This is a genomic window from Streptomyces sp. NPDC048057, from assembly GCF_040653095.1.
Taxonomy (GTDB): Bacteria; Actinomycetota; Actinomycetes; order Streptomycetales; family Streptomycetaceae; genus Streptomyces.
This window is the reverse complement of sequence record NZ_JBEZNF010000016.1, coordinates 1-57,671: the sequence shown is the minus strand read 5'-3', so window position 1 is coordinate 57,671 and position 57,671 is coordinate 1. Positions and strand designations below refer to the sequence as shown.

Sequence of the window (57,671 nt, the reverse complement as noted above, 5' to 3'; positions counted from 1 at the left end):
TGCCTCCTGCGCGACCTGGACGCCAGCGCCGTGTTCCCTTGCGGGAGCGTTGGTCGCTGCGGCCCGTCTGTGGCTTGTCGCGCAGTTCCTCCCCCTACACCCAGAGGGTGTGGGGGGACCCCCACCTGTGCCCTGCGGGCACGGGGGACCCCCAACGCCGCCGAGGGCACCGTCTCAGACCACCGCGCCCCGGCCCGGGTCGTCGTCCTCCTCGTCGTCGCCGCTCGCCATGCGGGCCACCAGGGTCACGAAGCCGCCGAGGAAACCGCCCACGGACAGCGTGGTGAGCCACCACGTCATCTCCCAGCGCAGCAGCACCGCGAGGAGCATCAGGATGGGGCCGCCGACCACCGCGAGCCAGGCGAACTTGGCCGTGACGTCCGCCTCCGGCAGCGGCGGCGGCTCCGGCGGCACGAAGTGGCCCTCGTCGGTCTCGTCGAGGTCGTCGTCCTTGGGCTCGGCCACGGAGTAGTCCCGGGGGCCGGCACCGCCCACGCCCGGCGCGAAGGTGATCGAACTGCCGAGCTTCGCCCCGTCGTCGCCGTCCGGGCCGGCGGGCTCGGACCCGTCGGTTCCCTCGGCCCCCTCGTCGGCCCCCGGCTTCTTCTTCCGCAGGGAGTGCGGCGACTCGTTCACCTGCCCCTCCAACCGCGCCAGGTCCTCCACCGACTTGAACGGCTTCGCGCCCGGCGGGTCCGGCGGCTCCTCGCCGTACCCGGCCACGATCGCGGCCCAGGCCGCCTCTTCGTCGATGGGTTGTTCGCGGTCCGCGTCGTGCTGCTCAGCCACCGGTCATGCTCCCCTTCAGATCCGCGTGCGGAGCCAGCCGGCCGATCAGCGCGTAACTCTCCTCGAAGATGCGCTCCGCATCATGGTCCAACGTCGCGACGTGGTAGCTCTGTTCCAGCAGGACCTCGGTGACGTCCGTGGACGAGACCCGGCTGAGGATCCGCGCCGAGTCCGCCGGGCTCACCACGTGGTCCTGCGGGCTGTGCAGCAGCACCAGGGGCTGGGTGACCTGGGGGAGGTCGCCGTCCACGAGGCGGGTGAGGTTCCGCAGGGAGTACGCCGCCTGGAGCGGCACCCGCTCGTACCCCACCTCGACCGCGCTCTCCTTCGCGATGTCGCTCGCGATGCCGGGCGTGGACCGCACGAAGTGCCGCAGGACGGGCAGCAGGTGCGGGGCGACGCCGTGGAGCCTGTTCAACGGATTGACCAGCACCAGGCCGCTGATCGCGTCGCCGTGCTTCGCGGCGAGCCGGAGCGTGAGCGCGCCCCCCATGGAGAGGCCGAACACGAAGACCCGGGAGCACCGCTCGGTCAGCTCCCGCAGCGCCCGGTCCACCTCCGCGTACCAGTCCTGCCAACCGGTGATCTGCAGGTCCTGCCAGCGGGTGCCGTGCCCGGGCAGCAACGGCAGGGAGACCGTGAGACCGCGCTCCGCCAGGTACTCGGCCCAGGGGCGCAACGACTGCGGGGAACCGGTGAAACCGTGGCACAGAAGAACGCCGATCTCGCCGCCCTCGTGGCGGTACGGCTCGGCTCCGGGGAGGACCGGCACCGGAGTCTCCTTTCGGGGTGGGGCCCGCGGCGCCGCCGTCGTGCGACGGCGGCGATCAGGCGACAGGGCACGGCTGGGAAGGTCTACTTCACGGTACGCGACGGGGCTGACACCGACCAGGTCCGCAGCCGCGCCGTGGACGCGCCACGGCCCCTTCGCGGCGCCTCCGGCGGGGCGCCGGAGCCCGGGCACCGGCCCGCCACGGCGAGTGCGGGCCCACCTCGGGTTAAGGTCTGACCGACGGCTACAGGAGGCACCCGAGTTGATCTACGGCGCAATGAAGTTCTCCCTCGGGGGCAGTCTGAAGCTTGCCTTCAGGCCCTGGGTGGAGGGTCTGGAGAACATCCCCGCGGAGGGGCCCGCGATCCTCGCGAGCAACCACCTCTCCTTCTCGGACTCGTTCTTCCTGCCGGCCGTCCTCGACCGCAAGGTCACCTTCATCGCCAAGGCGGAGTACTTCACCTCCCCCGGCGTCAAGGGAAAACTGACGGCGGCCTTCTTCAAGGGCGTCGGGCAGCTCCCGGTGGACCGCTCCGGCGCGCGCGGCGCGGCCGAGGCGGCGATCCAGGCGGGGATCAAGGTCGTGGAGGACGGGGGGCTGTTCGGCATCTACCCGGAGGGCACCCGCTCGCCGGACGGCCGGCTCTACCGGGGCAAGCCCGGTGCGCTCGCCCGCGTGGCGCTGGCGACCGGTGCCCCCGTCATCCCCGTCGCGATGATCGACACCGAGAAGATCCAGCCCCCGGGCAAGATCGTCCCGAAGCTGATGCGTCCGGGCATCCGGATCGGCAAGCCGCTGGACTTCCGCCGCTACCAGGGCCTGGAGGGCGACCGCTTCATCCTGCGCTCGGTCACCGACGAGGTGATGTACGAGATCATGAAGCTCTCCGGCCAGGAGTACGTGGACATCTACGCGACCGTGGCCAAGCGCCAACTCGCCGAGCAGAAGGCCGAGCAGAAGGCAGAACTCAAGGCCGAGCAGAAGGCCGAGCAGAAGAAGGCCGCGGTCGAGTCCGACACCGCCAAGGGCGACAGACGCGACTGAACACGGGGCAGGGGCACGGGGGGAACGGGACGCATGGCGCGGCGCGAACGGGTCGTACGGATGTCGGTGGAGCTGCCGCTGTGGCGCGCCCTCGCCGGCTACCGCGTCCTCACCATGCTCTACGCGCTCCTCCTGTTCGTCCTCAACAAGCAGTACATAGAGCGCCAGGCAGTGGCCCTCGGCTACCTCGCGGTGCTCACCGTGTGGACCCTGGCCACCCTGCCCAAGGTGCGCTCCGCCGCCCGCTGCACCCGCCCCTTCCTCGCCGTCGACCTGACGATCGCCCTCACCGGCATCCTGATCACCCCGCTCGCCGACGCGCAGGCGCAGGAGACCGACGGCCCGACGCTGCCGTCGATCTGGACCGCGGGCTCCGTCCTCGCCTTCGCCCTCAAGGGCGGCTGGCGCTGGGCCGGCTTCGCGTCCTCCCTGGTCGCGGTCGCCAACATGGTCGAGCGCGGCGAGCCGAGCGGCGACACCTTCCACAACGTGGTGCTGGTGTGGGTGGCGTCCATCGCCATCGGTTACGTCGTCGAGGTCGCCCGCGCCTCCGAGCGCACCCTGGCGCGCGCCCTGGAGATCGAGGCGGCGACCCGGGAGCGCGAGCGACTGGCCCGGGACATCCACGACGGCGTGCTCCAGGTGCTGGCGATGGTGCAGCGGCGCGGCGCCGAGGTCGGTGGCGAGGCCGCGGAGCTGGGGCGGATGGCCGGGGAGCAGGAGATCGCGCTGCGCACCCTGGTCTCCAGCGGGCTGGTGCCCACGACCCGTGCCTCCGAGGACGTGTCGCAGGGCGCGGTCGTACGGCTCGTCGATGACGTCGACGGCGCCGACGAAACGGAGGGCGACGGCGGGGAGCAGGACCTGCGTTCGCTGCTCGCCCGGCACGCCGGCGCCAAGGTCACGCTCTCGGAGCCGGGCGCCCCGGTGCTGCTGCCGCCCGCGGCGGCGAGGGAGCTGGCCGCCGCTGTCAGTGCCGCGCTGGACAATGTGAACCGGCACGCTGGCTCCGGGGCCCACGCCTGGATCCTGGTCGAGGACTGGCCGGACGAGGTCGTCGTGACCGTACGGGACGACGGCCCGGGGATCCCGGAGGGCCGGCTCGCCCAGGCCGAGGGCGAGGGGCGCATGGGGGTCGCCCTCTCGATCCGCGGCCGGCTGCGGGACCTGGGCGGCACCGCCGAGTTGATCTCGGTGCCGGGCCAGGGCACCGAAGTCGAATTGAAGGTTCCACGGGCCGCAGCCGGCCCTGGGGGGAAGGACAGGACATGACGGAGCAGGCGCAGGACGTGACGGAGCGGTCGGACGGCGCGGGGGCGACCCGGGTGATGGTCGTCGACGACCACCCGATGTGGCGGGACGCGGTCGCCCGTGACCTGGCCGCCGCCGGTTTCGACGTCGTGGCCACCGCCGGCGACGGCCAGCAGGCCGTCCGCCGCGCCAAGGCCGTGGCGCCCGACGTCCTGGTCCTCGACCTGAACCTGCCGCTGAAGCCCGGCGTCCAGGTCTGCAAGGAACTGGTCGGCGCGCTGCCGGGGCTGCGGGTCCTCGTGCTGTCCGCCAGCGGTGAGCACGCGGACGTCCTGGAAGCGGTGAAGTCCGGCGCGACGGGCTATCTGCTGAAGTCGGCGAGTACGGAGGAGCTGACGGACGCGGTGCGGCGCACGGCCGTCGGCGACCCGGTCTTCACGCCGGGCCTCGCCGGACTGGTCCTCGGCGAGTACCGCCGGCTGGCCACCGACCCCGCCCCGACGGCCGGCCCGGGCCAGCCCAAGGCGCCCCGGCTGACCGACCGGGAGACCGAGGTGCTGCGCCTGGTCGCCAAGGGACTGTCGTACAAGCAGATCGCCGAGCGGCTGGTGATCTCGCACCGCACCGTGCAGAACCACGTGCAGAACACCCTCGGCAAGCTCCAGCTGCACAATCGCGTCGAGCTGGTGCGGTACGCGATAGAGCAAGGCATCGACCAGCCGGACCAGCCGGACCAGCCGGACCAGCCGGAGGCGCCCGAGGGATCCGGCGCGGTCTGAGCCCTCGTGGTGCCCCCGTGGCCGCCTGGTGCGCGCAGTGCGCCTGGTGCGCCCGGGGCGCGCGGTGCTCACAGGGCGTACGGGGCGCACGAGCCGCGCCACCCCGCTCGTACGAGTGAACGCGCCGTCGGACGTGGATTCGTCGCACCCCGCTGACCAGCGCGGGAAGCGGCGTGTCCGACAGGGGGATTGACCTTCTCGGCCCGCTCGTAGTGACCTGGATCACCATTAGCGTGACGGTCACCACTCTTCCATGGGCACGTCTGGCGAAGGGATTTCTTTCCATGCGCGTCGGAGTACTGACCGGGGGCGGCGACTGCCCCGGCCTCAACGCTGTGATCCGCGGGATCGTCCGCAAGGGCGTCCAGGAGTACGGGTACGACTTCCTCGGCTTCCGCGACGGATGGCGCGGACCGCTGGAAGGCGACACCATCCCGCTCGGCATCCCCGCCGTCCGGGGCATCCTGCCCCGCGGCGGCACCATCCTCGGCTCCTCCCGCACCAACCCCCTCAAGGCCGAGGACGGCATCCGCCGCATCAAGGAGAACCTGGCCAAGACCGAAGTCGGGGCACTGATCGCGATCGGCGGCGAGGACACCCTCGGCGTCGCCGCCCGGCTGCACGGCGAGTACGGCGTCCCGTGCGTCGGCGTTCCCAAGACCATCGACAACGACCTGTCCGCCACCGACTACACCTTCGGCTTCGACACCGCCGTCGGCATCGCCACCGAGGCGATCGACCGGCTGCACACCACCGCCGAGTCCCACATGCGCGTCCTGGTCGTGGAGGTCATGGGGCGGCACGCGGGCTGGATCGCGCTCCACTCCGGACTCGCCGGCGGCGCCAACGTCATCCTCATCCCCGAGCAGCGCTTCGACGTGGACCAGGTCTGCGCCTGGGTCACCTCCCGCTTCAAGGCCACGTACGCCCCGATCGTCGTCGTCGCCGAGGGCGCCATGCCCAAGGACGGCGACGTGGTCCTCAAGGACGGCACCCTGGACTCCTTCGGGCACGTCCGGCTCTCCGGCGTCGGCGAGTGGCTGGCCAAGGAGATCGAGAAGCGCACCGGCAAGGAGGCCCGCACCACGGTCCTCGGCCACGTCCAGCGCGGCGGCACGCCCAGCGCCTTCGACCGCTGGCTCGCCACCCGCTTCGGGCTGCACGCCATCGAGGCCGTACGGGACGGCGACTTCGGCGTCATGGTCGCCCTCCAGGGCACGGACATCGTGCGCGTGCCCATCGGGGACGCCACCGCCAAGCTGAAGACCGTCGACCCCGCGCTCTACGAAGAGGCCGGCGTCTTCTTCGGCTGACCGCCGCGGACCCCGGTCCGCCGCACACCGACTGCTCCCGCTCTGACCGGCGCATTCGGGCTGTGGGCCGTATATTCGGCCCACAGCTCACGTACGGGCCCACAGCTCACGTACGGGCCCACAGCTCACGTACGGGCCCACCGCTCACGTACGAGTCCACGGCCCGCGTCCAAGGGAGAGCGCTCGTGGAGATCCTCGCCTTCGGAGTCCAGGCGGACGAGGAGCCGCTGATCGAAGCCGCCTTCCGCGGGCTGCCCGACCTCCGCTGCCGCTGCCTTGACGTGTTCCTCACCGAGGACACCGCCCCCATCGCCGCCGGCCACGAAGCCATCTCCACCAGCGTCAACGCCGACCTCAACGCACGGGTGCTGCGCACCCTGGCCGCCGGCGGGACCCGGATGGTCGCCCAGCGCTCCACCGGCTTCAACAACATCGACCTCGACGTGGCCGAGGAACTCGGCCTCACGATCGCCCGGGTCTCGTCCTACTCGCCGTACTCGGTCGCCGAGTTCGCCTGGGCCCTGGCCATGGCGGTCAACCGCCGCATCGTCCGGGCCGCCGCCCGCACCCGCGACTTCGACTTCCGCCTCGACGGGCTGATGGGCCGGGACTTCCACGGCCGCACCGTCGGAGTGATGGGCACCGGCAAGATCGGCGAGGCGTTCACCCGCATTGCCCACGGCTTCGGCATGCGGCTGCTCGGCTGGGACGTCGCCGAGAACCCCGCCTGCGCGGCGCTCGGCATGCGCTACGTCGAGAAGGACGAGCTGCTCGCCGAGGCCGACCTCGTCAGCCTGCACGTACCGCTGCTGCCGGCCACCCACCACCTCGTCGACGCGGGCGCCCTGCGCACGATGAAGGACGACGCGGTCCTGGTGAACTCCAGCCGCGGCGGGCTGATCGACACCGAAGCTCTGGTGGGGGAGTTGCGCCGGGGCCGCTTCCGGGGCGTCGGGCTCGACGTGTACGAGGCGGAGGCCGGCCTCTTCTTCCTCGACAAGTCGCTGGAAGCGATCACAGATGACACCCTGGCCCGGCTGCTCACCTTCCCCCACGTGCTGGTCAGCTCCCACCAGGCGTACTACACCCACGACGCCGTCAGCCAGATCGTCGACGCCACCGTGCGGAACGTGACCGACTACGCGGCCGGCCGCCGAACCGAGAACGTCCTCGTCCCGGCGACCGCCCGCGCCTCGCACTAGCTCACCCCTTCAGCAGCACGCTGTCGCGCAGCAGCTCCGTCAGCAGCGCCGGGCCGTCCAGGGTCAGGACGGACTCCGGGTGGAACTGGACCGAGGCGAAGCGCGGCGCGCGCAGGGCGTGGACCTCGTCGGTCTCCGGGTCCCGGGCCACGTCCACCGCCCGTGTCGCCAGCCGGGCCTGCGCCGCGGCGTCGCAGCGCGCCGAGAAGCTGTTGTAGAAGCCGACGGTCCGGCTCTCGCCGAAGAGGTCGATCCGCTCCTGCGCGCCCTGGTACGGCTCCGCCTTGCGGACGACCTCCAGCCCCAGCTGCGCCGCGATCAGCTCGTGGCCCAGGCACACCCCCAGCACGCCGTGCGGGTGCCCTGCCAGCAACTCGGCGGCGAGCGGGCGCAGCAGCCGCATCTTGGGGTCGTCGGCGTCGGACGGATCGCCGGGACCGGGGCCCAGCACCACCGGGCCGTGGTGCGCGAGCGCCGCCGACCGCAGGCCGGGCTCGTCGTACCGCCGCACGGTCACCGCGAGACCGGTCGAGCGCAGCAGGTGCGCCAGCATGGCGGTGAAGGTGTCCTCGCAGTCGACCACCAGCGCGTGCCCCCGCAACCCGCCGACTCCGTCACCGTCGCGCTCCTGCATCCGCAGCCAGAACGGCGCCAGCCCGGCCCGGCGCGCGTCCAGGGCCGCCCGCACCCGCGGGTCGTCCGCCAGCCGCGGCCGTACGCCGGACTCCGGGGCCCGGCCCGGCCGCACCCCGAGCGCCGCCAGCACCCCGGCCGCCTTGGCGTGGGTCTCCGCGACCTCCGCGGCCGGGTCCGAGTGGCGCACCAGGGTCGCGCCCACCGCCACCCGCAGCCGGCCCCGCGCGTCGACGTCCGCCGTACGGATCAGGATGGGGGAGTCCAGCGTCTGCCCGCCCTGCGCGTCCCGCCCGAGCAGCGCCAGCGCGCCCGCGTAGTAGCCCCGCCCCGTCGGCTCGTACCGTTCGATGACCCGGCAGGCGTTCTGCACCGGCGAGCCGGTGACGGTCGCGGCGAACATGGTCTCCTTCAGCACCTCCCGCACGTCGAGCGTCGACCGGCCGCGCAGCTCGTACTCGGTGTGCGCCAGGTGCGCCATCTCCTTGAGCCGCGGGCCGACGACGACTCCGCCGCGGTCGCCGACGGTGCACATCATCTTCAGTTCCTCGTCGACCACCATCGACAGCTCGTCGCGCTCCTTGCGGTCGGCGAGGAAGGTGAGCAGCGAGGCGACGTCGGGGCCCTGCGGGGGATAGCGGAAGGTGCCGCTGATCGGATTCATCACGACCGTGCCGCCGCTCATGCGCACGTGCACCTCGGGGCTCGCCCCCACCAGCGTGCGCTCGCCGGTGTGCACGACGAACGTCCAGTACGCGCCCCGCTCGTCGGTGAGGAGCCGGCGGAAGAGCGCGAGCGCGTCGGCCCGTCCGAAGCCGGGGACGGTGCCGGTGTAGGTGCGGCGGATCACGAAGTTCGCGCCCTCGCCGGCGCCGATCTCGTCCGTCACGACCCGGCGGACGATCTCCTCGTAGCGGTCGTCGGGCACGTCGAAGCCGCCGTCCTCGACGCGCACGGCCCTCTCGGGCAGTGCTTCGACGACCTCGGCGAGCGGCAGTTCGTACGACGCGCTGGCGACCAGCGCGCTCAGCGGGGTGCCGTCGTCCCGCACGTCGAAGCCGCGCTCCCGGATCTGCCGGAACGGCACCAGCGCCAGCGTGGGGAGGTCGGTGAAGACGGGCAGTTCGGCGAGGGTCGCACAGGTGTGGACCGAGCCCGGGAGCACCTCGACGGTGTCGTGGTCGCGGCCGGGGGTGCGGCGGCGCAGCAGGGCGAAGGGGGCGTCGTCGTCGAGCAGCCGGGCGAGCACGGCGCCGGCGGACTCGGTGCCGGAAGAGGTGGAGGCGGTGGACATCCGGATTCCTTCCCAATCGGGGCGGGGAGAGGAACGGCCGGGTCCCGGAGCCCGGTGCCACCGGGTCGTGGGGGAAAAGCTGAAGGCCGCCCCTCGGGCGGCCTTCGGAACACGTGGGTACGCGCGATCAGCGGGCCGCCGGATGAGCGGGCCACCACCACTGGCGGTTGATCGAGTGCGCGTACATGCGGCGAACTGTAGCGCACGCCCGTCGCCCGCCGGTACGTCCCGGAAACGGATCGGAGCGGGCCCGGGACGTGGTGAGCGAGCAAAAGACGACAAGATGCTGTGCTGCATGTCTCACGTACTGGGCGGCCACCGAAGGGCGCGCCGCGACCCCGTACTGTTGGCGGTGTGACCGTGAACGCTAAGACCACCCTTTCCGGTGGCAACACCTGGCGAGACCTGCCCGCGGCGCAGCAGCCCGAGTACCCGGATGCCGAGGCTCTGCGCGATGTGATCGCCGAGCTCGAAAGCTATCCGCCGCTCGTCTTCGCGGGCGAGTGCGACCAGCTGCGCGCCCGGATGGGGGCCGTCGCCAGGGGCGAGGCGTTCCTGCTCCAGGGTGGCGACTGCGCGGAGGCGTTCGACGCCGTCTCGGCGGACCACATCCGAGCGAAGCTCAAGACCCTGCTCCAGATGAGCGCCGTGCTGACGTACGCGGCGTCCGTCCCCGTCGTCAAGGTGGGGCGGATCGCCGGCCAGTACTCCAAGCCGCGCTCCAAGCCGACCGAGACCCGCGACGGCGTGACCCTGCCCACGTACCGGGGCGACTCGGTCAACGGCTTCGACTTCACCGAAGCGGCCCGGATCCCGGACCCGCAGCGGCTGAAGCGGATGTACAACGCGTCCGCGTCCACCCTGAACCTGGTGCGCGCCTTCACCACCGGCGGTTACGCCGACCTGCGGCAGGTGCACGCCTGGAACCAGGACTTCGTGAAGTCCTCCCCCTCCGGCCAGCGCTACGAGCAGCTCGCCCGGGAGATCGACAACGCGCTGAACTTCATGAAGGCGTGCGGCACGGACCCGGCCGAGTTCCGCGCGGTCGAGTTCTTCGCCTCCCACGAGGCGCTGCTGCTCGACTACGAGGGCGCCCTGACCCGTACCGACTCGCGCACGGGACGGCTGTACGACACCTCCGGGCACATGGTCTGGATCGGCGAGCGCACCCGGCAGCTCGACGGGGCGCACATCGAGTTCGCCTCCCGGATCAGCAACCCGATCGGGATCAAGCTGGGCCCGACGACCACGGTCGACGAGGCGCTGACGTACATCGACCGGCTGGACCCGGACCGCGAGCCCGGCCGGCTGACCTTCGTGGTGCGCATGGGCGCGGACAAGGTCCGCGACAAGCTCCCCGAGCTGGTGGAGAAGGTGACCGCGTCCGGTGCGACCGTGGCGTGGGTGACCGACCCGATGCACGGCAACACCTTCGAGGCGGCCTCCGGCCACAAGACGCGTCGCTTCGACGACGTGCTCGACGAGGTCAAGGGCTTCTTCGAGGTGCACAAGGCGCTGGGCACCCACCCGGGCGGCATCCACGTGGAGCTGACCGGCGACGACGTCACGGAGTGCGTGGGCGGCGGCGACGAGATCTTCGTCGACGACCTGCACCAGCGGTACGAGACGGCCTGCGACCCGCGACTGAACCGCAGCCAGTCCCTGGACCTGGCCTTCCTGGTCGCCGAGATGTACCGCGACCAGTGAGTCCGACGGGCGGACGGTGACGGCGACAGTGCCGTCCGCTGTGGTGTGAATTGCCCGGATGGGGTGTGGATCCTTGTGATCCGCACCCCATCCGGCTTTTGCGGCCTCGCCCCGACGGGTAAGGTTAGGTTAGCCTCACTGATGGATCGGTCGATGCGTCGGCAAAGGCACGGCCCGAGGCCCCACCGGCCCCGTCGAGGACCCCTCAGGAGGTGAACCGCGTGTACGTCTGCTCGTGCTTCGGCATCACGGAGCAGCAGGTCAAGGAGCACGCGGCGGCGGGCGCCTGCACTCCCCGCCAGATAGCCTCCGCCAGCAAGGCCGGTACGGACTGCGGCTCGTGCGTGCGCCGGATCCAGGCCCTCCTCGGTCGGGGCAACTGCCCCCGGCGCGAGCTGGTCGACCAGGGTCGGCCGGCGCTGGCCGCCGTGCCGGACGGAGTCGCGGATGCCGCCGCGGCCGTGAAGAAGCTCGGCGAGGCGGCGTAGCGGCAGGGCGGGGTCGCTCGGCCAGGCAGGACCGTTTCCGCACGGCCGTGGACCGTCGCGGCCTTCGCGTGCGGGACCGTTCCGCACGCCCCCCGGTCAGCTGTCCGGCTGCTCGATCTGCTGGGCCAGGTACAGCGGCTCGCCCAGCTTCTCGATCAGGTCGAGCTGCGTGTCGAGGTAGTCGATGTGGTGCTCCTCGTCCTCCAGGATCTCCTCGAAGATCCGCGCGGAGGTGACGTCGTTCTTCGCCCGCATCAGGTCGATGCCGCGCTTGAGGCGGTCGATCGCCTCCACCTCGATCTGCCGGTCCGCCTGGAACATCTCGGTGACCGTCTGCCCCACCCGGACGTGGAACAGCCGCTGGTAGTTCGGCAGCGCGTCCAGGAAGAGGATGCGTTCGGTCAGCCGGTCCGCGTGCTTCATCTCGTCGATGGACTCGGTCCGGGTGTACGCGGCGAGCTTGGTCCAGCCGTTGTTCTCCTGGATCCGGTAGTGCAGCCAGTACTGGTTGATGGCCGTCAGCTCGCCCGTGAGCTGTTCGTTGAGGAACTCGATGACCTCGGGGTCGCCCTGCATCGCAGCGGCTCCTTCCACGCGTGAGACGGGGTGGGGCAGGTGCGCGCATCCTTGCATCGCCGCCGAAGGCCGTCCAGTAAGTGCCTCCTTAGTAGGAGTTGTCCGAATCGATGCGGGCCCGGTCATGACCGGCTCTCCCGGTCTGTCACCATTGGGGACATGGGTCAGCCGGAGAGCCGGGATAACCGGGAACCAGCGGAGTCCGTGCTTCCGCCGGGGCAGCGACTACAGCGCGGATGGCCGGTGACCCACTACGGACCGGTGCCCAAGTTCCGGCCGGAGCGTTGGGAGTTCCGGGTCTTCGGCGCCACCGCCGACGGGGACAAGCACTGCTGGAACCACGAGGAGTTCTCCGCGCTGCCGTACTCGACGGTCGTGGCCGATCTGCACTGCGTGACCAAGTTCAGCATGCTGGGGGCCGAGTGGGGCGGGGTGCCCGCCCGGACGATCGTCGACCTCGCGCCGCCCGCCGCCGACGCCACCCACGTCATGGTGTGGGCCGAATACGGATTCAGCTCCAACATGCGGCTCGCGGACTTCGCCGCCGAGCGCAGCATCTTCGCCACCCACAAGGACGGCGAGCTGCTGACCGCGGAACACGGCTTTCCGCTGCGGCTCGTGGTGCCCCACCTGTACGCGTGGAAGGGGCCGAAGTGGGTCCGGGGCGTGGAGTACATGACGGCGGACCGTCGCGGCTTCTGGGAGGAGCGGGGTTACCACAACGTCGGCGACCCCTGGCGCGAGCAGCGCTACTCGTACCAGGAGGAGCCGGGAGAAGGGCCCGAGTTCTAGGGTCGGCCGGGTGCGTCCTGGGCGGGTGCGGCTCAGTGGTACGCGTGCATGACCGCGTGGCCCTTGCCGCGGCCGATCAGACAGTGGAGGGTCGCCTTCGCGGCCATGCTCCAACTGACGGCGCCGTCGTGGTTTCCGTGCCCTGGTTCTGTGTGGCCAGAGTGGGCGTCGTGCTGCATGGAAGTCCCCCGACGTCAGATGTGTTCTGCTGACGGGGGGAGACCATATACCCCTATGGGGTACTAGGGAGCATGGAGGCGATCTTGTGATCTGCCGGGGAACCGAGCGCCGCGGCCCGTAGCTCCTTCAGGAGGGCCACGTCCGCCGCGTACTTCTCCTTGCCGCCGGGCGTTTCGATGACCAGCGGGACGCCCTCCGTCGCCGGGTGCCGCAGCAGTTCCCGAAACGCTTCTTCGCCGATGTGGCCGACGCCGATGTTCTCGTGCCGGTCCTTGTGCGCGCCAACCGTTTCCTTGGAGTCGTTCGCGTGGACCAGCTTCAGCCGGCCCGCGCCCACGGTCTCCACCAGCAGGTCCAGCGCGGCGGCCGTCCCGCCCGGCGCCGCGAGGTCGTGCCCCGCCGCGTACACGTGGCAGGTGTCCAGGCAGACTCCCAGCTTGGGGTGGTGCTCCAGCGCCTCGAAGTACGGGCCGAAGTCCTCCACCCGGGAGCAGAGCGAGGCGCCCTGCCCGGCCGTGCCTTCCAGCAGCAGAAACGGATCGTCCTCGTGCGTCAGCTCGTCCAGCAGCGGCAGCACCAGCTCCCGCACCTGAGCGAGCGCGACCTCGCGCGGCCGGCCCCCGGTCGCCGAGCCGGTGTGCACCACCACGCCCAGCGCCCCGATCTGGCGGCCGCGGCGCAGCGAGTGCCGCATGGACTCCACCGAACGCTCCGCGGTCGCCTCGGTGTGCGAGCCGAAGTTGATCAGGTACGGGGCGTGCACCCACGGCGAGATGCCGCGCTCGGCGCACTGCTCGCGGAACGTCTCGTCCTGCGCCGGAGTGCCGGGCGGGGTCGCCCAGCCGCGCGGATTGGCCACGAAGACCTGCACGGCCTCGGCCGCCAGCTCGCTGGCGTAGGCGAGTCCGGTCGTGGCGAGACCACCCGCCACCGGTACGTGGCCGCCGACGGGGTTGCGCATGCGTCTGCCTACAGTCCCTTGATCGTGATGGTGACCGAGCTGCCCTCGGGGGCGCGCTCGTTCGCCGACGGCGACTGGCCGCCGACCTTGTCCCCGAGGAACGGGAAGCTCTTCTCGACCTTCACCACGAATCCAGCATCCTCCAGCGCCTTCTTCGCGTCGGCCTCGGAACGGCCGCCCACGTCCGGCACGGCGACCATGCGCGGCCCCTTGGAGACCGTCAGCGTGATCGTGTCGCCGGTGGCCAGCTGCGTGCCTTCGGCCGCGGACTGCCGGGCCACGGTGCCCGCCTCCTGCGGGGCGTTCACCTGCTCGGGGGCGACGACGACCTTGAAGCCCTCGCCCTCCAGCTCGTCGGTGGCCTCCTCGACGGAGTCGCCCGTCACGTCCGGCACCTCGACCGGCGCGCCCTTGCTGACGAAGAGCGCCACCGCGGAGTCCGGGCTGCGGCCGGCGCCCGCGGCCGGATCCGTACGGATCACCGAGCCCTGGGGGACGTCCGCGCTGAACTCCCTCGTCACCACGCCGGGCGCCAGCCCCGCCTTGCGGAGCTTGTCCTCGGCGGTGGCGAGGGGGTCCCCCGTCACCGAGGGGACCCGGACGACCTCGGGGCCGCGCGAGACGACGAGCGTCACCGAGCCGTTGCCCCGTATACGTTCGTTCGTCCCGGGGTCCGAGCCGATGACCGTGCCCCGCTCGACGGTCTCGCTGAACTCGCGCCGCACGCCCTTCACGTCCAGCCCGGCGTCCTCGATCCGCTGGCGGGCGTCGGCCTCGGTCTTGCCGATGACGGCGGGCACCCGGGTGAACTGGCCGGAGTTGATGTACCAGACGCCGGCGCCGATGGCGAAGGCGGCGAGCACCGCCACCACGATCGTGAGCACCCCGCGGCGCGGGAGCCCCGGGCGGAAGGAGCGGCGCGACGGGCCGTCCGACGGCGGCCCCGGGGGCGTCGCCAGCCGGGCCGTGTGCTCCACGCGGCCGACCTCGGGCGGCAGCAGCCGGGGCAGGACGTCCGTCCGCTCGTCGGCGCCGCCGCGCCGGGCGAGGGCCCCGGTCTTCGCGCCCTTGCCCTTGCGCCTGCCCGTGGTCTCGGCGGGAGAGTCCGAGCCCGTGAGCGCCGTCGGCGGCACCAGGTCGAGCTGCTCCTCGCTGAGCGCCGCCCGTGCCGTGCGCGTCTGGGCGAGCAGCGCCACCGCGTCGTACGGACGGACCTCGGGATTGCGGGCGGTCGCGGTCGCGACCAGCTCGTCCAGCTCCAGGGCGAGGCCGGGGACCGTCACCGACGGGGGCGGCACGTCTTCGTTCAGGTGCTGGTAGAGGACCTGGGCGGGCGTGCCGCCGGTGCGCGGCTTGCCGCCCGTGAGCATTTCGTAGAGCACCACGCCGCAGGCGTACACGTCCGTGCGCGTGTCCGCGGTGCCGTCCTCGATCTGCTCGGGCGCGAGGTAGGAGACCGTGCCCAGGAGGCTGCCGGTGGTGTTCGTGACCGATCCCACGGCCCGTACGAGACCGAAGTCGGCGACCTTGACGCGGCCGTCGTCGCCTATGAGGACGTTCTCCGGCTTGATGTCGCGGTGGACGAAACCGGCCCGGTGCGCCGCGCCGAGCGCCGCGAGGACCGGCTCCAGGATGTCGAGCGCGGCCCTGGGCTGGAGCGCTCCGCGCTCGCGCAGCACGTCCCGCAGGGTGCAGCCGGCCACGTACTCCATGGCCAGATAGACGTACGCCCCCTCGGCGCCCTGGTCGAAGACGCCGACGACATTGGGGTGCGAGAGCCGGGCGACGGACTTGGCCTCCCGGATGAAGCGCTCCACGAACGTCGCGTCCGTGGCCAGCGCCGGATGCATCACCTTGAGCGCGAGCTCCCGGTCCAGCCGGGTGTCCACGGCTCGGTAGACCGTGGCCATCCCGCCGACGGCGATGCGCGCGTCGACGCGGTAGCGGCCGTCGAGCAGCTGCCCGACGAGCGGGTCCTGGAGGGTCGTGTCCACGCACCGATTCTACGAGCCGGCGCCGACACCCCCGCCCGACCGCACCCCGGGCCGCCGCCTTGCAGCAACCCTGCGTCGACTCCGGGGCCGAGTTGTGACCTGCGGGGACTGGACGGAGGGCCGGGGGAGGCCCCGGCCCCGGGGCTAGAAGGCGGGGCGTTCCGGGTCGAGCGCGGCCATGCCGTCGGTGGGCGAGGACGCCTCGGCGAAGTGGCGGCGGGGGATGCGGCCGGCCCGGTACGCCAGCCGGCCCGCCTCCACCCCGTAGCGCATCGCCTCGGCCATCCGCGCCGGCTCCTGCGCCCGGGTGACGGCGGAGGCGAGCATCACCGCGTCGCAGCCCAGCTCCATCGCGAGCGCGGCGTCCGACGCGGTGCCCGCCCCGGCGTCCAGCACCACCGGCACGCCCGCCTGCTCGACGATCAGCCGGAAGTTGTGCGGATTGCGGATGCCGAGACCGGAGCCGATGGGCGAGCCCAGCGGCATGACCGCGGCACAGCCGACGTCCTCCAGCCGGCGCGCGAGCACGGGGTCGTCGTTGGTGTACGGCAGGACCGTGAAGCCGTCGTCGACCAGGATCTCCGCGGCGTCCAGCAGCTCGACCGGGTCGGGCAGCAGGGTCCGCTCGTCGGCGACGACCTCCAGCTTGACCCAGTCCGTGCCCAGCGCCTCACGGGCCAGGCGGGCGGTGAGCACCGCCTCGCCGGCGGTGAAGCAGCCCGCGGTGTTCGGCAGGACCCGGATGCCGAGGCGGGCCAGCACGGAGAGCACGGAGCCCTGCACCGAGGGGTCGACGCGGCGCATCGCGACGGTGGTGAGCTGGGTGCCGCTGGCGACGAGGGAGCGTTCGAGGACGTCGAGGCTGGGCGCCCCGCCCGTCCCCATGATCAGTCGGGACGTGAAGGTCGTGTCGCCGATGGTCAGCAGGTCGTCGGCCATGTCGATCACCCTCCCTGCACCGCGGTGAGGACTTCGACGCGGTCGCCGTCGCCCAGGAGCGTGCCGGGCCAGGCGCTGCGCGGGACGACGGTCTCGTTGACGGCGGCGGCGACGCCGGCGGGGGCCGCGGTCACCTCGGCGACCAGGGCGGCGAGCGTGGTGGGCGTGGCGAGTTCACGCCGTTCGCCGTTGAGGGAGACAACCAGGGGAAAGCTGTTCATACGGGCTGCTCCTGAGGGACGGGAGTGAAGCGAGCGGGGGTGAAGGGATGGGCTTCCTCGGGCAGGACGCCGTCGGTCAGGGCCGCGGCGAGCACATCGCCGGTGAGCGGCGTGAGGAGGACGCCGTTGCGGTAGTGGCCGGTGGCCAGCAGCAGGCCCGGCAGCTCGGTCGGGCCGAGCAGCGGGGCGTTGTCGGGCGAGCCGGGCCGCAGTCCGGCGCGGGTCTCCGTGAGCGGGAGTTCCGTGATGCCGGGGACGAGTTCATGGGCGTCCCGCAGCAGTTCGTAGACCCCGCCGGCGGTGACGGTGGTGTCCCAGCCCAACTCCTCGCTGGTCGCGCCGATGACGAGTTCCCCGCTCTCGCGGGGCACGAGATAGACATGGCTGCCGCGGACGACCGCGCGCACGGTCCGGGACAGGAAGGGGGCATAGGGCGCGGGCACCTGGAGGCGGATGACCTGCCCCTTCACCGGCCGCACCGGTGGGCGTACGGACGGGGGCAGTCCGTCGAGCCGGCCGCTCATGCTGCCCCCGGCGAGCACGATCTGGTCGGCGGCCAGCCGGGTGCCGTCCGCCAGGGCGACGCCCACGGCCCGGTCGCGGTCCACCAGCAGCCGGGCCGCCCGATCCCGGTGGAAGGTGACGTCGGCCCGGCCACAGGCCGTGAGCAGCGCGGACGCGAGCCGCCGCGGATCGACCTGGTGGTCGCCGTCGACCCGTAGCCCGCCGCGTACGCCCGGTGCCAGCATCGGCTCCAGGCGGCGGCACTCACGGCCGGTGAGCCATTCGGACGCCAGTCCGGAGCGCTGCTGGAGTGCGTGCAGCTCCCGCAGATGGGCGCGGTCGTCGGCGTCGAGGGCGACGGCGAGGGTGCCGCAGGCGCGGTAGCCGATGTCCGTTCCGCTGGCCTGGTCGAGTTCGGCGGCGAAGTCGGGGTAGCGGCGCGCCGACTCCAGATTGAGGGCGAGCAGTGCCTGCTCCCCGTAGTGGAGTTCGGTGACGGCGGCGAGCATGCCGGCCGCGACCTGCGCGGCGCCCCCGCCGGGCGTCGGGTCCACCACGGTGACGCGCAGGCCGCGCTGTGCGGTGCGCCAGGCCGTGACGAGCCCGATGACGCCGCCGCCGATGACGAGCACGTCGGCGGGGCGCGTCGTCGGTGGGGGCAGCGGTGCTGACTGCGCCACGGGTGGGGGTGCGGGGTGCGGTGCGGGCCGTGGTGTGGGACGTGGTGTGGATGACGGCGCGGACTGCGGTGCGGGAGCTTCGGCGGGTTGTGGTGGCCCGGTCGTCCGCGGTGGCTCGGGGGTGCCCGATGGCGCAAGAGCGTGCGGCATGGGTCTTCAGCTCCTCCCTTCGCCGGCATGACCCGGATCAGGTTCGTACGGTCGGAGGCCGCCCAGCCTCCCTCTCAGCCCGGTGCGTCCGGGCTCCCGCGGGTGCTTTACGGTGGCCACCCTAACCCCAGCCCGTGACGTGCCGTAAGGGCGGTCGGGGCCGGTGGGACGCCGTGCTCCGGGGGCGGTCGGGGTGCAGGAGCGCGAAAGGACGGTTCACCGTGGCAGGCTCGCTCGACGGACTCGTGCTGTCTCCCGTCGCCGATCAGGCGCCGGGTCAGGTCGGCGTCCGCACCCGGTTTGCGTACCGGGAGCAGGACGGCCGGATCTGGGCCCACTACGAGGGCGGGGACGTGGTCCGCGGCCATCTGGTGGGCACCCGCGAAGGCGACCGGCTGGACTTCCGCTACGTCCAGTTGCGAGACGACGGCAGCACCTCGTCGGGGCACTGCGTCTCGACCGTGGTGGAGCTGCCCGACGGGCGCATCCGGCTGGAGGAGAGCTGGGAGTGGGAGTCCCAGGAGGGCAGCGGGACGAGCGTCGTGGAACAGGTGCCGTAGGGGTCGGACGTCGGCGCGAGGGGTGCGGCGCCCGTCCGCGCCGACGTACGGGCATCGGGCACGGGCGTGGCGGGCGGGGTGACACCCCACTTTTCTGACGAGTCGTCAGGTGCGTAAGGTTGACGGGTGAGCGAGCAGCAGACACAGCAGCAGGCACGAGGCGTGGTCATCGTCGGTGCGGGCATGGCCGGTGTGCAGACCGCCGTCGCCCTGCGGGAAGGGGGCTTCACCGGCCCCGTCACCCTGATCGGCGCCGAACCCCACCAGCCCTACGACCGACCCCCGCTCTCCAAGGCCGTCCTGTTGGGCAAGGCCGAGGACTCGGCCTTCGACGTGGACTTCGAGGCGCTCGCCGTGGAGCTGCGGCTCGGCTGCGAGGTGACCGGGCTGCGCCACGCCGCGCGCGAGCTGGACACCGAAGCCGGGCCCGTCCCGTACGACGTCCTGGTCATCGCGAGCGGCGCCGAGCCCGTCACCCTGCCCGGCACGGCCTCCGTCCCCGGCGTCCACCTGCTGCGCACGCTCGACGACGCCGAGCGGCTCAAGCCCGTCCTCGGTCGACAGCACGACGTCGTCGTGGTGGGCGCCGGCTGGATCGGCGCCGAGTTCGCCACCGCCGCCCGGGAGGCCGGCTGCGCCGTCACCGTCGTCGAGGCCGCCGACCGCCCCCTCGCCGAAGCCCTGCCCGCCGAGGTCACCGCCCCCATGGCGCAGTGGTACGCGGAAGCCGGCGTCGAGCTGGTCACCGGCGCGCGCGTGGCCGGGGTCGAGCCCGGGACCGTCGTCCTGGCCGACGGGCGGCGCATCCCCGCCGAGGCCGTCGTCGTCGGCATCGGCGCCCGCCCCGCCACCGGTTGGCTCGCCGGCTCCGGGATCGCCACCGACCCGAACGGTGCGGTCACCGCCGACGCGCATCTGCGCACCTCGCTGAGCGGCGTGTACGCCGTGGGGGACTGCGCCTCCTTCCCCTCGGCCCGCTACGACCGCCGCCTGCTGGTGCACCACTGGGACAACGCGCTCCAGGGCCCGCGCACCGTCGCCGCCAACGTCATCGCCGAGCTGGCCGCCGCCGGACCGGTCGGCGCCACGGCGGCAGCCGAGCCGCCGGAGGCCTACGACCCCGTGCCGTACTTCTGGTCCGAGCAGTTCGGCCGGTTCGTGCAGTACGCGGGCGATCACGCGGACGCCGACGCGCTCGTGTGGCGCGGCAGCCCCGCCGACCCCACCTGGTCGGTGCTGTGGCTACGGGACGGCGTGCTCGTCGCGCTGCTCGCCGTCGGCCGGCCGCGCGACCTGGCCCAGGGCCGCCGCCTCGTCCAGGCCGGCGGACGGCTGGACCGCCGGCTCGCCGCGGACCCCTCGGTCCCCCTGAAGGCCGCGTCCAGCTAGGGCGCACCCGCCCCCGCGGCACGCCGCTGACCAGGCGGTCCGCCCCGCGGGACGCTCGTATGGCGGCAGTCGGCCGGGGGCTCCCGCTACCCACTGTCGGTCCCAGATGGCAGGCTTGTCCCGTGACCGAGATTGACGCAAAGATCGATGCCCTCGTCCCCGACTGGCTCACCCTGCCCGACATTGCGGAAATGTTGGACGTCGAGGTGACGCGCGTGCGCCAGCTCGTGAAGGAGGGCCAGCTGATCGCCGTGCGCCGTGGGGAGAGGCGCGTGCTCCAGGTCCCCGCCGCGTTCATCAGCGACTCGAAGGTCGTCAAGGGCCTCAGCGGCACCCTGACGCTCCTGAAGGACGACGGCTTCACGGACGAAGAAATGCTGGAGTGGCTCTTCACCCCGGACCCGAGCCTGCCCGGCACCCCCGCGCAGGCCCTCAGTGAGAACCGCGGCACGGAAGTGAAGCGCAGGGCGCAGGCGCTCGCCGTGTGACGTCCGCCGCACGGCGGCTGCCGACGCAGCCGCCGTCCCGAGCACCCGCGCGCGGCCTTCCGTACAGCGCGCCGGGTGCCGAAGAGACCTGGACTCACCAGCACGCGGTGTGCGGGAGCGCGCCCCGGGCGCATCCGCCGTACCGGACGCACGCCGACGCCAGCGCCGTACGTCCTGTCGGCGCCCTCACCGGCAGCCAAGCCGTCGGCGCCCTCGCGCACGCCACCCGCACACCGCCGACCCACCGGGGGAACCCGTCATGTCCACGCTCCGCGCCCGGCTGTCCGACGCCCGGCTCTACCTCTGCACGGACGCCCGCAAGCGCCAGGGCGACCTCCCCGACTTCCTCGACGCCGTCCTCAGCGCCGGAGTCGACATAGTCCAGCTCCGCGACAAGGGCATGGAAGCCGCCGAGGAGCTGGCCCACCTGGAGGTCTTCGCCGACGCCTGTCGTCGCCACGGCGCCCTGCTCGCGGTGAACGACCGGGCCGACGTCGCCCACGCCATCGGCCCCGACGTGCTGCACCTGGGCCAGGGCGACCTGCCCGTCCCCGCCGCCCGGGCGATCCTCGGTGACGACGTCCTCGTCGGCCGCTCCACCCACAGCGCGGCCGAGGCGTCCGCCGCCGCCGTCCAGCCGGGCGTGGACTACTTCTGCACCGGCCCCTGCTGGCCCACCCCCACCAAGCCCGGCCGGCACGCGCCCGGGCTCGACCTGGTGCGCCACACCGCCGCCCTGGGCACGGACCGCCCCTGGTTCGCCATCGGCGGGATCGACGCCGAAAACCTGGACGAGGTCCTCGACGCCGGCGCGCGCCGGGTGGTCGTCGTCCGGGCCGTCACGGAGGCCGACGACCCCGCCGAAGCGGCTTCCCGTCTCGCCCAGCGGATACAGGACCGCTGTGACGTGGGCAAACGTGATACTGCCCAGTCCGGTGGGTGGACATCGGTTGGGTGACCTTGCCACCCCCGATAACCTGCCGGTATGGCCCTTGGCACACCTTCGACCAGGACGGATCGCGCACGCACCGTGCGCGAGTTGCTCGCGACCGACGAGACCACCTACTCCTTCGAGTTCTGGGCGCCCAAGACGGAGAAGGGCGAACGGAACCTCTGGAACGCCCTGCGCCGGGTGGAGGCGGTGGCCCCGAGCTTCGTCTCCGTGACGTACGGCGCGGGCGGCTCCACCCGGGCGGGCACGGTGAAGGCGACCCAGCAGATCGCCGCCGACACCACCCTCACCCCCGTCGCCCACCTCACCGCGGTCAACCACTCCATCGCGGAACTGCGCAACATGATCGGCCAGTACGCCGACGCCGGGATCCGCAACATCCTGGCCGTCCGGGGCGACCCGCCAGGCGACCCCATGGGCGAGTGGGTCAGGCACCCCGAGGGCGTGACCTACGCCGCCGAGCTGGTCAGCCTGATCAAGGACTCCGGCGACTTCTGCGTCGGGGTGGCCGCCTTCCCCGAGATGCACCCGCGTTCCACGGACTGGGACACCGACGTACGGCACTTCGTCGACAAGTGCCGCGCGGGCGCCGACTACGCCATCACGCAGATGTTCTTCCGCGCGGAGGACTACCTCCGGTTGCGTGACCGGGTCGATGCCGCCGGCTGCGACACCCCCATCATTCCGGAGATCATGCCGGTCACCAGCGTCAAACAGCTCGAACGTTTCGCCCAGCTCAGCAACGCCACCTTCCCCGCGGAGCTGAAAGACAGGATCCTCTCCGTCAAGGACGATCCGGCCGCTGTACGCTCCATGGGTATCGAGTTCGCAACGGAGTTCTGCGCGGAGCTGCTCTCGGAAGGCGTACCGGGGCTGCACTTCATCACTCTCAACAACTCCACCGCGACGCTTGAGATCTACGAAAGTCTCGGACTGCACAAGCAGTCGTGATCGGCCGGACTCGTCGACGGCCGAAGGAGAGGGGCGGGGATGGGTCTTACGGTCCTCTACATCGCGTTCGGCATCGTTGCGCTGTGGCTGCTGGGTGAGGTGCTGCTGCAGTACAAGGCGCGCCTGCGCTGGAGAATCCTCGCCTTCGGCGGTTTCCTGACGGTCGTCCTCGGGATGCTCGTCGCCTCCAGGGTGGTGATCGCCCTGGGGGCGGTGACCTTCGCGGTGGGACAGACGTACGTCACGCTCTCCTTCCGCCGTGGCTTCTCCACCGGCTGGGCGCTGGGCGGTCGGCCCGGCGCCAGCCGGCGCCGCAAGGCCGGCGCCAAGGACGCCCCGCCGCTTCCCGCAGACGACGCCGAGCCCCCGTTCGACGGCGGAGCCCCGGACGGGCGGCGCCCGGACGACGACTTCGCGCACGACGGCACGGCCGTCATTCCGGCGGTGGCGGGGCAGGGTCCGGACGTCTCCGCCGCCGAGACCACGGCCGTGTTCGCGGAGGGCGTGCCGGGCGATCCGTCGGGCGTGTACGAGCCGCAGCCGATGCCGGACGACACCGGTCAGTACGGCGTGTACGACGACCCGTCCTTCGCCCCGGCCGGGGCGGGGGCCCCGCAGGAGTACGCCGACGGCCCGGCTCCGAGCCAGGGCTACGCGCCCTTCGACGGCGGTTACGACCCCCTGTACGCCCAGCAGCCGCCCGCCGTCCCGGACGGCGGCTACGACTACGGGCAGGCCCCGCAGCAGTACCCGGCGTACTCCGATCCGTACGTGGGCGGTCAGCAGTACGCCGCCGCCGGCTACGAGAACGAGCACGACGGCTACGACAGCTTCGGCAACCCCCGCCAGTACGCCGGGGACCCGTACTACGGCCAGCAGCAGCCCTACACGGACACGCCGCCCGGCGGAGTGTGGGTGCCCCAGCCGCGCGACCCCGAGACGCCCGGGCAGCCCGGACCCGACGGGCTTCCGTACGACCAGGGCTACGGCAACGAGCCGCAGCAGTACCGCTACTGACGGAACGTCACGAGGCGGGTCGGGAGCGCCCGGTCCGCGCACGTGGACCGGGCGCCCCGGCGTTCGTCCACCATCCGTTGCCCGTACGGAACGCGTTGCCCGTACGGGCAACGGCGCTCGTGCGGAAGCCGTTGCCGGTACGGGATGCGGCTCACTGGGAGCCGCGGAAGCCCGGGCCCTCCACGATCAGCCCCGCGACCAGCGCGCCCGACATGCCGCTGTGGGCGGGGCCGCCTCCCGGATGGGCGTGGCCGCCCACGAGGTGGAGCCCCGGGAGCCGGGTGGTGTTCGCCGGATGCAGCCAGCGACCGCCCGGCCCGGCGAGCGCCGGAGCCGTCAGCGAACCCGTCTCCGCGGGCGTCAGCACCTCCTGCCACAGCAGCCGCTCACGTATCTCGGCGGAGGGACCGAAGGCCGCGCCCGCGGCGTCGAGCAGCACCTTCGCGTACCGCTCGCGCAGCGCCGCGTCCGTCCAGTCGACGCCACCGGGGCGGTCGGCACCGTGGCCGGGGACGGTGGCGGTGACCGTGACCGCCTCGTGGGCTTCGTCGGGGACGGTGCGCGGGTCGCACGGGCGCAGCACCGTGACCGTGGGCCGCTCCGCGGGCCGGCCGCCGAAGACGGCTGCCGCTTCCGCGGCCGTGTCGGGGGAGTGCACCACGGTGCGGTGCGCCACGCCCTCGCCCGGTGCGCCGCGCAGCGCCAGCAGGACGCTGAACCGGCCCGGCAGCGCCAGGCCGTCGTCCTGGGGGCGCACGTCGCCGTCCTGCCACAGGTCGCGCCCGGCCAACTGTGCCGCGGCGGTGGCGGAGCCGCTCACCACGACGTGGTCGGCCTCGACGACGGTGCCGTCGGCGAGTTCGACCCCGGCGGCCCTGCCGTCCTTCTCCACGACCGAGGTCACCTCGGCGCCGAAGGCGAACGTCACCCGGCGGGCCAGGCACCGCTCGTACACCGCGCGGGCCAGCTCGCGCATGCCGCCGGCGACGTACCAGGTGCCGAAGGTCTGCTCCATGTACGGCAGCAGGGCGGCGCCGGCGGGGGCGTGCCGCGGGTCCAGGCCGTACGCCAGCGCGTACCCCTCGAAGAGGGTGGCCAGGCGCGGGTCGGCCAGCTCCCAGGCGCCGACCTCGGCGACCGTCGACGCCTGGCGCGTCCGAAGGAAGGCGCGGCGCCGGGGGGCGGGGTAGGGGTCGCGCTCAAGCACCCGCCAGTCGGACCACAGGGGCTCTTCCAGGAGGGGGCGGCGGGAGCGGTCCCAGGCGTCCCGGGCACGGCCCAGGAACTCGCCCCAGCGCTCGCCGGCTCCTGCGCCGAGTGCGGACTCCAGGGCGGAGACGATGCCCGCGCGCGACGCGTCGGGCAGGCGGACGTCGGTGCCGTCGGCGAAGACGTGCCGGCTCGCGGGGGAGACCGGCGCGAGGTCCACGCACTTCTCCAGGGGCTCCCGGCCCGTCTTCAAGAAGAGGTCGCGCCAGACGGCGGGCAGGTGCAGCAGCCCGGGGCCGGTGTCGAAGCGGAAGCCGTCGCGCTCGACGGTGCCCAGGGCGCCGCCGTACGTCTGCGTGCGCTCGTACACCGTCACCCGGTGGCCCGCCACGGCCAGCCGGGCGGCAGCCGCCATGGCGCCCGTCCCGGCGCCGATCACTGCAATCCGTGCCATGCCGACGACTTTATCCGCCCCCACTGACACCGGTGGCGCCGCCGCCTAGGCCCAGAGGGCACGGGGATCCCCAGCGCCCCTGGTTCGCTTCTCCCGTCACTTGTCTGCGGGCTGGAGGTCGCGGGGGTTCCGGGGGCGCGGGGAACTGTGCGAACAGCCACAGACGGGCCGCGGAGACCAACGCTCCGGCGGGGAAACGGCGGCTACGTCCACACGTGCGGGGACGTGCGCTGGACTCCCGGATACGGCCTGTGGTCACGGCCTAGGGGCTGGCGCGGACGGCTGAGTACCCGTACCTAGTCGCCGAGATGAGTAGCCGCGCGGATGGGGTCCCACCTGCGCAGACGGAAGAGTGGTGGGCACGGAAGGGGACGCAGCGCCGGTACCGCCGACACGGGGCGGCGGAACGGGCACTGCGCCCCGGAAGGAACGGGGTGCAGGACGGAGCGGCCTTCGGGATCGGGGGATTGGCCGAAGGCGTTCCGAGACCACGGGGGAACAGCCGTGACCGGGAGGTCCGGATCACCGCAGGGACCGGTGATCCGGCCCCCGGTGCACGGACCTCCCGGAGCGCGGGGTGTGCTCAGCGCCCGCTGACCCGCCCGTGCAGCAGTCGCGAGAGCGCCGCGTGCACGTCGTCCAGCGAGCGTTCCCGCTGGAAGGACTGCCAGTCGAGCGCCGCCACCAGCACCATCCCCACCAGCGCCGCTGCCGTGAGCGGGATGTCGATCTCCTCGCTCAGCTCCCCGCCCTCCACCGCCTGTCTGAGCACGGTCTCCACCACGGCCACCGCCCGCTGCCGCACCACCAGCAGCGTCTGCTGCCAGGCGCGGTTCGTCCGCCACAGTTCGGCGACGTACAGCTGGGTGAAGGCCGGATAGCGGTCGATGAAGACCAGTCCGGCCCGGATCATCGCGTCCAGGGCCTCGACCTTGGTGCCGCCCCGGGCGGCGGTCTCGTCGGCGGCGGTCTGGAGCGAGGAGGTCAGCAGCCCGACGCCGTACCGCAGCAACTCCTCGAACAGCTCGGTCTTGCTGCGGAAGTTGTAGTAGACGGTGCCCTTCGCCACTCCGGCGCGTTCGGCGATCTCGTCCACGGTGGTGGCGGAGAAGCCCTGCTCGGCGATGAGCGTCACCGCGGCCTCGTAGAGCTTCGCCCGGGTCGCCCGTCGTCTCGTGCTGGTGCTGTCCATGGCGTCCATGGCGTCGATTCTCACAGGTCTTCCTGGGGGCCCGGGCCCCGTCCCGTCAGCTCTCATCCGCTGCCGCTGCCTTCCGTGGCGACCGGCGGGCGGGCGCCGCGCGCGACGGCCGCCCGCCGGTCGGGCGTCACAGGCTCAGCTCCGGGTGCAGCCGGTCGAGCGTCCAGACCTGCTTCTGCCGGGCCGACAGCGCCGTGAGGGCGAGGGCGGCCGCGGTGAACGCCAGCAGCACCGCGGTCGCCTGCCACACGGGTGCCAGTCCGCCGCCGGTGATCAGCCGGCGCAGGGCCTCCACGACGTAGCTCATCGGCAGGAACGGATGGATCGCGTTGAAGAACCCGGGGCTGGTCTGCACCGGATAGGTGCCGCCCGCGGAGGTGAGCTGGAGCATCAGCACCGCGAGGACCAGGATCCGACCGGCCGCGCCGAAGCGGGCGTTCAACCACTGGATGATCGCGGCGAAGCAGCCGATGACCAGCGCGAGGAAGCCGACCGTGGCGGCTCCGTGCGCCGTCTTGAGACCCAGGCCGAAGTGGAGCACGGACATCAGCGCCGCGACCTGCACCAGGCCGATGGCGACCACCGGCAGCCAGCCCGCCAGCGCGATCCGCCAGGCGGAGGCGCCCGCGGCGAGCGCGCGCCGGTTGAGCGGTTGGATGATCATGTACGCGACCATCGCGCCCACCCAGAGGGAGAGCGGGATGAAGTACGGGGCGAAGCCGGTGCCGTAGTTGGGGGCCTGGTGGAGCGAGGAGGAGGCCAGCTTCACGGGGTCGGCCATCACCTCCGTACGGGCGTTGCGGTCCTGCTCGTCGTAGTCGGGGATCTTGGCGACGCCCTCGTTGAGCCCGCCGGCCAACTGCGCGGAGCCGTCGACGAGCTTGAAGATGCCGCCGTCGAGGTCGTTCGCGCCGGTCCGCAGCTTGCCCACGCCGGTGTCGAGGTCGACGGAGCCGGACGCGGCGTTCGCCAGCCCGGTGTGCAGGGCGTCGGCGCCCGCAGCGGCCTTCTTCGCGCCCGAGTTGAGGGTGTTGATCCTGGTGACCGCGGACTCCAGGTCCTCGTCCAGGTTCGGCGCGCGCTCGGCGAGGTCGGCGGCCTTCTCCTGGAGGTCGGCGAGGTGACCGTCGAGCTTCTTCAGGTCGCCCCGGTTGTCCGTGACGAGGGTGTTGACGTCGGCGGCGACCTTCGCGACGTCGGACGCCGTGGTCGCGGCGCGCTCCAGCGCCGGGCAGAGGGCGGGGTCGGCGGCGTCGGCCTTCGTGCACTGCTCGGTGTGGATCCGCTTCAGCTCGCCGGAGGACGTCTGTGCCAGGGACGCGGTGCCCGGGGCCGCCTTCACCAGGGTGTCCAGTTGGGTGCGCAGGGCGCCCGAGCCGTCGGCGACCAGCCGGGCCGTGCTGCCGATGGTCTTGCCGTTGTCCTTGAGGTACGGGCGCACGTCGCCGGCGATGCCGTTCACCTTGTCGGCGAGCGTCTGGGTGCCCTCGGAGATGCTGCGGGTGCCCGACTCCAGGTCGCTGGCGCCCTTGTTGAGCTTGGTCAGGCCCCTGGAGAGCTTGCTGCTGTTGTCCTTGGCGCTCTTGAGGCCGTCCGCGAGGTCGGCGGAGCCCTTCTTCGCGTCTCCGATGCCGCCCTTGAGGTCGTCCGCGCCCTTCGCGGCCTCGGCCGTGCGGTCGTGGATGTCGGAGAACGAGATGAAGATCCTGTCGAGGAAGGAGCGGGACGCCTTCGTCGACGCGGCGGTGCGGACCTCGGAGAAGACGGTCCGGGAGACCTGGCCGACGATGTAGTTGTTGGCGTCGTTGGTCTCGACCTTCAGGGCGCCCGTCTCGGGGGAGGCACCGGAACTCGACGCGATGCGGGCGCTGAAGTCCTCGGGCATCGTCAGGGACAGGTAGTACGTGCCGTCTTCGACGCCCTTGCGGGCCTCGGCGGAGCTGACCTCGTGCCAGGCGAAGACCTCGCTGTCGCGCAGGCCCTTGACGATGTCGTCGCCCGCCGACAGCTCCTCGCCGTCGGCGGTCGCGCCCTTGTCGTCGTTGACCAGGGCGACGGGGACGCGGTCGAGCTGTCCGTACGGATCCCAGAAGGACCACAGGTACAGGGCTCCGTACAGCAGCGGCAGCAGCACGATCGCGACGATCGCGGCGCGGGGCAGCTTCCCCCGGCCGAACCGCTTCAGCTCAAGCGCGGCGAGCTTCGGCGAGCGCATCGGTCGTTCCCTCCCCGTCGGTGGCGTCGGTGGCGTCGGTGGCGTCGGTGGCGTCGGTGGCACTCGTGGTGTCTGCGGTGCCCACGGCGTCCGTTGCGTCCGCTGTGTCCGTTGCGTCTTGTGCGTCCGTACGAATGACGCTGGTGCACTCCCGGGCCTGGCCGCACACGGCCAGCACGGTGGTGCCCGCGTCGGCCACGGACCGCAGCAGCTCCCACGCCGTGGCGCGGTCGGCGTCCGAGAGCTTCAGGTCGGAGTCGTCGACGGCGAGCAGCATCGGGCGGCCGATGAGCGCGAGGGCGATCGACAGCCGCAGCGCTTCGAGCCGTTCCAGGTCGCGCACCGAGGTGCGGCCCTCCTTGGGCAGGCCGCTCGGGTCCAGCCCGGCCGCCTCCAGCGCCGCGTCGATCCGCTGGCGCAGGGCCCCGGTGCGTTCGGCGCGCGGACGGAGCAGATCGCGCAGCGAGCCGTCGTAGCGGCTCCGGAGCAGGGCCCGTTCCCTCAGGTGCTCGTCGACGGTGAGGGCCGGGTCGAGGTCGCTCACCCCCGGTACGTGGGCGAGCGCGCTGATCCGGCGTACGGCGGCCATCTTGCGCGGCAGCGCCAGCCCGCCGACCTCGGCGCGGCCCGCCGCCGGGCGCATCCGGCCGGTGAGCGCCAGCAGGAGGCAGGTCCGGCCGGAGCCGGAGGGGCCCTCGACGCCGATGAGCGAACCGGGCGCGGCGTCGACGTCCACCGAGCGGAAGGCCCAGCCGCGCGGGCCCTTCACTCCGAAGCCCTCGGCGAAAACGGCCGCCCCTGACGGGCTGTCCACGAGTCCTCCCCTGCGCGACGGTCCCGCGCCGGTGCATGACGCACCTGTGCGTCACACGTCCGTGCGTCGCGCGTCCGTGCACGACACGTCTTTGAACTGACTGGTCAGTGCAAAAACTATCCCGAAGGAATCCGGTGCAGCAAAAGCGCACGTCAAGTCGGGTGTGACGGAACGGGGGTTCGGCCCATGCCTCGCGTGATCACTGCCGAGGCGTGTAGGCAGAGACATGACGCAAGCAATCGACCCCCAGTCCTTCGACCGCTTCGCCCTGGACTACGACCGCTTCGTGAGCCTGCTCCCGGGGCAGAACACCGCATGGCTGACGGCGCTCGACCTGAAGGGCGGGCGCGCCCTGGACGCCGGCTGCGGATCGGGGCACGCGGTCCAGGCGCTGGCGGACGGCTTCGACGAGGTCGTCGGCCTGGACCTGAGCGCTCCACTGATCGAGATCGCCCGGGCCAAGCGGGCGCGGCCTCATGTGCGTTACGTGGTGCAGGACCTGTTCGAGCTGACCGACGACGACGGCTTCGACCTGGTCTACAGCCACACGACGCTGCACCACCTGGACGACTGCCGGGCGGGTCTGGAGCACCTGAAGGGGCTCGTGCGACCCGGGGGCACGGTCGCGCTGATCGACAACGTCAGCGACCGGCGCCCCACGCCGCCGCGCTGGGCGTACACCTGGGGCGCGCGGTTGGGCTTCCCGGGCGACGTGCTGCGCTTGGGGCTGCGCGACGCCTGGTTCCAACTGCGCTTCTGGCACAGCGGCCCGTGGTTGGCGCATCTGCTCAGCGACCGCTACCTGTCGCGCGAGCAGTTCCGCGCGCTGTACGGGGACGTCTTCCCCGGGGCCCGGTTCGACGACCTCGGCTTCGCCCTGGCGATGGTCTGGACGGCCCCGCAGGGCGCCGGCGGGACCTGGTGACGCGGGCCGCCCGCCCGCACTGACCCCAACCGCCCGCTTCACCCGAGTCTTGGTTGAAAGGCCAGGTCAGAGCCGATTGTCAGTGGTGGCCTGCACGATGGACACATACGGCCACCGTGCCGTCACACGACGACAGGAGGTTCGTCATGGCCAGTCACCACGCGGCAGCCGCGCACCGGCGCCGTGCCACCGGCCCTGTCCCCTCACTGACCGGGCCCGCGAGCGATGTGCACCCCGTCCTGCGGCGCGCCTCCGCACCGCCCGCCGCCCTCGACCTCCTCGCCCAGGCCCGCGCAGGGCTGGACGAGGCCGCCGCCTTCGAGACTCCGAACGAGCGGTACGCGATGGCGCACCTCGCAGCCCTGCGCACCGCCGCGGCCGTGCTCGCGGCCCGCGGGTATCCGGACGCCCCGCAGCCCGCCGCCGGCGGCCGGGGCACCGCCCCCCGGCGCGGTCGGCGCGCCGGCATACGCAGCGCCTGGGAGCTGCTGCCCGAGACCGCTCCCGAACTGTCCGAGTGGAGCGCCCGCTTCGCCGCGGGCGCCAGTCGCCGGGCCCGCGCCGAAGCGGGCATCCGGGGCGCCGCGAGCAGCGGCGACGCCGACGAACTGCTGAGGAACGCCGGGATGTTCCTCCGCCTGGTGGAGCGGATGCTGGTGCTCCAGCCCGTCCTGCCGCAGCCGAGGACGGAGCAGCCGGTGGAGGGGCCGCCGGCAGGGGAGGCGACGGGGGTGACGGAGGTGATCGACGAGAAGGCCGGGTGAGCGGCGCCGTGGGCGCACGGCGGGCGCGGACCCGTCGAACAGAGGCAATCCGGGCGGAGGCAATAGGGTGGACAGCGTCGTCACCCGACGAGATCCCGAGATCCCGCGACCGCGGCCGGCACCGACCGTGGTCGTACGCACACCATCCGCCCGCCCGGTCCGCGTCCACGCGATCGGGGCGGTACCGCCCGAGGAGTCAACTGCCGTGCCGGACCAGGCCCCCCGTGGGGAGACCACTTCGCGCCCGCCCCGCGCCGCTCTGCGTACCTCCGTGGTCTGGGAGGTCCTGAAGGACGCCATCGACCAGCGGGTCAAGGACACCGGGGCGGACGCCCTGGACGTGCTCGACACCGGTGGCGGCAGCGGCTCCTTCGCCGTGCCCCTCGCCCAGCTCGGGCACCGCGTCACCGTCGTCGACCCCAGCCCCAACGCGCTGTTCGCGCTGGAGCGACGGGCCGCCGAAGCCGGCGTGGCCGACCAGGTGAAGGCCGTCCAGGGCGATGTGCACGGCCTCTTCGACGTCGTCGAGCGCGAGGGCTACGACCTGGTCCTGTGCCACGGCGTGCTGGAGTACGTGGACGACCCCGCCGGGGGCGTACGGAACGCGGTCGACGCGTTGCGGCCCGCAGGCGCCCTCAGCCTGCTCGCCGCCGGCCTGGGCGGCGCGGTCCTCGCCCGCGCCCTGGCCGGGCACTTCACCGAGGCGCGGCACGCCCTGGACGACCCGGCGGGACGCTGGGGCGAGGGCGACCCGGTGCCCCGGCGCTTCACCGCCGACCAGCTCACCGCCCTCGTGGCCGGGGCCGGCGCGGAGGCCGGCGCGGTGCACGGCGTACGGGTCTTCACCGACCTCGTCCCCGGGGTCCTGGTGGACACCGAGCCCGGTGCGCTGGACGCCCTGCTGAAGCTGGAGGCCGCGGCGGCCGAACTGCCGGCCTTCCGCTCCATCGCCACCCAGCTGCACGTGCTGGCCCAGAAGCATCGCTGATCAGCGGTGTAGCAGCAGATGGACTACGACACATACCACCCGAACGTGTCGTTCGCCCCGTATGATCGAGGGACACCGTCCGGCATGACGGATCGGAGGTTGGGGAATCTACGCCTCAGCAGGCCGAGCCGCCGTGGCGGCCCGATCAGCGATTTGACGTAACGACATAGAGGGCGGGTTTCACGGGGGCGATTCCCTGCCTATCCTGAAAGGGCCGCATCCGGTCGCCCCCGCGGCCGACGACTAGGAGGACTCCGTGCCGCTCTCGGAGCACGAGCAGCGAATGCTCGAGCAGATGGAGCGAGCGCTGTACGCCGAAGATCCCAAATTCGCGACAGCGCTTGAGGGAAGCGGGCTGCGTACGTACACCCGGCGACGGGTCTACCAGGCGGTTGCAGGCTTCCTGGTGGGTATCGCGCTCCTCATGGCCGGAATGGTCGCACAGCAGATCTGGATCAGCGTGGTGGGGTTCCTCGTCATGCTGGGCTGTGCGGTTCTGGCGGTCACCGGCTGGCGCAAGGCGCCCAAGCCGGGCGAGCAGCGGACCATGGGGGACGCGGCGGGAGGCGCCCGTCGTCAGCCCCGGCAAACACGTCAGCGCAAGTCGATGATGAACCGCATCGAAGAACGGTGGCAGCGCCGCCGTGACGAGCAAGGACACTGAGTCACCCACGGCCCGTGGGCGGTGCGCCCGCAGCCGTGTCCGGCTCTGACACCCCGGCACGCCCGTCTCTCCGGACGCGAGTCCCTCAATGCCCCATGCCCGCCCTCCGCGGCGGACACGGGGCATTGTGCTGTACCGACCCCGACGTGGACCTGAGGCCGATCCGAAGGGCCTTCCGGAGAGGTGTGGCTGCCGTTCGGAGCACCACCAGGCTGAGGGCCCGCCCCCCTACGTCGGGGGTGGGCCCTCAGCCACATGACTCCGTGTGCCCGTGTGCCTCAGTCCGTGCGGTGCGCCCGGGCCGTGACCCGGGCGCACCCGCTCAGCCGCGCTGACGGGACGGGCGCCGCAGGCCGGGCAGCCTGCGTGGCATCCGGGAACGCACCGCGGTGCGACCGCGCTCCAGGAACGCTCCCCACCGTGCCGAAACGGCCCAGACCACCCGAACGGCGGAACGGGGGAACAGCCGGGCCCGCACTCGCTCCCACCGGCCCGCTGCCGCTGCCAGTCCGGCGCGCACCCGGCCGACGTCGTCGACCAGGCCCGTGGCGGCCCGTGGCTGCGGCGCGTACAGCACCTGCTCCACCGCACCGGCGATCCGGTGGACGGCCTCGGCCGCCTCGCCCTCCAAACGGCCCAGCAGCACGATCCGCTCGGCCGACTTGCGGGCCGTGAGGGCGTCGTCGGGCACGATGCCGTGGTCCCACGCCGTGTCCAACACCTCCAGCCACGCCTGGAGCGTCCGGGCCCGGGCGTCGTCGGGCGTACGCCCCCGGGAGCCCAGCCGACGCGCGGTCAACCGCATCCGCCACAACACCGGCAACAGCGGCAGCACGACCACGACGAGCGCGGCGAGCGCGATCAGCGGGACGCGCCACGAGGAGCCGTCGGAAGCGGGGGGCGTGACCGCCAGGGCCGGCGCCGAACTCTCGCACTCCCCGCGCCGCCGCTGGTCGGCCGGGCAGGTCTCCACCGTGGACGCCGCCGCGGAGGGTGCCTGGGACACGGACGGCTGCGGCGCCGCCGGGTCCGACGGGCCCGTGGACGGCGAGTCCGGCAGGGCGTAGTCCGGCACGCTGCCGATGCTGGGCGTGGGCTCGAAACGGGTCCACCCCACGCCCTCGAAGTACAGCTCGGGCCAGGCGTGGGCATTGCGGATGCTCACCGACATCGTGTCGTCGGCGCGCTGGGTGCCCGGGGTGAACCCCACCGCGACCCGGGCCGGTATGCCCAGGGTGCGGGCCATCGCGGCCATCGAGAAGGAGAAGTGGACGCAGAAGCCCCGCTTGTCCCGCAGGAAGCGGGTGATCGCCGAGACGCCCGTACCGGACCGCACGTCGGTGTCGTAGGTGAAGCCGCCGTTCACCGCGAACCAGTCCTGGAGGAGGACCGCGGACTCGTAGTCGTTGCGGGCGCCGACGGTGATGTTCTCCGCGGTCTCCTTGACCACGTCCGGCAGCGACGAGGGCACCTTGGTGTACTCCGCGACGATGTCGGCCGGCGGACGCGGCGCCGTCGCCAGGTCCTCCGACGTGGGCTTCACCAGCAGGCTGCTGACGGAGTACTCGACGCCGCGGGTGTTCTGGCCGCGGTCGCCGACGAGGGTGCGGCCCTCCGGCTCGAAGCGCCAGCGGCCGTCGATGTCCACCCGGGTCGCCGGATACGGCATCGGCAGCCAGTCCTGGCGGTAGCCGTCGGAGGCGGTGATGTTCGTCTGGACCTCCTGCGTCGCGATCGACGAACTCAGGCCCGTCGGCTGCGGCAGCCGGTCCGGAACGTCCTTGACGCCGCGCTCCGAGGTCTTCCACGTCGTGCCGTCGAACTGGTCGAGCGCCACGAACCGCAGGTACATGCCGTCCTTGTCCGGCGCGTTCGTCCGGTAGCGCAGGACCTCGACGTCCTCGGGCTGGTTCAGGCTGTCCTGGAGCGAGACGAGCGGATTGACCGCGTTGATCGTGCTGCCGCCCGAGCCGGAGCCGCTGCCGGAGCGCGAGTCGGCCAGCAGGCCGCTGTCGAGCGCCGGGAGGGCCGCCGGGACCACGAGCGCGACCCCCAGCGCCAGCACCCCGATGCGCCGGCCGGTGCGCACCGGGGCCAGCGGCGGACCCGCCGAGCGGGCGCCCTGCGCGCCGCGCGCCGCCGCCGACGTACCGCCGAAGACGCGGCCCCACTGGGAGAGCCGATCGCGCCCCTCCGCCAGCAGGAGCAGCAGATAGCCGGTCGCGGAGACCAGGAACCACAGCACGCTCGCCGCGTCGCCGGCGAGGCCCGCGGCGACCGAGTAGAGCGCGAGCAGCGGCAGACCGGCCGGGGCGGCGCTGCGGTAGGTCACCGCGAGCGCGTCCACCATCAGGCCGACCGCCAGCACCCCGCCGATCACCATCAGCTCTATGCCGGCGGAGGACGGCGCCGGGATCGCGTACCGCTCGATGTCCTGGCCGCCCCGGGAGAGCAGCTCGCCGAACCGGGCCAGCACCTCGGGGCCGGGCACCACGCCCAGCAGCGCCTCCTGCCGGGCGAAGGCCACGGTGAGCAGCATCAGACCGACGAGGGCCTGGAAGACCAGGGTCAGCGGCCGGGCCAGCGACACCCGCCTGCCCACGGCGCCCGCCCCGAACTGCACCGCGAGCAGCACCGCGGCCAGCACCAGCCAGCGAGCCGAGTCCAGCAGGGGCAGCATCGCGCTCGCCGCCATCAGCGTCGCCGCGTACGCACAGAGCGCGATCCGGGCGCGTCCGCTCATGACCGACCTCCCGCGACGCCGCCCGCGCCGAGCCCGAGGGATTCGGCGCGCTGCCGGCCGGCCTGCTGCCACAGGGCGGGCAGTGCCGCGCCTGGCGGCACCGCGAGCGCCGTCCAGCCGGCCTCCCGCAGCACCCTCAGCCGCGCCTCCACCGGCCCGGCCGCAGCCCCGCCCGTCACCCACGCCTCACTGTCCAGTACGAAGGCCACCGCGCCCGAGCCGCGCTGCCGCATGCGTGCCACGCGCGTCACCTGCTCCTCGTCGAGGTCGCCGAGGAAGGCGACCAGCAGCCCCTCACCGGCGCCCCGCGCCGTGCCGTACGACGGGGAGAAGTCCAGCCCGTCGGAGTGGTCGACCACGGCGAGGGTGTCCATCAGCAGGCCCGCGGCGTCCGCGGACTCCTGGGACGCGCCGGCGAAGCCGTCGGCTCCCTCCGCGGGCACCGAATCCCCGGTGTCCGTCAGCAGTCGGACCGTGTACCCCTGGGCCATCATGTGCAGCAGGACCGAGGCCGCGCCCGACACCGCCCACTCGAAGGCCGCGTCCGGGCCCACGCCCTCGTAGGCCACCGAGCGGGTGTCCAACAGGACGGTGCACCGGGCCCGCTGGGGCTGCTCCTCGCGGCGCACCATCAACTCGCCGAAGCGCGCGGTGGAGCGCCAGTGCACCCGGCGCAGGTCGTCGCCGTGGCGGTAGGCGCGGGGGATGATGTCGTCGTCGCCGGCGAGCGCCAGCGAGCGGCGGTGCCCCTCGCCGTACCCCGCGGACTCGCCCGCCAGGCGCACGGGCGGGAGCTGCTCGGTGTGCGGGATCACGGTGAGCACGTCGAACGCGCTGAAGGACCGGGTCAGTTCGCACATGCCGAAGGGGTCGGTGAGGCGGAGCTGGAGCGGTCCGAGCGGATACTGCCCCCGCAGGTCCGAGCGGACCCGGTACGACACCTCGCGCCGCCCGGCCGCCTCCACGCGGTCCAGCACGAACCGGGGGCGGGGCCCCAGCACGTACGGCACGTGGTCCTGGAGCATCAGCAGACCGGTGGGCATCCGGGAGATGTTGTCCATCCGTAGATGGACCCTGGCCTCCGCGCCGGCGGCCACCCGCGCGGGCGCGAGCCGGCGGCTGCCCGCGACCCGGTGGCGCGTGCCGTACAGGACGGCGGTGCACACCAGCGGCAGCGCCGTGAGCAGCAGCCCCACCCGCAACAGGTCGTCCTGGCCCAGGGCGTACGCACAGGCCGTGGCCGCCACTCCGGCGGCCACGAACGAGCGTCCCCGGGTGGTCAGCCCGCTCAGCGCCACCCGCAGGCCGCCCTGCCCCCGCTCGGCGAGCGCCGAAGCGGGGGCGGCGGCATCGGCGGGTGCACCGGCGGCGGTGTCCGCGGCGGGCATCACAACCGCCGTGCGTCGTGCTGCCGGCCGTAGTACTGCGGGGGTTGGTGGCCGGGGACGTACGCCGCCTGGCTGCCGCCGGCCGTGGGCACCGGGGTGCGCTGGAGGATCTCCAGCACGACCTGTTCGGCCGTGCGGCGGTTCAACTGGGCCTGCGCGGTGGGCAACAGTCGGTGCGCCAGCACCTGCACCACCAGCGCCTGGACGTCGTCCGGCAGGGCGTAGTCCCGGCCGTTCAGCGCGGCGTTGGCCTTGGCGGCGCGCAGCAGGTGCAGCGTGGCCCGCGGCGAGGCGCCCAGCCGCAGGTCCGGATGGCTGCGGGTGGCGGCGACCAGCTCGACCGCGTACCGCTGGACGGACTCGGCGACGTGCACGCCGCGGACCGCCTCGATCAGCTTCACGATGTCGTGCGCATGGGCGACCGGCTGGATGTCGTCCAGCGGCGAGGGCCCGCCGTGCACGTCGAGCATGCGCAACTCGGCCTCCGCGCTCGGGTAGCCGATGGACACCCGGGCCATGAAGCGGTCCCGCTGGGCCTCGGGCAGCGGATAGGTGCCCTCCATCTCCACCGGATTCTGGGTGGCCACCACCATGAAGGGGCTGGGCAGCTCGTACGTGCTCCCGTCGACGGTGACCTGCCGCTCCTCCATCGACTCCAGCAGCGCCGACTGGGTCTTGGGCGAGGCGCGGTTGATCTCGTCGCCGATGACGATCTGGGCGAAGATGGCGCCCGGTTTGAACTCGAAGTCCCGCTCGTGCTGGTCGAAGACGGACACGCCGGTGATGTCGGACGGCAACAGGTCCGGCGTGAATTGAATGCGTCTGACGGTGCAGTCCACGGACCGCGCCAGCGTCTTCGCCAGCATCGTCTTGCCCACGCCCGGCACGTCCTCGATCAGGAGGTGTCCTTCGGCGAGCAGCACCGTCAGCGTGAGCCGTACGACCTCGGGCTTGCCCTCGATCACACCCTCCACCGACCTGCGGACACGATCCGCTGTGGCGGTCAGATCTGTGAGGCTCGCTCGATCGTCATAGGTCGTCACACGGCCCTCCTCGGCCCGTTCTCCGGGCCGGGACTGCGATGCCCGGCCCACCCCGAAACACGGGCACCGCCCCCCATCGGTTCGAGGGGCGTGCCTCTCCCCGCATTCTTGTTGCCGTTACCGCTTCGTGTCACTTGCCTGTGGATAACAGTGGCGGGTTTGGGGGGGTTGGCCGGACATATCCGGTGGCGCGAGGGTGCACGTCGGCGCCGACGACGGCGTCAGGCGGCCGGGTCGATCTCCCGCAGCAGCCCTTCCTTCACGTCGAAGACGAAGCCGCGCACGTCGTCGGTGTGGAGCAGGAACGGGGAGGTGCGCACCCGCTGCATCGACTGCCGCACGTCCTGGTCGACGTCGCGGAACGCCTCCACCGCCCACGGCGGACGCTGACCCACCTCGTCCTCCAGCTCGTGCCGGAAGTCCTCCGTCAGCGACTCCAGGCCGCAGCCGGTGTGGTGGATCAGGATGACGCTCCGGGTGCCGAGGGCCCGCTGGCTGATGGTGAGGGAGCGGATCACGTCGTCCGTCACGACGCCGCCGGCGTTGCGGATGGTGTGGCAGTCGCCCAGTTCCAGGCCGAGGGCGGCGTGCAGGTCGAGCCGAGCGTCCATGCAGGCGACGACCGCCACCCGCAGCACGGGGCGGGCGTCCATCCCGGGGTCCTGGAAGTCGGTCGCGTAGCTCCGGTTCGCCGAGACCAGGCGATCGGTGACCGTGCCGTCGGTGCGCGCGTTGTCGGTGCGCGCGCTGTCGGCGGGGAGGTGCGCGGAAGTCGTCATGTCGACGACGGTAACGGGAAGGCACCCCTCCGGCCTGCTGTGAGAGCGGACAAAGAACATCAACGCGGCTTGTTGTGAGGTAACCCACAGAGGCGATGTGTCGACATCCGTTCGAGTGAATCGGCGGAACCGTTCCCCCGCCCGCCACGCCGTCGACCGGTTGATTGACCGGGCAGGACCGTGGACTAAAGTGACGCGCAGTCCACTGGCGCGGCCCGTGCTGCACCGATGGCAGGACCGGGCAGGCCGGCACGTCCGGTCGCGTCCAGTACGGTCAGTCGTTCCGCCGGTACGTCCAGTACGTCCCGCACGTCCGTCCAGTAGATTTCCAGATCGTCTCCCCGCGTGTGCGGCATACGCACGGCTCGGCCTTCCTTCTCAGCTCGCCGGTCGCTCCAGCCCCGCGCCGGACCTGAGAGGGCCCCGTGAGCAATACCCGACACGTCCCGGTGATGCTCCAGCGGTGCCTGGACCTGTTGGCCCCCGCCCTGGAGCACCCCGGAGCCGTCGTCGTCGACTGCACCCTCGGACTCGGCGGGCACAGCGAGGCCCTGCTGACCCGGTTCCCCGAGGCCCGGCTGGTGGCGCTCGACCGGGACAAGGAGGCCCTGCGGCTGTCGGCCGAGCGCCTCGCGCCCTTCGGGGAGCGCGCCACGCTCGTCCACGCGGTGTACGACGAACTGCCCGAGGTGCTCGACCGGCTCTCCCTCCCGCGCGTGCAGGGCGTCCTGTTCGACCTCGGCGTCTCGTCCATGCAGCTCGACGAGGCGGACCGGGGCTTCGCCTACGCCCAGGACGCCCCGCTGGACATGCGGATGGACCAGACGACCGGCATCTCGGCCGCCGAGGTCCTCAACACCTACCCGCCGGGCGAACTGGTGCGGATCCTGCGGACGTACGGCGAGGAGAAGCAGGCCAAACGGATCGTTTCCGCAGTGGTGCGCGAGCGGGACCAGGAGCCGTTCAGCCACAGCGCCCGACTCGTCCAACTCATCCGCGACGCCCTGCCGCAGGCCGCCAAGCGCACCGGCGGCAACCCCGCCAAGCGCACCTTCCAGGCCCTGCGCATCGAGGTGAACGGGGAGCTGCGCGTCCTGGAGCGGGCGATCCCGGCGGCCGTGGGGGCCCTGGACGTCGGCGGCCGGATCGCGGTGCTGTCGTACCACTCGCTGGAGGACCGGCTGGTCAAGCAGGTCTTCGCGGCCGGCGCCAGCAACACGGCGCCGCCCGGGCTGCCCGTCGTCCCCGAGGAGTTCCAGCCCCGGCTGAAGCTGCTGACCCGGGGCGCCGAGCTGCCGACCGAGGAAGAGGTCGCCGAGAACCGGCGGGCCGCCCCGGCGCGTCTGAGGGGAGCACAGCGCATCCGTGAGGACGCGCGGTGAGTCATACGGGCAGCGGACACACGCACGGCGGAGCGAGCGGGAGGATGCGGTGAGCACAGCGGGCAAACAGCTCAGGGGACGCGCCGCGAGACTCGCCCGGCTGATGCCCGCGGGCCCCAGCAACGCGGCCCGCACCCCCTTCGTCTTCCTGATCGTGGTCCTCCTCGGCGGCGGCCTCATCACCCTGCTGATGCTGAACTCCTCGCTCAACGAAGGCTCCTTCGAGCTCAGCGAGCTGAAGCGCAAGACCACCGAACTCACCGACGAACAGCAGGCCCTCCAGCGCGACGTCGACGACCGCTCCGCGCCCGACGCCCTGGAGCGGCGGGCCCGGGAGCTGGGCATGGTCCCCGGCGGCGGCCCCGCCTTCATCGACCCCGACGGCACCGTCAAGGGCGAGCCCGGCAAGGCGGCGAAGCCCGACGCCGACCCGTCGCCGCCGGGCGCCGAGCAGGAGCCGCCGACGGTGCCGCCCCCGGCCGACTCCACGGGACAGCCCACGCTGGGGCCGTCGTCCTCGCCCGCGGCCGCCGGCCCCCAGGCGCAGCAGGACACGTCCCCGAACCAGGGCCAGCCCACAGGCCAGGGGCAGGGTCAGGACCAGGTCCAGAGCCAGACCGGCCAGACCGGCCAGAGCCAGGGCCCGCTGCCCGAGCCCCAGACCAGCCCTCAGCCCGCCCTCCGGTCCCACACGTCCGCGCAACCGCCCCAGACGCCCCCCGGCAGGTGACGCAGTGCCCCCTCAGGAACCACGCCGGCGCCCCGCCCCCCGGGACCGGGGAGCCCCCTCGCGCGGCCGGGTCCCGGGACCGTCCCCACGACCGTCCGCCCGCCCCGCCCGCCGCCCCTCCGGCGGCCCCGGCGGGCCCCGCGGCCCGCGCGGCACCGGCCCCCTGCGGCTCGGCAGCCCGCGCCCCCGACTGCGCCTGGTCGGCTTCGGGCTCACCCTGGTGATGCTCGCCTTCGTGGTCCGCCTCCTCCAGGTCCAGGCGGTGGATGCCGAGGCGTACGCGGCCAAGGCCGACAAGAGCCGCTACCTGAGCGTCAAACTCGCCGCCGAGCGCGGCGAGATCACCGACCGGTCCGGGATCGCGCTGGCGAGCAGCGTCGACGCGTACGACATCACCGCCGACCCGAAGCTGTTCACCCCCGAGGAGAGCAAGGCCCCCGACGCGCCCGAACAGGCCGCGGCGCTGCTCGCACCCGTCCTGAACGTGCCCGTCGAGGACGTCGTCACCAAGCTCAAGAAGCCCAAGTCCCGCTACACCGTGCTGGCCCGTCGCCAGACCCCCCAGGTGTGGAACCAGATCAAGGACCTCAAGGGCGTCTTCGCCGAGAAGGCCCGCGAGGACAAGGCCAAGGGTGGCCCGGGCGCCAACGTCCTCGCCGGCGTCTTCCAGGAGCCCAGCAGCAAGCGGGTGTACCCGAACGGCGAGCTGGCCGCCGGGATACTGGGATACGTGAACGCCGACGGCCGCGGCGGCGGGGGCGTCGAGTCCATGCTCGACAAGCAACTCGCCGGCCAGGACGGCGAGGTCACCTACGCCCAGTCCGGCGGACGCCGGGTGCCCACCGCCGGCGGCACCCGCGAGACCCCCGCAGTCCCCGGCTCCGACATCGAACTCACCATCGACCGGGACATCCAGTGGGCGGCCCAGCAGGCGATCTCCGAGCAGGTGGAGAAGTCCAAGGCCGACCGCGGTTACGTGATCGTGCAGGACACCCGCACCGGCGAGGTCCTCGCGATGGCGAACTCGCCCGGCTTCGACCCCAACGACCTCAACCGGGCGGACGCCGCCGGGCTGGGCAACGCGGCGCTCCAGGACGCGTTCGAGCCCGGCTCCACCGCCAAGGTCGTGTCCATGGCCGCCGTCCTGGAAGAGGGCGCGGCGACCCCCGACACTCACGTGGTGGTCCCCAACCGGCTGCACCGCGGCGACCGCCTCTTCAAGGACGACGTCGACCACCCGACCTGGTACCTCACCCTCAACGGCGTCCTGGCCAAGTCGAGCAACATCGGCACCATCCTGGCGACCGGCCAGCTCGGCAAGACCCAGGCCCAGGCCAACCAGGTGCTCCACTCGTACCTGAAGAAGTTCGGCCTCGGCAGCCCCACCGGCCTCGACTACCCGGGCGAGACGCCCGGCATCCTCGCCCCGCCGTCGAAGTGGTCCACCTCGCAGCAGTACACGATCCCCTTCGGCCAGGGCATGTCCATCAACGCCATGCAGGCGGCGTCCGTCTACTCGACCATCGCCAACGGCGGCGTCCGCATCGAACCCACCCTCGTCCGCGGCTCCAAGGGCCCGGACGGACGGTTCGCCGCGGCGCCCGCCCCCCAGAAGACCCGGGTCGTCAGCGAGAAGACCGCCACCACCCTGGCGGCCATGCTGGAGTCCGTCGTCGGCAACGAGGAGGGCACCGGCACCAAGGCCCGCATCGACGGCTACCGCGTCGCCGGCAAGACGGGCACGGCCAACCGCGTCGACCCCGAACTGGGCCGCTACCGCGGCTACACCGCCTCCTTCGCCGGATTCGCCCCCGCCGACAAGCCCCGGGTCACCGTCTACTGCGCCATCCAGAACCCGACCAAGGGCAGCTACTTCGGCGGCCAGATCTGCGGCCCGATCTACCAGAAGGTGATGGCCTTCGCCCTGAAGACCCTCCAGGTCCCGCCGACGGGCGCCGAGCCCGCCGGGCTGCCCGTCACCTTCAAACCGGGCGGTTGACCGGTGTCCCCCGGGGCACCCGTACCCGCCGGACGCCGCCCTGCCGCGCCCCGGAGCCACCCGGGCACGACTCCCGAGCCGCCCCGGCCGCCCGACGCACATCCCCTGATCCAAGGAACCACCAGTGACGACGATCACCCCCGATTCCGGGAACCACGGCCCCGGACGGACCTCTTTTGGCCCCGCCCGCACCACGCCCGGTACGCTCACCGCCGTGCCACACCCTGATCAGTACGGAACGACCTCCCCGGAAGGCGCGGCCGAGTCGGCCGGGCAGCCGGGAGCCCCCCGACCGCACCGCCTCCATCCGACACCCCTCGGGGAGCTGGCGGTCCGAGCGGGGCTGAGGGCCCCTGAGGGGGGAGCGGCGCCGGATCAGGCCCAGGTCACCGGCATCACCCACGACTCCCGCGCGGTGCGCCCCGGCGACCTGTACGCCGCCCTGCCGGGCGCCCGGCTGCACGGCGCCGACTTCGCCGCCCAGGCCGCCGACCTCGGCGCGGTCGCCGTCCTCACCGACCCCACGGGCGCCGAGCGGGCCGCCGCCACCGGCCTGCCCGTCCTCGTCGCCGACGACCCCCGCGGGCACATGGGCGAGCTCGCCGCCGCGATCTACGGACACCCCGGCGAGTCCCTGCTCCAGCTCGGCATCACCGGCACCTCCGGCAAGACGACCTCCGTCTACCTCGTCGAGGGCGGCCTGCGCGCCGCCGGCCGCGCCGCCGGCCTGATCGGCACGGTCGAGACCCGCATCGGCGGCGAGAGCGTCAAGTCGGAGCGCACGACCCCGGAGGCCACCGACCTCCAGGCGCTGTTCGCCGTGATGCGCGAGCGGGGCGTCGAGGCGGTCGCCATGGAGGTCTCCAGCCACGCCCTGGTGCTCGGCCGGGTCGACGGCTGCGTCTTCGACGTCGCCGTCTTCAACAACCTCAGCCCGGAGCACATGGAGTTCCACTCCGACATGGAGGACTACTTCCGGGCGAAGGCACGGCTGTTCACCCCGGCGCGCAGCCGCACCGGGGTCGTCAACCTGGACGACGAGTGGGGCCGCCGGCTCGCCAAGGAGGCGTCCGTACCGGTCACCACCTTCTCCGCCGAGGGCGACCCGGACGCCGACTGGCGCGCCGAGGACGTCGAACTCGGCGCCGTCCGCTCCGTCTTCACCGTCGTCGGGCCCGCCGGTCAGCGCGTCCGGGCCGAGGCACCGCTCCCGGGCGCCTTCAACGTCGCGAACACCCTCGCGGCCGTCGTGACCCTCGCCGTCGCCGGGATCGACCCGCAGACGGCCGCCGACGGCATCGCCGCCGTCCCGGGCGTCCCCGGCCGGCTGGAGCGCGTCGACGAGGGTCAGCCCTACCTCGCCGTCGTCGACTACGCGCACAAGACCGACGCCGTCGAGTCCGTGCTGCGCTCGCTGCGCAAGGTCACCGAGGGCCGGCTGCACATCGTGCTCGGCTGCGGCGGCGACCGCGACACCACCAAGCGCGGCCCGATGGGCGCGGCAGCCGCCCGGCTCGCCGACACCGCCGTGCTGACCTCCGACAACCCCCGCTCCGAGGACCCCCTCGCGATCCTCGCCACCATGCTCGCCGGCGCCGCCCAGGTGCCCGCCCACGAGCGCGGCCACGTGCTCGTCGAGGCCGACCGGGCCGCGGCCATCGCCGCCGCAGTGGCCCGCGCCGAGCCCGGCGACACCGTCCTGATCGCCGGCAAGGGCCACGAGCAGGGCCAGGACGTCGCCGGAGTCGTCCGCTCCTTCGACGACCGCCAGGTCCTGCGCGCAGCCATCCGCGCCTCCCGTACGGCGGCAGCCGCCCCCGTCCCACCGCACCCATCGCACGAGAAGCCCCGGGGATGACCCTGTGATCACCCTCTCCCTCGCCGAGGTCGCCGAAATCGTCGGCGGGCAGTCGCACGACATACCGGATCCGACCGCCGAGGTCACCGGCCCCGTCGTCACCGACTCCCGGGCCGTCGCCCCCGGCGCCCTCTTCGTCGCCTTCGCCGGTGCCAACGTCGACGGCCACGACTACGCCGCACGGGCCGTGGCCGACGGCGCCGTCGGCGTCCTCGCCACCCGTCCCGTCGGCGTGCCCGCCGTCGTGGTCCCCGACGTCACCGCGGCCCTGGGCGCCCTCGCGCGCCACGTCGTGGAGCGCCTGGGCGCCACCACCGTCGCGCTCACCGGATCGGTCGGCAAGACCGGCACCAAGGACCTCATCGCCCAACTCCTGTCGCGCAAGGGCCCGACGGTCTACCCGGCGGGCAACCTCAACAACGAGATCGGGCTGCCGCTCACCGCGCTGCGCGCCGACGCCGCCACCGAGCACCTGGTGCTGGAGATGGGCGCCCGCTACGTGGGCGACATCCGTTACCTCACCGAGCTCGTACCGCCGCGGATCTCCCTCGTCCTGAACGTCGGCACCGCCCACATCGGCGAGTTCGGCGGCCGGGAGCGGATCGCCGAGGCCAAGGGCGAGATCGTGGAGGCGCTGCCCGAGGACGGCGTGGCCGTGCTCAACGCGGACGACCCCCTCGTACGGGCCATGGCGGCGCGCACGAAGGCCCGCGTGGTGACCTTCGGGGAGTCGGACAACGCCGACATCCGTGCCGAGAACGTGCGTCTCACCCCGCAGGGGCAGCCCGCGTTCACGCTTCACACCCCCACCGGGTGCAGCGATGTGACGATGCGGCTGTACGGTGAGCACCACGTGTCGAACGCGCTCGCCGCGACCGCCGTCGCCCATGAGTTGGGCCTGCCCGTCGACGAGATCGCCAGCGCGCTCTCCGAGGCAGGTAACCTCTCCCGCTGGCGCATGGAGGTCACCGAGCGTCCGGACGGCGTGACGATCGTCAACGACGCCTACAACGCGAACCCCGAATCCATGAGGGCGGCGCTGCGCGCGCTTGCCGCCATGGGCAAGGACGCACGGAGCCGGGGGGGACGCACGTGGGCGGTGCTCGGTCTGATGGCCGAGCTCGGGGACGAAGCACTCGCCGAGCACGACGCGGTGGGACGGCTCGCCGTCCGACTCAACGTCAGCAAGCTCGTCGCAGTCGGGGGCAGGGAAGCGTCCTGGCTGCAACTGGGCGCATATAACGAGGGTTCGTGGGGTGAGGAGTCGGTGCACGTGTCCGACGCTGAGGCGGCGGTCGACCTGTTGCGCAGAGAGTTGCGCCCGGGAGACGTCGTGCTGGTGAAGGCATCCAGGTCGGTCGGGCTTGAGCGGCTTGCCCAGACGCTGGTCGATGACGGGGCAGCTCCTTCGGATGGGCAGGGTGCCGCTCGATGAGGCAGATCCTCTTCGCGGGGGCCATCGGGCTCTTCCTCACGCTCATCGGCACGCCACTGCTGATCAAGCTGCTGGCGCGCAAGGGGTACGGGCAGTTCATCCGGGACGACGGCCCGCGCACCCACGGCAGCAAGAAGGGCACGCCCACCATGGGCGGCATCTCCTTCATCCTGGCCACCCTGATCGCGTACGCGCTCGCCAAGGTGATCACCGGGGAGCCGGTCACCTTCTCCGGTCTGCTCGTCCTCTTCCTGATGGCCGGCATGGGCCTGGTGGGCTTCCTGGACGACTACATCAAGATCGTCAAGCAGCGTTCGCTGGGTCTGCGGGCCAAGGCGAAGATGGCGGGACAGCTCATCGTCGGCATCGCCTTCGCGGTGCTCTCGCTGCAATTCGCCGACCAGCGCGGCAACACCCCGGCCTCCACCAAGCTCTCGTTCATCACGGACTTCGGCTGGGCGATCGGCCCGGTGCTGTTCGTGGTCTGGGCGCTGTTCATGATCCTCGCGATGTCGAACGGCGTGAACCTGACCGACGGTCTGGACGGCCTGGCCACCGGCGCGTCCGTGATGGTCTTCGGCGCGTACACCTTCATCGGCCTCTGGCAGTTCCAGGAGTCCTGCGCCAACGCGCTGTCGCTGACCAACCCGGAAGCCTGTTTCGAGGTGCGGGATCCGCTCGACCTCGCCGTGGTGGCCTCCGCGCTGATGGGCTCCTGCTTCGGCTTCCTGTGGTGGAACACCTCACCCGCGAAGATCTTCATGGGTGACACCGGCTCCCTGGCCCTCGGCGGCGCGCTCGCGGGCCTCGCGATCTGCTCCCGCACCGAACTGCTGCTGGCCATCCTCGGCGGCCTCTTCGTCCTGATCACCATGTCCGTGGTCATCCAGGTCGGCTCGTTCAAGATGACCGGCAAGCGGGTCTTCCGCATGGCGCCGCTCCAACACCACTTCGAACTAAAGGGGTGGTCAGAAGTCCTTGTGGTGGTCCGGTTCTGGATCATCCAGGGCATGTGCGTGATCGTCGGTCTCGGACTCTTCTACGCGGGCTGGGCGGCGGACAAGTGAGCACGTGCGAGGAGCTGTCGGGCAAGCGGGTCACCGTCGCCGGTCTGGGGGTCTCCGGGATCCCCGCGGCGAAGGTGCTGCACGGCCTCGGGGCGCACGTCACGGTCGTCAACGACGGCGACGACGAGCGCGCCCGGGCCCAGGCCGCGGAGCTGGCGGACTGGGCTGCGGCGCGCAGCGCCTCCGACAAGGGCGGTGGGCGACGGGCGGGCGGGATCTCCGTCCGCCTCGGCGACGGGGACACCCTGCCCGACGGCACCGAGCTGATCGTCACGGCCCCCGGCTGGCGGCCCGACAAGCCGCTGTTCGCCGCGGCCGAGAAGGCCGGCGTGGAGGTCTGGGGCGACGTCGAACTGGCGTGGCGGCTGCGGGAGACCGGATCGGGACGGGCCCCGGCCCCCTGGCTCGCGGTCACCGGCACCAACGGCAAGACCACCACCGTGCGCATGCTCGCCGCCATCCTCGAAGCCGCGGGCCTGAAGACGGCCGCCGTCGGCAACATCGGCGTCTCGCTCCTCGACGCCGTCCTCGGCGAGGAGGAGTACGACGTCCTCGCCGTGGAGCTCTCCAGCTACCAGCTCCACTGGGCGCCCTCGCTGCGCGCCCACTCCGCCGCGGTGCTCAACCTGGCCCCCGACCACCTCGACTGGCACGGCTCCATGGCGGCGTACGCCACGGACAAGGGCCGGATCTACGAGGGCAACGAGGTCGCCTGCGTCTACAACGTCGCCGACCCGGCGACGGAGGACCTGGTGCGCGAGGCGGACGTGGTGGAGGGCTGCCGCGCCGTCGGCTTCACCCTCGGCACCCCCGGCCCCTCGCAGCTCGGCGTCGTCGACGGCATCCTCGTCGACCGGGCCTTCGTCGAGAACCGCCGGGAGCAGGCGCAGGAGCTGGCGGAGGTCGCCGACGTCGACCCGCCCGCCCCGCACAACGTCGCCAACGCGCTGGCCGCGGCGGCGCTGGCCCGGGCCTACGGCGTACCGGCGTCCGCGGTACGGGACGGGCTGCGCGCCTTCCGGCCCGATCCGCACCGCATCGAGAAGGTCGCGGAGGTCGCGGAGGTCACCTACGTCGACGACTCCAAGGCGACCAACACCCACGCGGCCGAGGCGTCGCTGGCGGCCTATGACCCGATCGTGTGGATCGCCGGCGGCCTCGCCAAGGGCGCGACCTTCGACGAGTTGGCGGCGCGCGCAGCGGACCGGCTGCGCGGGGTCGTCCTGATGGGCGCCGACCGCGCCCTGATCGCGGCGGCCCTGGCGCGACACGCACCCGATGTGCCGGTCGTGGACCTCGACCGGACGGACACTGGGGCGATGGCGGCGGCGGTCCGCGAAGCGGCGCGGCTGGCGGAGCCGGGAGACACCGTCCTGTTGGCCCCGGCCTGCGCCTCGATGGACATGTTCGCCAATTACAACAAGCGGGGCGAGGCGTTCGCGGCTGCGGTCCGTACCCTCGCCGCCGAGCGCGCCTGACCGGCCCGACCTCCGCGCGCTGGCAGGGCGCCGGGCCCGACTGGAGGGGACTGCGCCGATGCGAATGCCGGACCTGACGCGGTGGTACGGCGGGCCCGCGCCCGCCGCCGCGGGAGCGAGTGCCGGCCGGGCCGCGGGCACGGCCCTGCGGAGCCGTACGACCGGGGCCGTGCGCGGCCCGCGGGCCGGCGGCACCGGCCGGCCCGGGCGGTCGTCGGGGACGCCGCGGCCCCCTCGCTGGCGGGGACCCCGACGGCTGTACGAGCGGGCGCGCCGGGCCTGGGACCGGCCGCTCACCGCGTACTACCTGATCCTCGGGAGCAGCCTGCTGATCACCGTCCTCGGACTGGTGATGGTGTACTCCGCGTCGATGATCAAGGCGCTGGAGCTGTCGCTCCCGGGCTCGTACTTCTTCCGCAAGCAGTTCCTCGCCGCCGTCATCGGCGCCGGGCTGCTGCTGCTCGCCTCCCGGATGCCGATCAAGCTGCACCGGGCCCTGGCGTACCCCCTGCTGATGGTCACCGTGTTCCTGATGGTGCTGGTGCAGGTGCCGGGGATAGGGGTTTCGGTCGGCGGCAACCAGAACTGGCTGTCGCTCGGCGGCTCGTTCCAGCTCCAGCCCAGCGAGTTCGCCAAGCTGGCGCTGATCCTGTGGGGCGCCGACCTCCTGGCGCGCAAGCAGGACAAACGGCTGCTGGCGCAGTGGAAGCACCTGCTGGTGCCGCTGGTGCCGGTCGCGTTCATGCTGCTCGGGCTGATCATGCTCGGCGGTGACATGGGCACCGCGATCATCGTCTCCGCGGTCCTCTTCGGCCTGCTGTGGCTCGCCGGGGCGCCCACCCGGCTCTTCGCGGGCGTCCTCGGGGCCGTGGTCCTCGTCGGCTTCTTCCTGATCAAGACCAGCGCGAACCGGATGTCCCGGCTGGAGTGCATCGGCGCCATCGACCTGGGACCCAAGGGGGAGTGCTGGCAGGCGGTGCACGGGATCTACGCCCTGGCCTCCGGCGGATGGTTCGGTTCCGGACTCGGGGCAAGTGTGGAAAAATGGGGACAACTCCCGGAACCGCACACGGACTTCATCTTCGCCATCGCCGGCGAGGAACTGGGCCTGGCGGGGACGCTGTCGGTGCTCGCCCTGTTCGCGGCTCTAGGCTATGCGGGTATCCGCGTGGCCGGACGCACGGAGGACCCCTTCGTGAGGTACGCCGCGGGAGGCGTGACCACCTGGATCACGGCCCAGGCCGTGGTCAACATCGGTGCGGTGCTCGGTCTGCTGCCGATCGCCGGGGTCCCGCTCCCGCTGTTCTCCTACGGAGGGTCCGCCCTGCTGCCGACCATGTTCGCGATCGGGTTGCTGATCGCCTTCGCGCGCGACGAGCCCGCCGCGAAGGCCGCCCTGGCGGTGCGTACGCCAGGCGTGAGATGGAAGACGATGAGACGGCGCGTCACCAGGCGTCCGTCCGGAGAGCGGTGAATTTCGGTGCATGTCGTACTCGCCGGCGGGGGGACCGCCGGCCACATCGAGCCCGCGCTCGCGCTCGCTGACGCCCTGCGCAGGCAGGACCCGACCGTGGGCATCACGGCCCTGGGCACGGAACGCGGCCTGGAGACCAGACTGGTGCCCGAGCGCGGTTACGAGCTGGCCCTGATCCCGGCCGTACCGCTGCCCCGGAAGCCCACCCCGGAGCTGATCACCGTCCCGGGCCGGCTGCGCGGCACCATCAAGGCCGCCGAGCAGGTCCTGGAGCGCACCAAGGCCGACTGCGTCGTCGGCTTCGGCGGATACGTCGCCCTGCCCGGGTACCTCGCCGCCAAGCGTCGCGGCGTGCCGATCGTCATCCACGAGGCCAACGCCCGCCCCGGCCTGGCCAACAAGATCGGCTCCCGCTACGCCGCCGCGGTCGCCGTCGCCACCCCGGACAGCAAGCTGCGCGGCTCCCGCTACATCGGCATCCCGCTGCGGTACTCCATCGCCACGCTGGACCGCGCCCGGATGCGGCCCGAGGCGCGCGCCGCCTTCGGCCTCGACCCCAATCTGCCGACCCTGCTGGTCTCCGGCGGCTCCCAGGGCGCGCGCCGCCTCAACGAGGTCGTCCAGCAGGTCGCGCCGGTGCTCCAGCGCTCCGGGATCCAGATCCTGCACGCCGTCGGCCCGAAGAACGAACTGCCGCGCGCCGACAACATGCCCGGAATGCCGCCGTACATCCCGGTACCGTACGTGGACCGGATGGACCTCGCGTACGCCGCTGCCGACATGATGCTCTGCCGCGCGGGCGCGATGACCGTCGCCGAACTCTCCGCCGTCGGGCTCCCCGCCGCCTACGTCCCGCTGCCGATCGGCAACGGCGAGCAGCGGCTGAACGCCCAGCCGGTGGTCAAGGCGGGTGGTGGAGTGCTGGTCGACGACGCCGAACTGACCCCCGAGTGGGTCCAGGGCAACGTCCTTCCGGTGCTGGCCGACCCGCACCGGCTGTACGAGATGTCCCGTGCAGCCGCCGAGTTCGGCCGCAGGGACGCCGACGAACTCCTCGTCGGCATGGTGTACGAGGCGATCGCGGCCCGCCGCTAGGGCCTCGCTCGTGGATCGGGCCCGGGGGTGACCCGGGCCCGGGTCGGAAGGAGACCCGGAGCGTGGCCGGACCCACCACTGCCGACCGCGGTGTGAGCAAACCGTCAGCGGGCGCGTCCGGGCCGCCGCCCGGGCGCCGGTTCGCCGGCCTCGCTCGCCTCCGCGGCCGGTTCAGCCCCCGTACGCTCCTGCTGCTCGTCGTCGCCCTCGCGCTCGGCGGGGGGATCGTCTGGGCGCTGTACGGCTCCTCCTGGCTGCGGGCGGAGCGGGTGGAGGTCTCCGGCGTCGGCGTGCTCACCCCCGAACAGGTAAGCGGGGCCGCGCGGGTGCCGCTGGGCTCGCCCCTGGTCTCCGTCGACACGGACGCGGTCGAGGACCGGCTGAAGAAGCGGCTGCCGCGGATCGACTCGGTGGAGGTGTCCCGTTCCTGGCCGGACGGCGTCGTGCTCGACGTCACCGAGCGGAAGCCGGTCCTCCTCCTCGAAGAGGGCGCGAAGTTCGTCGAAGTCGACGCGAAGGGCGTCCGGTTCGCGACGTCGACCACGCCGCCGAAGGGCGTCCCCCGGCTCGCCCTGGACGTCGCCGACGCCCCCAGTCTCGGCCGGTTCGGCCCGGACCGGCTGGTCGCCGGCGCGGTGCGGGTCAAGGGCGACCTGCCGAAGGCGGTCGCCGCGGACACGCTCAAAGTCGCAGTCCGTTCATACGACTACATCACCTTGGAGTTGACGGGGGGACGGACCGTCGTCTGGGGCAGCCCCGAAGGAGGCGAGCTCAAGGCCCGTGCCCTGACCGCACTCATGAAGGCCGCGCCGAAGTCCCGCGACTTCGACGTCAGCGCTCCCACCGCGCCCGCGGTGGCCGGGAGTTGACGCACACCTGCCCCGCCCCGGCCCCCTGGGTGGTGCGCGCAACGGCTGATCACATAGGGTGAAAAGAAAAACGGGAGGTTCGGCGTGTTCGTTGAACGTGCGCCGCTCGCCGACTTAGTGTCCTGTTCGGAAGAGTCCAGCGGACAGACACTCTGGTAACCCTAAACTTCAACGTTAGGGTTCGGGTCGGCGTTACGGACCGTCCCATCGGCATCCGTCGTCGCGGCGCGCGAAGCAGACCACGACGACACGTATTTCGAGGCGAGAGGCCTTCGACGTGGCAGCACCGCAGAACTACCTCGCAGTCATCAAGGTCATCGGTGTCGGCGGCGGTGGTGTCAATGCCATCAACCGAATGATCGAGGTCGGCCTCAAGGGCGTTGAGTTCATCGCGATCAACACCGATGCGCAGGCCCTGTTGATGAGCGACGCCGACGTCAAGCTCGACGTCGGCCGCGAACTCACCCGGGGCCTCGGCGCCGGCGCCAACCCCGCCGTCGGCCGCAAGGCCGCCGAAGACCACCGCGAGGAGATCGAGGAGGTCCTCAAGGGGGCCGACATGGTCTTCGTCACCGCGGGCGAGGGTGGCGGCACCGGCACCGGCGGCGCTCCCGTCGTGGCCAACATCGCCCGCTCGCTGGGCGCCCTGACGATCGGTGTGGTCACCCGACCCTTCACCTTCGAGGGCCGGCGCCGCGCCAACCAGGCCGAGGACGGCATCGCCGAGCTGCGCGAAGAGGTCGACACCCTCATCGTCATCCCGAACGACCGGCTGCTGTCCATCTCGGACCGTCAGGTCAGCGTGCTGGACGCGTTCAAGTCCGCGGACCAGGTCCTGCTCTCCGGCGTCCAGGGCATCACCGACCTCATCACCACCCCGGGTCTGATCAACCTCGACTTCGCCGACGTCAAGTCCGTGATGTCCGAGGCGGGCTCGGCCCTGATGGGCATCGGCTCGGCCCGCGGCGACGACCGCGCGGTGGCCGCGGCCGAAATGGCGATCTCCTCGCCGCTGCTGGAGGCGTCCATCGACGGCGCCCGCGGGGTCCTGCTCTCCATCTCCGGCGGCTCCGACCTCGGTCTCTTCGAGATCAACGAGGCGGCGCAGCTGGTGAGCGAGGCAGCCCACCCCGAGGCGAACATCATCTTCGGCGCGGTCATCGACGACGCGCTCGGCGACGAGGTGCGGGTCACCGTCATCGCCGCCGGCTTCGACGGCGGTCAGCCGCCCGCCCGCCGGGACACCGTCCTCGGCTCGTCCTCCGCCAAGCGCGAGGAGCCGGCGCCGGCGCCGTCCCGCCCGGTCGAGACCGCCCGCCCCACCTCGTCCCTGGGCGCGGTGCCCGTCCGCGAGGAGTCCCCGGTCGAGCCCGCGCCGGTGCCCGAGGCCAGCACGCAGGCGCCCCAGGTCCCGCCGACCCGCACCTACAGCGACACCTCGGCCGAGGAGCTGGACGTACCGGACTTCTTGAAGTGACCGTGCGGCACGACGCGATACACGAGAGCGGCGCGCACTTCGCCTTCACCGACCGGTGGGGCGGGGTGAGCGCCGTTCCGTACGAAGAGCTGAACCTCGGCGGCGCGGTGGGCGACGACCCCGCGGCCGTCCGCACCAACCGGGCGATCGCCGCGAAGGAACTGGGGCTCGACCCCGAGGCGGTCGTCTGGATGAACCAGGTCCACGGCCGGGACGTAGCCGTGGTCGACGGCCCGTGGGGCGAGGGCCCGATCCCCGCCGTCGACGCGGTGGTCACCGCCCGACGCGGGCTCGCCCTCGCCGTGTTGACCGCGGACTGCACCCCCGTCCTGCTCGCCGACCCCGTCGCCGGGGTCGTCGGCGCCGCCCACGCGGGCCGCCCCGGCACGGTCGCGGGCGTGGTGCCCGCCGCCGTCGAGGCGATGGTGTCCCTGGGCGCGCGGCCCGAGCGGATCCTGGCCCGCACCGGCCCCGCGGTCTGCGGCCGGTGCTACGAGGTGCCGGCCCCGATGCGGGCGCAGGTGGCCGAAGTCGAACCGGCCGCGTGGTCCGAGACGAGCTGGGGCACCCCGGCCGTGGACGTCACCGCCGCGGTGCACGCCCAACTCGCCGCGCTCGGGGTCACGGGCCGTCAGCAGTCCGACGTCTGCACCCTGGAGTCCCGGGACCACTACTCGTACCGCCGCGACCGCGTCACCGGGCGGTTGGCCGGATACGTCTGGCTCGCGGAGTCGGACGACCCTGGGGCAGGAGAGGCATGACGGACCGTCGGAGCGAACTCGCCGCAAACCTCGCATCGGTGGAGGAACGTATCGCCGCTGCCTGTGCGTCAACCGGGCGCAAGCGGGAGGAAGTGACGCTGATCGTCGTCACCAAGACCTATCCCGCGAGCGATGTGCGGATCCTCCACGAACTCGGTGTACGCCATGTGGCGGAGAACCGCGACCAGGACGCGGCGCCGAAGGCGGCCGAGTGCGCCGACCTCGACCTCACCTGGCACTTCGTCGGACAGTTGCAGACCAACAAGGTCCGCTCCGTCGTGCGCTACGCCGACCTGGTGCAGTCGGTCGATCGAGTAAGACTTGTCACAGCGCTCTCCGCCGCGGCGGAGCAGGCCGGCCGCGAGGTCGGCTGTCTGATCCAGGTCGCCCTCGACGCCGAGGAAGGCGCCGTCCGCGGAGAGCGCGGCGGCGTCGCACCCGACGGAATCGAGGAGTTGGCGGACGCGGTCGAGGCCGCGCCGGGGCTGCGCCTCGGCGGGCTGATGACCGTCGCGCCGCTGGCCGGACCCCTCGCGGGCCGGCCGGGGGCCGCCTTCGAGCAGTTGGTGGAATTCTCATCACGCCTGCGCGCGGGGCATCCTGCTGCAACGATGGTGTCCGCGGGGATGAGTGGTGACCTCGAAGATGCCGTGGCTGCGGGGGCGACACATGTGCGCGTCGGCACCGCGGTACTCGGAGTCCGTCCCCGGCTCGGGTAACGTCGCGAAGCAGGTCGGACCACAGCAGAAAATATGGTCATTCCCGCCAAGAAGCGGGCATGCCACGTGGATCGCGGACACTTGGTGACACTTGCAACAACGGCGAGACGGCGATCCACCTCAGAGCGGAGGACTCAGAGCATGGCCGGCGCGATGCGCAAGATGGCGGTCTACCTCGGCCTCGTGGAGGACGATGGCTACGACGGCCGGGGCTTCGACCCCGACGACGACTTCGAACCCGAGCCGGAGCCCGAGCGGGACCACCGGCGGCACCAGCCGCCGCACCAGTTGGAGCGGGAGGAGCCGGTGCGCGCGGTGCAACCCCCGGCGCAGCGCGAGCCGGTGGCGCACGCCCCTTCGCTCCCCGCGGAATCCGGACGCCCGGCGCGCATCGCCCCCGTGGCATCCATCACACCAGAACGTCCGAGCCTGGAGAAGAACGCACCGGTGATCATGCCCAAGGTCGTGTCCGAGCGGGAGCCGTACCGCATCACCACACTGCACCCGCGGACCTACAACGAGGCCCGTACCATCGGGGAACACTTCCGTGAGGGCACCCCGGTGATCATGAATCTGACCGAGATGGACGACACCGACGCGAAGCGACTTGTCGACTTTGCCGCGGGACTGGTCTTCGGCCTCCACGGGAGTATTGAACGGGTGACTCAGAAGGTCTTCCTCCTCTCGCCTGCTAACGTCGATGTCACGGCGGAGGACAAGGCCCGTATCGCAGAGGGCGGATTCTTCAACCAGAGCTGAGACACGACATCGGGACGAACCCGACCGCGCAGGTCGGGGGCACGTGAGCACAGGGGAGAGGGAAGCGCGGAATGGGCGTCGCACTAGAGGTGGTCTACATCGCGCTGGTGTGCTTCCTGGTCGTGCTGGTCTTCCGGCTAGTCATGGACTATGTCTTCCAGTTCGCCCGTTCATGGCAACCCGGGAAGGTGATGGTGGTCATCCTTGAGGCCACCTACACTGTCACCGATCCACCGCTCAAGCTTCTTCGGCGGTTCATCCCGCCGTTGCGTCTCGGGGGCGTGGCACTAGACCTGTCCTTCTTCGTTCTGATGATCATCGTCTACATCCTGATCTCCATCGTGGGAAAGTTCGCTGGATGAGCGGGGTAACTGTGGACGATACGGTCTTGCCGACTGCCGACGACTACGTAGAGGTGAAGAAGAGATGCCGCTGACCCCCGAGGACGTGCGGAACAAGCAGTTCACGACCGTTCGCCTCCGAGAAGGCTATGACGAGGACGAGGTCGACGCCTTTCTCGACGAGGTGGAGTCCGAACTGACCCGCCTGCTTCGCGAGAACGAGGACCTGCGCGCCAAGTTGGCCGCGGCGACCCGAGCGGCGGCGCAGAACCAGCAGCAGGGCATGCGCAAGGGGCCGGAGCCGCAGGACGCACGGCCCGGGGCCCCGGTGCCCGCTGCCATATCCGGACCCCCCGTCCAGCAGCAGCCCCCGCAGCAGATGGGTCCGCCCCAACTGCCCGGTGGAGCACCGCAGCTGCCGGCCGGTCCCAGCCACGGCGGCCCGATGGGCGGCCCCGGCCCGATGCAGGGTGGCCCCGGTCCCATGCAGGGCGGCCCCATGGGCGGTCCGATGGGCCAGATGCAGGGCGGTCCCATGGGCGGCCACCCGCAGCAGATGCCCGGTCAGGGCGGTCCCGGTGGCGACAGCGCCGCCCGGGTCCTCTCCCTGGCGCAGCAGACCGCCGACCAGGCGATCGCGGAGGCCCGTTCCGAGGCCAACAAGATCGTCGGCGAGGCGCGTTCGCGCGCCGAGGGCCTGGAGCGGGACGCCCGCGCCAAGGCCGACGCCCTGGAGCGGGACGCCCAGGAGAAGCACCGCGTCGCGATGGGCTCGCTGGAGTCCGCCCGTGCCACGCTGGAGCGCAAGGTCGAGGACCTGCGGGGCTTCGAGCGCGAGTACCGCACCCGGCTGAAGTCCTACCTGGAGAGCCAGCTGCGCCAGTTGGAGACCCAGGCGGACGACTCGCTGGCCCCGCCGCGGACGCCTGCGGCGGCCTCGCTGCCGCCGTCGCCGTCGATGGCTTCGGCCGGTGCCCCCTCCATGGGCCACTCCATGGGCGGTGCCCCGTCCATGGGTTCGTCGATGGGCGGCAGCCCGTCGTACGGCGGGCAGCAGCAGATGGCTCCCGCGATGACCCAGCCGATGGCTCCGGTCCGCCCGCAGGCGCCGCAGCCGATGCAGCAGGCGCCCTCGCCGATGCGCGGTTTCCTGATCGACGAGGACGACAACTGATCGCCGAACGATGACGACTCGGTCGTCGGCAGTCAGTCCCAAGGGCCGGGCCCGGACACACTCTGTCCGGGCCCGGCCCTTTGGCCGTGCCCTGCGGATGCGGATACGGCTGGTGCTGGTGCGACGAAGGCCCCGCCCTCGTGAGGCGAATTCCAGGGGTCGTCGCAACACAGTGATCATCTGGCTGTTGCCAGGAGCTTAGCGAGGCGCTCGGCTGGGGTTTCCCAGCCGAGCGTTTT

Annotated in this window: 51 protein-coding genes and 1 riboswitch; of the genes, 34 read left to right on the top strand and 17 right to left on the bottom strand. The window is 72.4% G+C overall.

Annotated features, from left to right (window positions below; translation table 11 throughout):
- Positions 1–174: 174 nt before the first annotated feature.
- Together AB0E05_RS20070 and AB0E05_RS20065 are read right to left on the bottom strand one after the other, a co-directional pair.
- A complete protein-coding gene (locus AB0E05_RS20070) occupies positions 175–789 on the bottom strand; it encodes a hypothetical protein (RefSeq protein ID WP_361965232.1) in 615 nt (204 codons plus the stop codon).
- Positions 782–1,561 carry an alpha/beta fold hydrolase gene (locus tag AB0E05_RS20065; protein ID WP_361965230.1) on the bottom strand — a complete coding sequence of 260 codons (780 nt, stop codon included), beginning with the start codon at positions 1,559–1,561 and terminating at the stop codon, positions 782–784. Before AB0E05_RS20065 ends, AB0E05_RS20070 begins: the two co-directional genes overlap by 8 nt.
- A 262-nt stretch (positions 1,562–1,823) precedes the next feature.
- Between AB0E05_RS20065 and AB0E05_RS20060 the strand changes: the two genes are divergently transcribed.
- The 5 genes from AB0E05_RS20060 (at position 1,824) to AB0E05_RS20040 (ending at position 7,151) form a co-directional block, all read left to right on the top strand.
- Positions 1,824–2,606 carry a lysophospholipid acyltransferase family protein gene (locus tag AB0E05_RS20060; protein ID WP_361965228.1) on the top strand — a complete coding sequence of 261 codons (783 nt, stop codon included), beginning with the start codon at positions 1,824–1,826 and terminating at the stop codon, positions 2,604–2,606.
- Between the two features lie 33 nt (positions 2,607–2,639).
- Complete coding sequence (locus AB0E05_RS20055) at positions 2,640–3,878, top strand: DUF5931 domain-containing protein (protein ID WP_361965226.1); 1,239 nt, start codon at positions 2,640–2,642, stop codon at positions 3,876–3,878.
- Positions 3,875–4,636, top strand: a complete 762-nt coding sequence (locus tag AB0E05_RS20050; protein ID WP_361965223.1) for a response regulator transcription factor — start codon at positions 3,875–3,877, stop codon at positions 4,634–4,636. The genes AB0E05_RS20055 and AB0E05_RS20050 overlap by 4 nt, the downstream gene beginning before the upstream one ends.
- 284 nt (positions 4,637–4,920) lie before the next feature.
- On the top strand, positions 4,921–5,949 hold the full coding sequence (locus AB0E05_RS20045) for a 6-phosphofructokinase (RefSeq protein ID WP_361965221.1): 1,029 nt from the start codon (positions 4,921–4,923) through the stop codon (positions 5,947–5,949).
- A 185-nt stretch (positions 5,950–6,134) separates the two neighbouring features.
- Positions 6,135–7,151, top strand: a complete 1,017-nt coding sequence (locus AB0E05_RS20040; protein ID WP_361965219.1) for a 2-hydroxyacid dehydrogenase — start codon at positions 6,135–6,137, stop codon at positions 7,149–7,151.
- 1 nt (position 7,152) lies between these two features.
- Here AB0E05_RS20040 and AB0E05_RS20035 read toward each other — a convergent pair whose 3' ends face one another.
- Positions 7,153–9,078 carry an anthranilate synthase family protein gene (locus AB0E05_RS20035; RefSeq protein WP_361965217.1) on the bottom strand — a complete coding sequence of 642 codons (1,926 nt, stop codon included), beginning with the start codon at positions 9,076–9,078 and terminating at the stop codon, positions 7,153–7,155.
- A gap of 354 nt (positions 9,079–9,432) precedes the next feature.
- Here AB0E05_RS20035 and AB0E05_RS20030 point away from each other — a divergent pair, with 354 nt between their 5' ends.
- Both AB0E05_RS20030 and AB0E05_RS20025 read left to right on the top strand, forming a co-directional pair.
- Positions 9,433–10,785, top strand: coding sequence for a class II 3-deoxy-7-phosphoheptulonate synthase (locus AB0E05_RS20030; protein ID WP_361965215.1), 1,353 nt, complete (start codon positions 9,433–9,435; stop codon positions 10,783–10,785).
- A gap of 212 nt (positions 10,786–10,997) precedes the next feature.
- Positions 10,998–11,273: a (2Fe-2S)-binding protein gene (locus AB0E05_RS20025; RefSeq protein ID WP_361965213.1), complete on the top strand. Its 276-nt coding sequence runs from the start codon at positions 10,998–11,000 to the stop codon at positions 11,271–11,273.
- Between the two features lie 96 nt (positions 11,274–11,369).
- Here AB0E05_RS20025 and bfr read toward each other — a convergent pair whose 3' ends face one another.
- Positions 11,370–11,849 (bottom strand): bacterioferritin, encoded by a 480-nt coding sequence (gene bfr / locus AB0E05_RS20020; protein WP_361965211.1) that lies wholly within the window; start codon positions 11,847–11,849, stop codon positions 11,370–11,372.
- 159 nt (positions 11,850–12,008) lie between these two features.
- Between bfr and AB0E05_RS20015 the strand changes: the two genes are divergently transcribed.
- Complete coding sequence (locus AB0E05_RS20015) at positions 12,009–12,641, top strand: sulfite oxidase-like oxidoreductase (RefSeq protein WP_361965209.1); 633 nt, start codon at positions 12,009–12,011, stop codon at positions 12,639–12,641.
- 232 nt (positions 12,642–12,873) lie between these two features.
- Here the strand turns inward: AB0E05_RS20015 and AB0E05_RS20010 are convergent, their stop codons facing one another.
- From AB0E05_RS20010 to thiO, 5 genes are all read right to left on the bottom strand, one after another.
- Positions 12,874–13,782: a deoxyribonuclease IV gene (locus tag AB0E05_RS20010; protein WP_361965207.1), complete on the bottom strand. Its 909-nt coding sequence runs from the start codon at positions 13,780–13,782 to the stop codon at positions 12,874–12,876.
- Between the two features lie 8 nt (positions 13,783–13,790).
- A complete protein-coding gene (gene pknB / locus AB0E05_RS20005; RefSeq protein ID WP_361965205.1) occupies positions 13,791–15,776 on the bottom strand; it encodes a Stk1 family PASTA domain-containing Ser/Thr kinase in 1,986 nt (661 codons plus the stop codon).
- A 144-nt stretch (positions 15,777–15,920) separates the two neighbouring features.
- Positions 15,921–16,715, bottom strand: coding sequence for a thiazole synthase (locus AB0E05_RS20000; RefSeq protein WP_361965203.1), 795 nt, complete (start codon positions 16,713–16,715; stop codon positions 15,921–15,923).
- Positions 16,716–16,720: 5 nt separating this feature from the next.
- On the bottom strand, positions 16,721–16,936 hold the full coding sequence (thiS, locus tag AB0E05_RS19995) for a sulfur carrier protein ThiS (RefSeq protein WP_361965201.1): 216 nt from the start codon (positions 16,934–16,936) through the stop codon (positions 16,721–16,723).
- Complete coding sequence (gene thiO, locus AB0E05_RS19990) at positions 16,933–18,120, bottom strand: glycine oxidase ThiO (RefSeq protein WP_361965199.1); 1,188 nt, start codon at positions 18,118–18,120, stop codon at positions 16,933–16,935. Before thiO ends, thiS begins: the two co-directional genes overlap by 4 nt.
- 147 nt (positions 18,121–18,267) lie before the next feature.
- Positions 18,268–18,380: riboswitch (TPP riboswitch) on the bottom strand.
- Between the two features lie 111 nt (positions 18,381–18,491).
- On the opposite strand from thiO, the gene AB0E05_RS19985 reads away from it, so the two are divergent.
- From AB0E05_RS19985 to AB0E05_RS19960, 6 genes are all read left to right on the top strand, one after another.
- Positions 18,492–18,830, top strand: coding sequence for a hypothetical protein (locus AB0E05_RS19985; RefSeq protein WP_361965197.1), 339 nt, complete (start codon positions 18,492–18,494; stop codon positions 18,828–18,830).
- A 126-nt stretch (positions 18,831–18,956) separates the two neighbouring features.
- Positions 18,957–20,219: an FAD-dependent oxidoreductase gene (locus tag AB0E05_RS19980; protein WP_361965195.1), complete on the top strand. Its 1,263-nt coding sequence runs from the start codon at positions 18,957–18,959 to the stop codon at positions 20,217–20,219.
- Positions 20,220–20,341: 122 nt separating this feature from the next.
- Complete coding sequence (locus AB0E05_RS19975) at positions 20,342–20,707, top strand: Rv2175c family DNA-binding protein (RefSeq protein WP_361965193.1); 366 nt, start codon at positions 20,342–20,344, stop codon at positions 20,705–20,707.
- 259 nt (positions 20,708–20,966) lie between these two features.
- Positions 20,967–21,665 carry a thiamine phosphate synthase gene (gene thiE, locus AB0E05_RS19970; protein ID WP_361965191.1) on the top strand — a complete coding sequence of 233 codons (699 nt, stop codon included), beginning with the start codon at positions 20,967–20,969 and terminating at the stop codon, positions 21,663–21,665.
- Between the two features lie 27 nt (positions 21,666–21,692).
- Positions 21,693–22,610: a methylenetetrahydrofolate reductase [NAD(P)H] gene (gene metF / locus AB0E05_RS19965; protein ID WP_361965189.1), complete on the top strand. Its 918-nt coding sequence runs from the start codon at positions 21,693–21,695 to the stop codon at positions 22,608–22,610.
- 39 nt (positions 22,611–22,649) lie between these two features.
- Positions 22,650–23,627, top strand: coding sequence for a hypothetical protein (locus AB0E05_RS19960; protein WP_361965187.1), 978 nt, complete (start codon positions 22,650–22,652; stop codon positions 23,625–23,627).
- Positions 23,628–23,778: 151 nt separating this feature from the next.
- Here AB0E05_RS19960 and AB0E05_RS19955 read toward each other — a convergent pair whose 3' ends face one another.
- The 4 genes from AB0E05_RS19955 to AB0E05_RS19940 all read right to left on the bottom strand — a co-directional run bounded on the left by AB0E05_RS19955 (position 23,779) and on the right by AB0E05_RS19940 (position 29,520).
- Positions 23,779–25,290 (bottom strand): NAD(P)/FAD-dependent oxidoreductase, encoded by a 1,512-nt coding sequence (locus tag AB0E05_RS19955; RefSeq protein WP_361965185.1) that lies wholly within the window; start codon positions 25,288–25,290, stop codon positions 23,779–23,781.
- A 583-nt stretch (positions 25,291–25,873) separates the two neighbouring features.
- Positions 25,874–26,482, bottom strand: a complete 609-nt coding sequence (locus AB0E05_RS19950) for a helix-turn-helix domain-containing protein (protein ID WP_361965473.1) — start codon at positions 26,480–26,482, stop codon at positions 25,874–25,876.
- Positions 26,483–26,618: 136 nt separating this feature from the next.
- Entirely contained in the window at positions 26,619–28,706 is a 2,088-nt protein-coding gene (locus tag AB0E05_RS19945) for a YhgE/Pip domain-containing protein (protein WP_361965183.1), read from the bottom strand.
- Entirely contained in the window at positions 28,678–29,520 is an 843-nt protein-coding gene (locus AB0E05_RS19940; RefSeq protein ID WP_361965181.1) for an ATP-binding cassette domain-containing protein, read from the bottom strand. Before AB0E05_RS19940 ends, AB0E05_RS19945 begins: the two co-directional genes overlap by 29 nt.
- Before the next feature lie 226 nt (positions 29,521–29,746).
- Here AB0E05_RS19940 and AB0E05_RS19935 point away from each other — a divergent pair, with 226 nt between their 5' ends.
- From AB0E05_RS19935 to AB0E05_RS19920, 4 genes are all read left to right on the top strand, one after another.
- Positions 29,747–30,445, top strand: a complete 699-nt coding sequence (locus tag AB0E05_RS19935) for a methyltransferase domain-containing protein (RefSeq protein ID WP_361965179.1) — start codon at positions 29,747–29,749, stop codon at positions 30,443–30,445.
- A 146-nt stretch (positions 30,446–30,591) separates the two neighbouring features.
- Positions 30,592–31,209: an SAV_6107 family HEPN domain-containing protein gene (locus AB0E05_RS19930; protein WP_361965177.1), complete on the top strand. Its 618-nt coding sequence runs from the start codon at positions 30,592–30,594 to the stop codon at positions 31,207–31,209.
- A 205-nt stretch (positions 31,210–31,414) separates the two neighbouring features.
- The gene (locus AB0E05_RS19925; protein ID WP_361965175.1) at positions 31,415–32,197 is read left to right on the top strand and encodes a methyltransferase; all 783 of its coding nucleotides are present in this window, start codon (positions 31,415–31,417) and stop codon (positions 32,195–32,197) included.
- Positions 32,198–32,453: 256 nt separating this feature from the next.
- Entirely contained in the window at positions 32,454–32,861 is a 408-nt protein-coding gene (locus tag AB0E05_RS19920) for a DUF3040 domain-containing protein (protein WP_361965173.1), read from the top strand.
- Between the two features lie 322 nt (positions 32,862–33,183).
- Here AB0E05_RS19920 and AB0E05_RS19915 read toward each other — a convergent pair whose 3' ends face one another.
- The 4 genes from AB0E05_RS19915 to AB0E05_RS19900 form a co-directional block, all read right to left on the bottom strand.
- Positions 33,184–35,604, bottom strand: coding sequence for a DUF3488 and transglutaminase-like domain-containing protein (locus AB0E05_RS19915; protein WP_361965171.1), 2,421 nt, complete (start codon positions 35,602–35,604; stop codon positions 33,184–33,186).
- Positions 35,601–36,992: a DUF58 domain-containing protein gene (locus tag AB0E05_RS19910; protein ID WP_361965169.1), complete on the bottom strand. Its 1,392-nt coding sequence runs from the start codon at positions 36,990–36,992 to the stop codon at positions 35,601–35,603. The genes AB0E05_RS19915 and AB0E05_RS19910 overlap by 4 nt, the downstream gene beginning before the upstream one ends.
- Positions 36,992–38,035: a MoxR family ATPase gene (locus tag AB0E05_RS19905; protein WP_361965167.1), complete on the bottom strand. Its 1,044-nt coding sequence runs from the start codon at positions 38,033–38,035 to the stop codon at positions 36,992–36,994. Before AB0E05_RS19905 ends, AB0E05_RS19910 begins: the two co-directional genes overlap by 1 nt.
- A 221-nt stretch (positions 38,036–38,256) precedes the next feature.
- Entirely contained in the window at positions 38,257–38,814 is a 558-nt protein-coding gene (locus tag AB0E05_RS19900) for a carbonic anhydrase (protein ID WP_361965165.1), read from the bottom strand.
- Positions 38,815–39,239: 425 nt separating this feature from the next.
- On the opposite strand from AB0E05_RS19900, the gene rsmH reads away from it, so the two are divergent.
- From rsmH to AB0E05_RS19820, 16 genes are all read left to right on the top strand, one after another.
- Positions 39,240–40,196, top strand: a complete 957-nt coding sequence (gene rsmH, locus AB0E05_RS19895; RefSeq protein WP_361965163.1) for a 16S rRNA (cytosine(1402)-N(4))-methyltransferase RsmH — start codon at positions 39,240–39,242, stop codon at positions 40,194–40,196.
- A gap of 49 nt (positions 40,197–40,245) precedes the next feature.
- On the top strand, positions 40,246–40,926 hold the full coding sequence (locus tag AB0E05_RS19890) for a cell division protein FtsL (protein WP_361965161.1): 681 nt from the start codon (positions 40,246–40,248) through the stop codon (positions 40,924–40,926).
- A gap of 4 nt (positions 40,927–40,930) precedes the next feature.
- The gene (locus AB0E05_RS19885; protein WP_361965159.1) at positions 40,931–42,925 is read left to right on the top strand and encodes a penicillin-binding protein 2; all 1,995 of its coding nucleotides are present in this window, start codon (positions 40,931–40,933) and stop codon (positions 42,923–42,925) included.
- 124 nt (positions 42,926–43,049) lie between these two features.
- The gene (locus AB0E05_RS19880; RefSeq protein ID WP_361965157.1) at positions 43,050–44,783 is read left to right on the top strand and encodes a UDP-N-acetylmuramoyl-L-alanyl-D-glutamate--2,6-diaminopimelate ligase; all 1,734 of its coding nucleotides are present in this window, start codon (positions 43,050–43,052) and stop codon (positions 44,781–44,783) included.
- 4 nt (positions 44,784–44,787) lie between these two features.
- Entirely contained in the window at positions 44,788–46,218 is a 1,431-nt protein-coding gene (gene murF / locus AB0E05_RS19875; RefSeq protein WP_361965155.1) for a UDP-N-acetylmuramoyl-tripeptide--D-alanyl-D-alanine ligase, read from the top strand.
- Positions 46,215–47,285, top strand: a complete 1,071-nt coding sequence (gene mraY / locus AB0E05_RS19870; protein WP_361542365.1) for a phospho-N-acetylmuramoyl-pentapeptide-transferase — start codon at positions 46,215–46,217, stop codon at positions 47,283–47,285. Before murF ends, mraY begins: the two co-directional genes overlap by 4 nt.
- Positions 47,282–48,763, top strand: a complete 1,482-nt coding sequence (gene murD, locus AB0E05_RS19865) for a UDP-N-acetylmuramoyl-L-alanine--D-glutamate ligase (RefSeq protein WP_361965154.1) — start codon at positions 47,282–47,284, stop codon at positions 48,761–48,763. The genes mraY and murD overlap by 4 nt, the downstream gene beginning before the upstream one ends.
- Positions 48,764–48,821: 58 nt before the next feature.
- Positions 48,822–50,237 (top strand): putative lipid II flippase FtsW, encoded by a 1,416-nt coding sequence (ftsW, locus tag AB0E05_RS19860; protein WP_361965151.1) that lies wholly within the window; start codon positions 48,822–48,824, stop codon positions 50,235–50,237.
- Positions 50,238–50,243: 6 nt separating this feature from the next.
- Complete coding sequence (murG, locus tag AB0E05_RS19855; RefSeq protein WP_361965149.1) at positions 50,244–51,332, top strand: undecaprenyldiphospho-muramoylpentapeptide beta-N-acetylglucosaminyltransferase; 1,089 nt, start codon at positions 50,244–50,246, stop codon at positions 51,330–51,332.
- A gap of 62 nt (positions 51,333–51,394) precedes the next feature.
- Positions 51,395–52,201 (top strand): FtsQ-type POTRA domain-containing protein, encoded by an 807-nt coding sequence (locus tag AB0E05_RS19850; RefSeq protein ID WP_361965147.1) that lies wholly within the window; start codon positions 51,395–51,397, stop codon positions 52,199–52,201.
- Between the two features lie 277 nt (positions 52,202–52,478).
- A complete protein-coding gene (gene ftsZ / locus AB0E05_RS19845) occupies positions 52,479–53,678 on the top strand; it encodes a cell division protein FtsZ (protein WP_361965145.1) in 1,200 nt (399 codons plus the stop codon).
- A complete protein-coding gene (pgeF, locus tag AB0E05_RS19840; RefSeq protein WP_361965143.1) occupies positions 53,675–54,439 on the top strand; it encodes a peptidoglycan editing factor PgeF in 765 nt (254 codons plus the stop codon). The genes ftsZ and pgeF overlap by 4 nt, the downstream gene beginning before the upstream one ends.
- Positions 54,436–55,158: a YggS family pyridoxal phosphate-dependent enzyme gene (locus AB0E05_RS19835; RefSeq protein WP_361965141.1), complete on the top strand. Its 723-nt coding sequence runs from the start codon at positions 54,436–54,438 to the stop codon at positions 55,156–55,158. The genes pgeF and AB0E05_RS19835 overlap by 4 nt, the downstream gene beginning before the upstream one ends.
- Positions 55,159–55,299: 141 nt before the next feature.
- On the top strand, positions 55,300–55,917 hold the full coding sequence (gene sepF / locus AB0E05_RS19830) for a cell division protein SepF (protein WP_361965139.1): 618 nt from the start codon (positions 55,300–55,302) through the stop codon (positions 55,915–55,917).
- Positions 55,918–55,988: 71 nt separating this feature from the next.
- The gene (locus tag AB0E05_RS19825; RefSeq protein WP_361965137.1) at positions 55,989–56,279 is read left to right on the top strand and encodes a YggT family protein; all 291 of its coding nucleotides are present in this window, start codon (positions 55,989–55,991) and stop codon (positions 56,277–56,279) included.
- Positions 56,280–56,343: 64 nt separating this feature from the next.
- Positions 56,344–57,432 carry a DivIVA domain-containing protein gene (locus tag AB0E05_RS19820; RefSeq protein ID WP_361965135.1) on the top strand — a complete coding sequence of 363 codons (1,089 nt, stop codon included), beginning with the start codon at positions 56,344–56,346 and terminating at the stop codon, positions 57,430–57,432.
- The last annotated feature ends 239 nt before the right edge of the window (positions 57,433–57,671 follow it).

Bases quoted from the DNA above. Each gene is read 5' to 3' on its own strand.
- AB0E05_RS20055 (WP_361965226.1), top strand. From the start codon at position 2,640: ATGGCGCGGCGCGAACGGGTCGTACGGATGTCGGTGGAGCTGCCGCTG.
- AB0E05_RS19835 (WP_361965141.1), top strand. From the start codon at position 54,436: ATGACGGACCGTCGGAGCGAACTCGCCGCAAACCTCGCATCGGTGGAG.
- AB0E05_RS19935 (WP_361965179.1), top strand. From the start codon at position 29,747: ATGACGCAAGCAATCGACCCCCAGTCCTTCGACCGCTTCGCCCTGGAC.
- sepF (WP_361965139.1), top strand. From the start codon at position 55,300: ATGGCCGGCGCGATGCGCAAGATGGCGGTCTACCTCGGCCTCGTGGAG.
- metF (WP_361965189.1), top strand. From the start codon at position 21,693: ATGGCCCTTGGCACACCTTCGACCAGGACGGATCGCGCACGCACCGTG.
- thiS (WP_361965201.1), bottom strand. From the start codon at position 16,936: ATGAACAGCTTTCCCCTGGTTGTCTCCCTCAACGGCGAACGGCGTGAA.
- AB0E05_RS20050 (WP_361965223.1), top strand. From the start codon at position 3,875: ATGACGGAGCAGGCGCAGGACGTGACGGAGCGGTCGGACGGCGCGGGG.
- AB0E05_RS19960 (WP_361965187.1), top strand. From the start codon at position 22,650: ATGGGTCTTACGGTCCTCTACATCGCGTTCGGCATCGTTGCGCTGTGG.
- bfr (WP_361965211.1), bottom strand. From the start codon at position 11,849: ATGCAGGGCGACCCCGAGGTCATCGAGTTCCTCAACGAACAGCTCACG.
- AB0E05_RS19820 (WP_361965135.1), top strand. From the start codon at position 56,344: ATGCCGCTGACCCCCGAGGACGTGCGGAACAAGCAGTTCACGACCGTT.
- AB0E05_RS19945 (WP_361965183.1), bottom strand. From the start codon at position 28,706: ATGCGCTCGCCGAAGCTCGCCGCGCTTGAGCTGAAGCGGTTCGGCCGG.
- AB0E05_RS19910 (WP_361965169.1), bottom strand. From the start codon at position 36,992: ATGCCCGCCGCGGACACCGCCGCCGGTGCACCCGCCGATGCCGCCGCC.
- thiE (WP_361965191.1), top strand. From the start codon at position 20,967: ATGTCCACGCTCCGCGCCCGGCTGTCCGACGCCCGGCTCTACCTCTGC.
- mraY (WP_361542365.1), top strand. From the start codon at position 46,215: ATGAGGCAGATCCTCTTCGCGGGGGCCATCGGGCTCTTCCTCACGCTC.
- ftsW (WP_361965151.1), top strand. From the start codon at position 48,822: ATGCGAATGCCGGACCTGACGCGGTGGTACGGCGGGCCCGCGCCCGCC.
- AB0E05_RS20000 (WP_361965203.1), bottom strand. From the start codon at position 16,715: ATGGCCGACGACCTGCTGACCATCGGCGACACGACCTTCACGTCCCGA.
- AB0E05_RS19950 (WP_361965473.1), bottom strand. From the start codon at position 26,482: ATGGACAGCACCAGCACGAGACGACGGGCGACCCGGGCGAAGCTCTAC.
- AB0E05_RS20010 (WP_361965207.1), bottom strand. From the start codon at position 13,782: ATGCGCAACCCCGTCGGCGGCCACGTACCGGTGGCGGGTGGTCTCGCC.
- AB0E05_RS20045 (WP_361965221.1), top strand. From the start codon at position 4,921: ATGCGCGTCGGAGTACTGACCGGGGGCGGCGACTGCCCCGGCCTCAAC.
- AB0E05_RS19930 (WP_361965177.1), top strand. From the start codon at position 30,592: ATGGCCAGTCACCACGCGGCAGCCGCGCACCGGCGCCGTGCCACCGGC.
- AB0E05_RS20015 (WP_361965209.1), top strand. From the start codon at position 12,009: ATGGGTCAGCCGGAGAGCCGGGATAACCGGGAACCAGCGGAGTCCGTG.
- AB0E05_RS19900 (WP_361965165.1), bottom strand. From the start codon at position 38,814: ATGACGACTTCCGCGCACCTCCCCGCCGACAGCGCGCGCACCGACAAC.
- AB0E05_RS19825 (WP_361965137.1), top strand. From the start codon at position 55,989: ATGGGCGTCGCACTAGAGGTGGTCTACATCGCGCTGGTGTGCTTCCTG.
- AB0E05_RS19955 (WP_361965185.1), bottom strand. From the start codon at position 25,290: ATGGCACGGATTGCAGTGATCGGCGCCGGGACGGGCGCCATGGCGGCT.
- AB0E05_RS20035 (WP_361965217.1), bottom strand. From the start codon at position 9,078: ATGTCCACCGCCTCCACCTCTTCCGGCACCGAGTCCGCCGGCGCCGTG.
- AB0E05_RS19915 (WP_361965171.1), bottom strand. From the start codon at position 35,604: ATGAGCGGACGCGCCCGGATCGCGCTCTGTGCGTACGCGGCGACGCTG.